The 57,671-nt window shown below is 30.9% G+C and carries 41 protein-coding genes (2 of these 41 cut by a window edge); 21 read left to right on the top strand and 20 right to left on the bottom strand.

The window, feature by feature from the left end:
• Positions 1–2,389, bottom strand: partial view of an energy transducer TonB gene (locus M3P09_RS02920; protein ID WP_249971951.1) — the 5' portion only. 38 nt of this gene lie to the left of the window's left edge; only the first 2,389 of its 2,427 coding nucleotides appear in the window; it begins with the start codon at positions 2,387–2,389; its stop codon lies beyond the left edge, outside the window.
• Positions 2,389–2,751, bottom strand: coding sequence for a BlaI/MecI/CopY family transcriptional regulator (locus M3P09_RS02915; RefSeq protein ID WP_099564720.1), 363 nt, complete (start codon positions 2,749–2,751; stop codon positions 2,389–2,391). Before M3P09_RS02915 ends, M3P09_RS02920 begins: the two co-directional genes overlap by 1 nt.
• 140 nt (positions 2,752–2,891) lie before the next feature.
• Between M3P09_RS02915 and M3P09_RS02910 the strand changes: the two genes are divergently transcribed.
• Positions 2,892–3,395: a DUF456 domain-containing protein gene (locus tag M3P09_RS02910; protein WP_249971950.1), complete on the top strand. Its 504-nt coding sequence runs from the start codon at positions 2,892–2,894 to the stop codon at positions 3,393–3,395.
• A gap of 270 nt (positions 3,396–3,665) precedes the next feature.
• Here the strand turns inward: M3P09_RS02910 and M3P09_RS02905 are convergent, their stop codons facing one another.
• The 6 genes from M3P09_RS02905 to nagB all read right to left on the bottom strand — a co-directional run bounded on the left by M3P09_RS02905 (position 3,666) and on the right by nagB (position 10,460).
• Positions 3,666–4,340, bottom strand: coding sequence for a response regulator (locus M3P09_RS02905; protein ID WP_249971949.1), 675 nt, complete (start codon positions 4,338–4,340; stop codon positions 3,666–3,668).
• 10 nt (positions 4,341–4,350) lie between these two features.
• On the bottom strand, positions 4,351–6,189 hold the full coding sequence (locus tag M3P09_RS02900; protein WP_249971948.1) for an ATP-binding protein: 1,839 nt from the start codon (positions 6,187–6,189) through the stop codon (positions 4,351–4,353).
• A gap of 117 nt (positions 6,190–6,306) precedes the next feature.
• A complete protein-coding gene (locus tag M3P09_RS02895) occupies positions 6,307–6,456 on the bottom strand; it encodes a hypothetical protein (RefSeq protein WP_249971947.1) in 150 nt (49 codons plus the stop codon).
• A 360-nt stretch (positions 6,457–6,816) separates the two neighbouring features.
• Entirely contained in the window at positions 6,817–7,824 is a 1,008-nt protein-coding gene (locus M3P09_RS02890) for a LacI family DNA-binding transcriptional regulator (RefSeq protein ID WP_099564724.1), read from the bottom strand.
• A 251-nt stretch (positions 7,825–8,075) separates the two neighbouring features.
• Positions 8,076–8,522, bottom strand: a complete 447-nt coding sequence (locus tag M3P09_RS02885) for a DUF4488 domain-containing protein (RefSeq protein WP_099564725.1) — start codon at positions 8,520–8,522, stop codon at positions 8,076–8,078.
• Positions 8,523–8,534: 12 nt separating this feature from the next.
• The gene (nagB, locus tag M3P09_RS02880; RefSeq protein ID WP_249971946.1) at positions 8,535–10,460 is read right to left on the bottom strand and encodes a glucosamine-6-phosphate deaminase; all 1,926 of its coding nucleotides are present in this window, start codon (positions 10,458–10,460) and stop codon (positions 8,535–8,537) included.
• A gap of 753 nt (positions 10,461–11,213) precedes the next feature.
• Between nagB and M3P09_RS02875 the strand changes: the two genes are divergently transcribed.
• The 12 genes from M3P09_RS02875 to M3P09_RS02820 all read left to right on the top strand — a co-directional run bounded on the left by M3P09_RS02875 (position 11,214) and on the right by M3P09_RS02820 (position 36,000).
• Positions 11,214–14,333 (top strand): SusC/RagA family TonB-linked outer membrane protein, encoded by a 3,120-nt coding sequence (locus M3P09_RS02875; protein ID WP_099564727.1) that lies wholly within the window; start codon positions 11,214–11,216, stop codon positions 14,331–14,333.
• 12 nt (positions 14,334–14,345) lie between these two features.
• Positions 14,346–16,259: a SusD/RagB family nutrient-binding outer membrane lipoprotein gene (locus M3P09_RS02870; RefSeq protein WP_099564728.1), complete on the top strand. Its 1,914-nt coding sequence runs from the start codon at positions 14,346–14,348 to the stop codon at positions 16,257–16,259.
• Positions 16,260–16,368: 109 nt separating this feature from the next.
• Positions 16,369–19,677 (top strand): VCBS repeat-containing protein, encoded by a 3,309-nt coding sequence (locus tag M3P09_RS02865; RefSeq protein ID WP_249971945.1) that lies wholly within the window; start codon positions 16,369–16,371, stop codon positions 19,675–19,677.
• A 57-nt stretch (positions 19,678–19,734) separates the two neighbouring features.
• Positions 19,735–20,790: a sensor histidine kinase gene (locus M3P09_RS02860; RefSeq protein ID WP_099564730.1), complete on the top strand. Its 1,056-nt coding sequence runs from the start codon at positions 19,735–19,737 to the stop codon at positions 20,788–20,790.
• Positions 20,790–21,515 carry a LytR/AlgR family response regulator transcription factor gene (locus M3P09_RS02855; RefSeq protein WP_099564731.1) on the top strand — a complete coding sequence of 242 codons (726 nt, stop codon included), beginning with the start codon at positions 20,790–20,792 and terminating at the stop codon, positions 21,513–21,515. Before M3P09_RS02860 ends, M3P09_RS02855 begins: the two co-directional genes overlap by 1 nt.
• 37 nt (positions 21,516–21,552) lie before the next feature.
• Entirely contained in the window at positions 21,553–22,650 is a 1,098-nt protein-coding gene (locus tag M3P09_RS02850; RefSeq protein ID WP_249971944.1) for an acyltransferase family protein, read from the top strand.
• A 160-nt stretch (positions 22,651–22,810) separates the two neighbouring features.
• Positions 22,811–23,380: an RNA polymerase sigma-70 factor gene (locus tag M3P09_RS02845; RefSeq protein WP_347709792.1), complete on the top strand. Its 570-nt coding sequence runs from the start codon at positions 22,811–22,813 to the stop codon at positions 23,378–23,380.
• A 68-nt stretch (positions 23,381–23,448) separates the two neighbouring features.
• A complete protein-coding gene (locus tag M3P09_RS02840) occupies positions 23,449–24,393 on the top strand; it encodes a FecR family protein (protein ID WP_099564734.1) in 945 nt (314 codons plus the stop codon).
• Positions 24,394–24,474: 81 nt separating this feature from the next.
• Positions 24,475–27,948 carry a TonB-dependent receptor gene (locus M3P09_RS02835; RefSeq protein WP_249971943.1) on the top strand — a complete coding sequence of 1,158 codons (3,474 nt, stop codon included), beginning with the start codon at positions 24,475–24,477 and terminating at the stop codon, positions 27,946–27,948.
• A gap of 10 nt (positions 27,949–27,958) precedes the next feature.
• A complete protein-coding gene (locus M3P09_RS02830; RefSeq protein WP_249971942.1) occupies positions 27,959–29,527 on the top strand; it encodes a RagB/SusD family nutrient uptake outer membrane protein in 1,569 nt (522 codons plus the stop codon).
• Positions 29,528–29,681: 154 nt separating this feature from the next.
• Positions 29,682–33,047 carry a VCBS repeat-containing protein gene (locus M3P09_RS02825; protein WP_249971941.1) on the top strand — a complete coding sequence of 1,122 codons (3,366 nt, stop codon included), beginning with the start codon at positions 29,682–29,684 and terminating at the stop codon, positions 33,045–33,047.
• Positions 33,048–33,054: 7 nt separating this feature from the next.
• Positions 33,055–36,000, top strand: coding sequence for an endo-alpha-N-acetylgalactosaminidase family protein (locus M3P09_RS02820; protein ID WP_249971940.1), 2,946 nt, complete (start codon positions 33,055–33,057; stop codon positions 35,998–36,000).
• Between the two features lie 153 nt (positions 36,001–36,153).
• Here the strand turns inward: M3P09_RS02820 and M3P09_RS02815 are convergent, their stop codons facing one another.
• The 3 genes from M3P09_RS02815 to M3P09_RS02805 form a co-directional block, all read right to left on the bottom strand.
• Complete coding sequence (locus tag M3P09_RS02815) at positions 36,154–36,408, bottom strand: hypothetical protein (protein ID WP_249971939.1); 255 nt, start codon at positions 36,406–36,408, stop codon at positions 36,154–36,156.
• Positions 36,409–36,519: 111 nt separating this feature from the next.
• Positions 36,520–37,869, bottom strand: coding sequence for a hypothetical protein (locus M3P09_RS02810; RefSeq protein WP_249971938.1), 1,350 nt, complete (start codon positions 37,867–37,869; stop codon positions 36,520–36,522).
• Positions 37,870–37,971: 102 nt separating this feature from the next.
• Positions 37,972–38,190 (bottom strand): hypothetical protein, encoded by a 219-nt coding sequence (locus M3P09_RS02805; RefSeq protein ID WP_249971937.1) that lies wholly within the window; start codon positions 38,188–38,190, stop codon positions 37,972–37,974.
• 318 nt (positions 38,191–38,508) lie between these two features.
• On the opposite strand from M3P09_RS02805, the gene M3P09_RS02800 reads away from it, so the two are divergent.
• From M3P09_RS02800 to M3P09_RS02790, 3 genes are read left to right on the top strand one after another with little or no spacing between them, the layout of a single operon-like run.
• A complete protein-coding gene (locus M3P09_RS02800) occupies positions 38,509–39,066 on the top strand; it encodes a hypothetical protein (RefSeq protein WP_249971936.1) in 558 nt (185 codons plus the stop codon).
• A 10-nt stretch (positions 39,067–39,076) separates the two neighbouring features.
• The gene (locus tag M3P09_RS02795) at positions 39,077–40,858 is read left to right on the top strand and encodes a tetratricopeptide repeat-containing sensor histidine kinase (protein ID WP_249971935.1); all 1,782 of its coding nucleotides are present in this window, start codon (positions 39,077–39,079) and stop codon (positions 40,856–40,858) included.
• Positions 40,859–40,872: 14 nt separating this feature from the next.
• The gene (locus tag M3P09_RS02790; RefSeq protein ID WP_099564743.1) at positions 40,873–41,637 is read left to right on the top strand and encodes a LytR/AlgR family response regulator transcription factor; all 765 of its coding nucleotides are present in this window, start codon (positions 40,873–40,875) and stop codon (positions 41,635–41,637) included.
• A 115-nt stretch (positions 41,638–41,752) separates the two neighbouring features.
• Here M3P09_RS02790 and M3P09_RS02785 read toward each other — a convergent pair whose 3' ends face one another.
• The 8 genes from M3P09_RS02785 to M3P09_RS02750 all read right to left on the bottom strand — a co-directional run bounded on the left by M3P09_RS02785 (position 41,753) and on the right by M3P09_RS02750 (position 51,260).
• Positions 41,753–42,583: a DUF4382 domain-containing protein gene (locus M3P09_RS02785; RefSeq protein ID WP_249971934.1), complete on the bottom strand. Its 831-nt coding sequence runs from the start codon at positions 42,581–42,583 to the stop codon at positions 41,753–41,755.
• A gap of 121 nt (positions 42,584–42,704) precedes the next feature.
• Positions 42,705–43,271 (bottom strand): hypothetical protein, encoded by a 567-nt coding sequence (locus tag M3P09_RS02780; protein WP_249971933.1) that lies wholly within the window; start codon positions 43,269–43,271, stop codon positions 42,705–42,707.
• Positions 43,272–43,282: 11 nt separating this feature from the next.
• Entirely contained in the window at positions 43,283–43,507 is a 225-nt protein-coding gene (locus tag M3P09_RS02775; protein ID WP_249971932.1) for a hypothetical protein, read from the bottom strand.
• A 188-nt stretch (positions 43,508–43,695) separates the two neighbouring features.
• On the bottom strand, positions 43,696–44,025 hold the full coding sequence (locus M3P09_RS02770; protein WP_249971931.1) for a YegP family protein: 330 nt from the start codon (positions 44,023–44,025) through the stop codon (positions 43,696–43,698).
• 345 nt (positions 44,026–44,370) lie between these two features.
• Positions 44,371–48,207: a T9SS type B sorting domain-containing protein gene (locus M3P09_RS02765; RefSeq protein WP_249971930.1), complete on the bottom strand. Its 3,837-nt coding sequence runs from the start codon at positions 48,205–48,207 to the stop codon at positions 44,371–44,373.
• Between the two features lie 355 nt (positions 48,208–48,562).
• Positions 48,563–49,474, bottom strand: coding sequence for an SDH family Clp fold serine proteinase (locus M3P09_RS02760; RefSeq protein ID WP_249971929.1), 912 nt, complete (start codon positions 49,472–49,474; stop codon positions 48,563–48,565).
• Positions 49,475–49,483: 9 nt separating this feature from the next.
• Complete coding sequence (locus M3P09_RS02755; RefSeq protein WP_249971928.1) at positions 49,484–49,684, bottom strand: hypothetical protein; 201 nt, start codon at positions 49,682–49,684, stop codon at positions 49,484–49,486.
• A gap of 298 nt (positions 49,685–49,982) precedes the next feature.
• Positions 49,983–51,260: a pentapeptide repeat-containing protein gene (locus M3P09_RS02750; RefSeq protein WP_249971927.1), complete on the bottom strand. Its 1,278-nt coding sequence runs from the start codon at positions 51,258–51,260 to the stop codon at positions 49,983–49,985.
• 185 nt (positions 51,261–51,445) lie between these two features.
• Between M3P09_RS02750 and M3P09_RS02745 the strand changes: the two genes are divergently transcribed.
• Entirely contained in the window at positions 51,446–51,694 is a 249-nt protein-coding gene (locus tag M3P09_RS02745; protein WP_249971926.1) for a hypothetical protein, read from the top strand.
• Positions 51,654–51,914, top strand: coding sequence for a hypothetical protein (locus tag M3P09_RS02740; protein WP_249971925.1), 261 nt, complete (start codon positions 51,654–51,656; stop codon positions 51,912–51,914). The genes M3P09_RS02745 and M3P09_RS02740 overlap by 41 nt, the downstream gene beginning before the upstream one ends.
• 108 nt (positions 51,915–52,022) lie before the next feature.
• Here M3P09_RS02740 and M3P09_RS02735 read toward each other — a convergent pair whose 3' ends face one another.
• Positions 52,023–52,121 (bottom strand): JAB domain-containing protein, encoded by a 99-nt coding sequence (locus M3P09_RS02735; protein ID WP_249972100.1) that lies wholly within the window; start codon positions 52,119–52,121, stop codon positions 52,023–52,025.
• Between the two features lie 456 nt (positions 52,122–52,577).
• Between M3P09_RS02735 and M3P09_RS02730 the strand changes: the two genes are divergently transcribed.
• The 3 genes in view from M3P09_RS02730 to M3P09_RS02720 are tightly spaced (at most 46 nt apart) and all read left to right on the top strand, a layout consistent with a single transcriptional unit that may run on beyond the window.
• Entirely contained in the window at positions 52,578–55,637 is a 3,060-nt protein-coding gene (locus M3P09_RS02730; protein ID WP_249971924.1) for a hypothetical protein, read from the top strand.
• 46 nt (positions 55,638–55,683) lie between these two features.
• Complete coding sequence (locus M3P09_RS02725; protein WP_249971923.1) at positions 55,684–56,097, top strand: hypothetical protein; 414 nt, start codon at positions 55,684–55,686, stop codon at positions 56,095–56,097.
• Between the two features lie 12 nt (positions 56,098–56,109).
• Positions 56,110–57,671, top strand: partial view of a DUF6443 domain-containing protein gene (locus M3P09_RS02720; RefSeq protein ID WP_249971922.1) — the beginning only. Its footprint extends 2,578 nt past the window's final position; the window shows 1,562 of its 4,140 coding nt (coding positions 1–1,562); its start codon is at positions 56,110–56,112; its stop codon lies off the right edge, out of view.

The following is a 57,671-nucleotide window of genomic DNA, read 5'->3' as shown; positions in this document are numbered from 1 at the left end:
GAACAGTAACTATTTTACCATTATGAGATCCAGGTTTAAATTTAGGAAGTGATTTAACAACTCGTTTAGCTTCTGCTTCTAAATCAGGATGTGGTGCTCTTGAGCGTATATCAATAATATTACCTTCTTTATCTATTTTAAAAATAACGTTAATACGTTGCCTTCCTGCTAAGCCTAATTCTGTAGCCAATTTTGTATTGAAATTTTTATTTACATGTAAAGCAACCTCGTTTGCAACGCATTCTTTTTGATCAGCTTTACTTAAATTTTCACATCCTGGAAATATTGGTGGTTCTTCTACAACAGCAAAAGGCACTACATTTGATGCACTTAAATCATCAGTAATTGTAACTTCATCAAGCATTTTTGTTTTTTCCTCAATATCAAAAATTATAGGTAATGAATAAGGTACTGTTACTGGTTTGCCACGTTGTATACCAGGTTTCATTTTCGGTAAAGAAGAAATTACACGTATAGCTTCTGCTTCTAAAGCTGGGTGTGGCGCTCTTGAACGCACACCAGTAATATTTCCTTCTTTATCTATTTTAAAAATAACATTAATACGTTGTCTGCCACTTAACTCGTTTTGGTTAGCAATTTTGGTATTAAAATTTTTAGCTACAAATTCTGATATGTTGTCAGACATGCATTTTTTCTTTTCAATATTACTCGCTAGGTCTTCACAGCCTGGATAAATCGGCACATTCTCAATAACTGCAAAAGGGACTTCTACTTCATCTAGCGGAATAACATCTGATGCTTTTTCTTCTATTTTATCAGCAATTTGAAATATAATTGGTAACGAATAAGGAACTACTACATTTTTTCCTTTGTGCTTACCTGGAATCATTTTTGGCAGTGTATTAATAACTCGAATTGCTTCTGCTTCTAAATCAGGATGCGGTGCTCTTGATCGAATTCCTATTACATTTCCTTCTTTATTGATTTTGAAAATTACATTTATACGTTGTTTTCCAGTTAAACTTAACTTATTAGCTAAATCGATATTAAAGTTTTGATTAACATGCTTTGCAATATTATTAGATATACATTTTTTTTGTTCCTCTTTTGTTATGTTTTCGCAACCAGGAAATATTGGAACTTGATCTATAACAGCAAAAGGGACTTCTAATGCAGATTTGTATTCCTCTTTCAGTTTTAAAAGCTCTTCTTTTCTTTCCTTTTTTTCTTTTTCGGAAAGCTCTTTAGGTGTTTCGGTGTTTCCCCAATCAAAATAGCTTATATTATAATAGATTATATAAGAAGAGCCATCTGGAAAACTTACTTCACTTTTTGAAAAGCCGTTTGGTACTTTTTCTTTAACAGAATGCACACTATATTTTACTATATCATTTTTTTTATCAATATAGCCCCAACTTACATAGTCTTTATTGTTTTTCAGAAAGCTCTCATATTTCTCATGGATTTCCTTTTTCTCTCCTACGAGTTCTTCATCTTTACCCAAAGAATAACTAAACTTGTTTAACTCTATTTCACTGCTAATATTTGGTTTATCTTGAGCCTCTGCAGAAGTATAAACAAGCATTCCTAAAACCATAGGAATTAATAAAGCATATTTAAATAAATGAATTTGTTTTGACTTTGTTTTTGACAACATAACGATTCGTTTTTTGATTAATGATTGTTTAAAAAATGTATTGATGAATGATATTTTTTTGGTTTCGAAAACTTGTTCCAAAAGGTTTTGGTAGTATTCACTTTTATTTTGATGCTTAACAGCATTAGCATCAGCAATAAATTCGTGCAGTGTTGCCATTCTATTTTGATACATATACACTAAAGGATTAAACCAGAACACTATACGTAATACTTCAAAAAACAATAAATCTAGTGTATGCTTTTGCTGAGCATGAATTAACTCATGTTTTAATATAGATTCTTTATCCTCTTCTTTAATATGCTCTCCTAAAAAAATGTAGCTGAAAAATGAAAATGCTGCATTACTATTTATTAATTCAACTAAAACAATGTTACCTATAGATTGCTTTGGGTTTTTTAATACTAAAACAAAAATTTTAATCACTTTAAATAAAAACAAACTAAAGGCAATAAAAACTCCTATATAAAAAATGAGTTCCCAATATGGAAAAGAATTATTTTCTAAAACAACAGTATCCAATGCTATAGTATCATTGATGTTTGTATTTGTTTGCCCTAAAACAACCTCTGGTAGAGAAACAATATAATTTTGTGGAAGAACTTCTTTTAAACTATTAATCTTTATAAATGGTAGTATTAAAGAAAGAATTGATGTTACCAACAAATACATCCTATTCCAATTAAAAAAAGTGTCGCGTTTTAAAAACACATCATAGGCTAGTAGAAAGAACAGCTGAAACGCTATAGTTTGCAATATATAATGTATCATTATTTCTCTTTTTTATTGATTTCTTTTAAAACCGATTCAAGCTCATTTAAACTAATATCGTTTTTCTTCATAAAGAATGACACCATACTTTTAAAAGAGCCTTGAAAATAATTATCTACCAACTTATTAATAGATTGATTACTATATTCTTGTTGTTGCATTAACGGAAAATACACATGCCCTTTTCCTTGTTTTTCATAATCTACAAACCCTTTACTTTCTAAAATTCGCACAATTGTAGATACTGTATTATATGCAGGTTTAGGGTTTGGAAATTCTTCAATTATGGCTTTAACATTGGCTTTTTTAAGTTGCCAAAGTATTTGCATTATCTCTTCCTCGGCTTTAGTAAGTTGCTTCATTTTTAGTGGATTTTATTATTCAACTAAACTTTTAGTTAAACAAATATAACTAAAAAATTAGTTTGAACTAATTTTTTAGTTTAAAATGTAACGTTTGGCATAATTTTTAGTCTAATTAAAAGAATAACTTAAACACTTTTATGGATATTATTTTAATTATTATTGCTGCCTTATTTATTGTTTTAGGAATTATAGGTAGCTTTTTACCTGTGCTACCCGGACCTTTAACAAGTTGGGTAGGTTTATTAATTCTTCATTTTACAGATGCCATTCCTATGGATATGTCGTTTATAATTATAACTCTAGTTATAGCAATTTTTATTTGGATACTAGATTATATTATACCTGCTATTGGAACAAAACGCTTTGGAGGTACAAGATCTGGTATGATTGGTACAACAATTGGTTTAATAGTTGGCTTAATAGCTCCTATTCCGGGCGGTATTATCATTGGGCCTTTTGTTGGTGCACTTATTGGGGAATTATTAAATAACGCAGATTCTAAAACGGCAATCAAAGCTGCTTTTGGTTCGTTTATTGGGTTTTTAACTTCAACTTTTATAAAGCTTTTTGTAACTGTTTTTTATTTTGGATTATTTTGCAAAATTTTATGGGATTATAAAAATGCTCTTTTTATATTTTAAAAACAATTTATTTAAAATAGAAGAACCCTGTGGGTCTCTCACCTCCACAGGGTTATTGTAAATTGCTATTATCAACAAAAAAATTGAGGGATTAATTAATTTGAAGTGTTGATACTACAAATATAAATATAACAAACGGCTTTGAACTGTGGAAAAACCGTAACTCCTTTACGGTTAAATTGTAGAATTGAGATATAGCAAGGGTTTTGGGATTTGAAAAAAAATGAAAAATTTAAAAATTTAACAAATGCTCATCGTTTTGTTATCATTTTACACAAAACCTTTACTCCTAGCTTCTCTTAATAAGGTCTCGTCTTGCCCATCTTGAACAGAAAATAACTCTTTAAGTTGTTTCTTTCTTTTTTCAACAGCACTTAAAGATATGTCTAAATGTGTTGCAAGATTTTTAGTTTTTACGCCTTGAGATAATAAATGAAGTATCTTTCTGTTTTTATCATCAATTACAATATCGCTTGTAATCGTTTTTCTAATATGACTATTTACTGTACCACTATAAAAGGGAGGGTTATTAAGTACTGCTTGAAAAGCGCTTGCTAATTCGCTAGATGTTAAATCGCTTTTAATTAGGAACCCTTCAGGGTCAATAGTTTTAATAATGTTATGTATACGAAAAGATTCGTTGAACATAGTTAATATTATAATTTTAGCATCTGGCAAAATGTGACGTGCATGCTCTGCTAAATCTTCGCCAGATTGCATTAATCCATCTGCTGATGGTGGTAAGCTAATATCAACAAATAATACATTATATGGGGTATTATTTTCAACAGCTTTATTCATAAAAGTAATAGCTTCGTCACAATTATTTGCAATGTCTATTGATAATTCTTGACTTTCTTTTTTAGAAAATAATAATGTGTTTTGATACCCTTCAATAATCATTGGGTGGTCATCAATCATTAATATTTTAATATGCTCTGTCATTCAATTATAATTAATCTGTTCTAACCTTTATCGTTATGGTTGTTCCTTTATTTAATTCTGAGTTTATGGATAAATCACCTTTAATCTCTTCTACTCTAGAGTTAATGTTTTTTAACCCAATTCCTCTTTTTGCCTTATTAACATCAAACCCAGAACCGTTATCGTTAATCTTTAAGCAAAATACGTTATTTTTAACTTGAAAACTAATTTTTACAAGCGTAGCATTAGCATGTTTATAAATATTTTGTAACGATTCTTGTATTATTCTGTATATGTGAATTTTAGTTTTATTTGAAGCTTCTTCCCAATTAATATCGTCGTTAGTTTTTAACTCATAATCAAATCCGTAAGCCTTCGTTTGGGTTTCTACTAAGGTTTTTATAATATCAACAAAACCAGATCCTGATACAAAATCGGTATTTAATTCATGGGATACTTTTCTAATATCATCTTCAATGGTTTTTAGCTCAGAAATATATTGGCTTCTAGTATTAATAGCTTCTGCATTTGTACCCATGTTTAAACTATCTAAACTTAAACGTGTACCAAACAAGCGTCCTAATACACCATCGTGCAATTCTTCAGAAATACGTTTCTTTTCTAAAGTTCTTGCTTCTTCTATATTGTCTTGTTGCGAAAGCATTAGGTTATATATTTCTTCGTTTGTTTCTTGCTGTTGTTGTATAAATTTTAACTCTTTGTTTTTATTTCTTTGCGTTATAACTAAATAAACTAAAAAGGATGTTATAATTAATGTTACCGAAATAATAAAAAGCCACATTCGTTCTCGGGCTATTCTAACGTTTTCTTGTTCAATTTTATCGGTTTCAAAACGAATCCTAGCAGACTTATTTCTAATTAATCTTTCACTTTTATATAAGCTATCACTAAGTTTTACATATTCTTTCAAATGTTTAACAGCTACATTACCCTCTTCTATCTTAGAAAGCAATTGCAGAGATTTAAGCAAATCATCATTATGATATTCTTTAGCAATATTTTTAGCCTTATAAGCATAATATTTTGCTGAAACTTTATCATTAAAATTGTTATAGTATTCAGCTAAGTGCTGATTTATAATTATTGAGTTATAACCTTTTGGGTTTACACTATCCGTAATCTTCAAAGCATCAAAATACAATTCAGGCAATCTCTCTAATTTATTTGACAAGTACAAAGTATGCGCATAGTTATCCAATACTAAAGCATAAAAATCAGGTCGTTCTTTAATTAAATTTTTATTAAGTAATATCTCATCATAATAATCAATTGCAATATCATATTGTTTTAAATTTTTATAAACAAATGCAATATTATTTAGTGAATTGTCAATCTTAGATTTATCTATACCCTTTAAACTTCTTTTTATTTCCAAAGAATAATTATGATATTCTAAAGATTTATCAAATTGTTCTAATTCATTAAAGACTATTCCTAGATTATTATATAAAAAAGATTTTTTTTCATTTACATTATAAGTCTCATCTAATTCATCTAATAGAGAAATAGCTTCAAATGAATTTACTTCACTTCCTAAATAGTCCTTTTCATTTCTTTGAATGCTTGCAATTCTATATAATGCTGAAGCTATTCCAAATTTATTTCTTAAAGATTTATAAATTTTTTCTGCTTTCTCATAATGATAATAGGCACTATCTGTTAGTAGAGCTTTGCTCCTATAATGTTCACCTATTTCATAGTGAGTATCAGCTATTAATAAAGAATCATTAGATTTCCCATTCAAAACATATAGCTTGATAGAGTCTATTCTAGATATATGTTTTCCTTCTTGAGAAAAAGAATAATTAACACTAGCAAAAAATATAATATAAACAAAAAAATACTTCAACAATAAAAGAGTTATTTACTTTAACCTCAAATGTATCTATAATTTTTCATTTATATAAATTTAAAAAAGTCCTTTACAAAAAATGTAAAGGACTTATATTTTTATTAAAGATTAGAATTAATCACCAACTTGACCTCCAGTAATAGGAGCTGCTTCTTCTGTTTCTGGTGCTTTTAATACATCATCTTCGTTTAAGTCTTGTTTAGTACAAGAAGATAATACTGTTACAAATAATGCAAGTAGTAAAGTAATTTTTAGGGCTTTCATAATTATTTCGATTTAAGGTTAATATTATTTTTCTCTATTTATTTTTTAAAATTTAAAATGTTATCGAAAGACTTTGAAATCAAAATCTTTGATGAGGGAAAAATGGATAATTAACTTAAAATCGAATGCATAAAAAAGCATATAGATTTTTTAAAATACTATGAGGGATGTATGACTATAAAGTCAAAAGAATGGATTAATAAATCTTAAATAGCTAAGGGAATTTTTTGGGGCGCATATTAAGAACTGCTAAAGTATGTCAATCGGACTAAGTAATAGAAATATAATCGATAAAATGTATGTTTTTATCGATTAAGTGTAATTTATCGTTAATCTTATTAACAATTAGTTGTTAAGAACTTATAATGTAGATCCATTTTTAACTAAACTTGTTTTAACTATTTTAGTTTTAAAATCTAACTGTTGATCAGATATTTTCTGTAATCTATTTATAAGCATTTGTGCAGCATTAGCTCCAATTGTTTTAGCATGCTGCCTAATTGTTGTTAATCTTGGTACTGAGTGATTTGATACAGATTGGCTTGAAAAACCTATTACAGAGATATCTTTTGGCACTTTAAGGCCAAAACTTGTGGCTACATTAATAGCAATAACCCCAGAAGCGCTATCTGCAGCAATTATCGCATCTATATCTTTATGCTCCTTCATAAAGGCTTTTATTTTGTCTTGAGAGTTATCTCCTTTTTTAATCTTTAAAACTAGAGGTTTATGTTTAGTGGTTTCTAAAACGGCTTTGTTATAACCTCTTTCTCTTAACTTACCAACACTTAAATCATCAATATTACTTATAAAAGCTATTTGTTTTCTGTTTTCTTCTAGTAAACCTTTGGTGGCTCTATAGGTGGCATCAAAATCATCAACAATTACTTTATCGCACAACACATCGTGCGCCACTCTATCAAACATAACTATTGGTAGACCTTGCTTGATTGTTTTTTTAAAATGTTCTATTTCGTTTTTAATTTGTGTCTCTTCTGAAACGCATAAAATAAAGCCATCTACACTTCCATTTGCTAATAATTGTAAACTTTGTTTTTCTTTATCTAAAGATTCGTTAGAGATACAAGTAATTATATTATACCCATGCTGTGTGGCTTCTCGTTCAATTCCAAATAAAACTTTTGCCAAAAAATGATTCAAAATATCTGGGATAATTACCCCAATAGTATTAGTCCGGTTTTGTTTTAAGCTTAAAGCTACCTTATTGGGTTTATAGTTATATAAATCGGCTAGCTCTTTAACACGTTTAACTGTTTCTTCCCCAATTTCTTCGCTATTATTCAAAGCTTTGGACACTGTAGATATTGAAACATTTAACTCTTTTGCTAATTGTTTTAAAGTAACCATTCTATTTACAAGTTTGTTTTTATAAAAATGCAATTTACAAAATTACATCATGTAATACGTGTTGTGCATAAATTTGTTGAAACTGGAAACGAAAAGAATTAGCTAATTTGAATGGTAAGTATAAAAAATAGCTACATTACGAACTTGTGCTTATTTAAAAAACAATCGAGATCATAACGTAGCTATTAATTATAAACCAAATAGGCTTTGTTGATTAATTTCTATATTCATAGATTTTAAACAGTAAAAAGTTATTTGATTCTTATATATTTTTCAACTATTTCTCTTTTTATTCCTGCTTCTTTGACTTCTTCTAACCCAGCTTGAATTAAAGTATCTCCTTTTATTTGGATAGTAAAGGGAAATTCATGATTTTTTATAGCTTCAACACTAGTGTAATTCAAAAATTCTACGTAATTATCCCCTTCTAAAGTATACTTACCTCCACCTCCATAAAAATTGTTTGTACTATTATTTTCTTGGTTAAAGAAAGCAAAATGATCGCCGTTAATGATTTTTATGAAGCTAGTGTGGCTTAAGTCTTTTATTTTTAAGGAATCATTTTCATTAATCTCTGCATATACCATTTTCCAAGTACCTTCTATGGCATTATTTGAACTAAGACTTTTTTTATTTGAGCAACTATGCACTATTAAGATTAGAATAAAGCTAAAAATTAATTTTTCTGTTTTTCTCATTTATAAAAACAATTAGAAATGATAGCGTTTAAACGCCTCAATAGCGGCATAATCTGCTAAGCCCAAATCATTGTATTTTTTTGCTGTCAGCCGATTTCTATCTTCAACGCGTACCCAAAATTCTCTTGAGTCGTCTCCTTGGAACATAACACCATCTTTTTGAGATTGATGGTAAAAAATAGCATGACGCTTTTTAAGCACTTGATCAGGACTCATAGGTACAGCCATATCAATTTGGTAAGGATCCCATTCGTGCCACGCACCACGGTATAACCATACCCAACAATCATTCATATAACTGTTATGTTTTATTTTCTTTAATGCTAAAAACAAGCTATCTAAACACATCTTATGGGTTCCGTGTGGGTCAGCTAAATCCCCGGCGGCATAAATTTGATGTGGTTTTACATGCTCTATCAAGCTGCACATAATATCTATGTCATCGTCAGAAAGGTTATTTTTCTTAACCGTACCTGTTTCGTAAAAAGGTAAATCAAGAAAATGAACTTTAGAATCGTCAACTCCTAAATATCGAGTAGCAGCTAGAGATTCACTTCGTCTTATTAATCCTTTAAGTTTTCTAACTTCAATGGAGTCAATATTATTTTCAGTTTTATTTTTTAAGAATTTTATAATGTTTTCTGGCTCTGTAGAATTTGAATTTAATGATTTAGATATTTCTGCAAATTTTAAGGCCTCTTCATCTGAAACTGCAATATTCCCAGAAGTTTGATATGCCACATGTACATCATGACCTTGTTCTACTAGCCGATCTAAAGTTCCTCCCATAGAAATCATATCATCATCAGGATGTGGGCTAAAAATAATAACTCTCTTTTTTTCTGGAGTTGCTCTTTCTGGTCTATTCGTATCATCTGCATATGGCTTCCCACCTGGCCAACCAGTAATGGTATGCTGCAACTTATTAAACATTTTAATATTTAAATTATAAGCAGTTCCATCTTCTGTTAAAAGGCTAGACATTCCGTTATCATTATAATCTTTATCCGTTAACTTTAAAAAAGGCTTATCTGTTAACTCGCTTAACCAAACAACGGCTTTAAGTTTTAAAGTTTCTGTCCACACACAAGAGGTTACTAACCATGGTGTTTTTACTCTGGTTAGTTCTGACGAAGCATCACTATCTAATACAAAAGTTGTATTATTATGTTCTTGCAAATAAGTAGCTGGAACTTGAGAGGTAATCTTTCCCTCTATTGTTTTTTTAAGAATTTTAGCCTTGCTAATTCCCCAGCCTAAGAGCACTATCCTTTTAGCACTCATTACAGTGCCAATACCCATGGTTATAGCTTTTCTAGGTACATTATCAATACCAAGAAATGCTGGCGCTGCATCTATACGCGTTATATGATCTAATGTTATGCTTCTAGTTCCAGAGTTAAAATGAGAACCTGGTTCATTAAAACCTATATGTCCTGTTCTACCTATTCCTAAAAGCTGAAAATCTAAGCCTCCAAGGGTTTTAATTTTCATTTCGTAATCTATACAATATTGATATAAATCTTCAGCACTTACTTTACCGTCTGGAATATTAATATTTTCAGGTAATATATCAACATGATTAAAAAGGTGCTCATGCATGAAATAAAAATAGCTCTGAATATTATTTCTATCCATTGGCAAGTACTCATCCAAATTAAAAGAAACAACATTAGCAAAACTCAATCCTTCTTCTTTATGCATTCTAACCAATTCTTCATAAACTTTAACTGGTGAAGAACCTGTGGCTAATCCTAATAAGCAAAGCTTATTTAATGCACTTTTCTCTCGTATTAAATTTGCTATTTCTTGAGCAACAAGAATAGAAGCTTTATGGGACGACTCAAAAATAACGTTATGGATTTTTTCAAAACGCGTATCTTCAAACTTTCCTGGTTTTTTATAAGAAATGCTATTATTGGCAATACTTACTTCCATTTTCAAACATGATTAGAATTGTTTTTTGACAAAGCAAGCGAAAACTTAGAGTCTCCGCTTGCATTTCTAACTACTCAAAAAACTTTAATTTAAAAAACAAACACTTAATTTAAAGAATGAAAAAAAGTATTATAAATTCATTCTTTACAATAAAGGTATACGGTAAAATTTAGTGTGTTTACCGCTTTATTTGTAACCAATATACTATTAAAATACCTGCTCTTTTAAATAAAATATACAAACAACATCGTTTTAAAGACAGACAACAATATATTGTGGATAAGCGATTTGTTTTAATTAAAAATCATACCCTTCTTTGTGAAATCTCATTTTATTTTATACAAAAAAATCAAAAAAACGCAATTCAATATTGTAATCTGTCATTAAAGTTTTGCATATATCCATTTTGTTTTCACAACATAAATTTTTATATTTATAGTATTGTATCTCATGTAATTATTACATTATTGCTATATTAATTATATCTTTTTATTAAATTTCGACTACACCATTAATCGCCAATTAATAGTTGTTTGTCATAAAAAACGTGTTGTATATATATTATTTTTTATATCAACCCTTTAATTAGATATTTTGCATATTCTTATACCTTATTAGGTTTAAACACTCTTAAAAATCAATAAATTAACTTAAACTATAAATAAATGACAAAAACAAAAAAACTAAACTAAAATCAAACCCTCAAGAACAAATCTTGAAACAATCAAAATTAAAAACTAATTCAAAAAAATTATGATTCAAAAATTACTAAAACTAATGTTTGTGTTTTGTTTGGTCAGCATGCAGAGTATGCAAGCTCAAAACACTATAACAGGAACTATTACAGACAGCAACACTGGCATTCCTCTGGGAGGTGCTAATGTTATTGAAAAAGGAACCGCTAATGGTGTATCAACAGATTTTGATGGCAACTATAGCATTACAGTTTCTAGTTCAACTGCCACTTTAGTTATATCTTATATTGGGTATACTAATCAAGAAATAGCTGTGAATAATCAATCAACCATTAATATAGCACTTGTAGAAGATGCAAGTCAGTTAGATGAAGTTGTAGTAACTGCCTTAGGTATTAAAAGAGAAAGAAAATCTTTAGGATATTCCGTTCAAGAAATCCAAGGTGCTTCTATATCTGAAGCTAGAGAACCTAATATGGTTAATGCCTTATCTGGTAAGATAACAGGGTTACAAGTTATTAAAAGTAGTAATGGACCAGCAGGTTCTTCTAAAATTGTATTAAGAGGATATAGCTCTCTAACTGGTGATAACCAGCCATTAATTGTTGTTGATGGAACACCATTAGATAACTTTACAGGATCTTCTGGTGAAGGCTTCTGGAGTCCAACTGCCGATTTAGGTAATGGTTTAGCAGATATAAATCCAGATGATATCGAATCTCTATCTGTTTTAAAAGGAGCTTCTGCAGCTGCATTATATGGTTCGCGTGCAGGTAATGGTGTTATTTTAATTACTACTAAAACAGGTAAATCTAGTAAAGGATTAGGTGTTTCATACTCAGTAACTACTGGGTTTCAAAGTATTTTCTCAGTTCCGGATTTACAGAGTAGTTTTGGGCAAGGTTCTGTAGGTGTTTATGATGAATATTCTCAATCTAGTTGGGGGCCTAAAATTGAAGGACAAACAGAGACAGGACCTGAACAAGGGTCGGTTGTTTTTGATAAAGCTTATGATAATATAGGAAACTATTACAAAAATGGGTTTAGTCAAAACCATAGTCTCTCTCTACAAAATTCATCAGACGCAGGTTCTTTTTATGCCTCAGCTAATTTTCTAGATGATGAAGGTATTTCGCCATCAGCTACATTAGAACGTTTAAATTTAACAGCAAGAGGAGTATCTAAGTTTGGAAATGACAAAAAATGGACTGCGGATACAAAAGTGCAATATAATAGGACTACGGCTAATAACAGACCAAGAACTGGTTTTGGTGCTTTAAGTCAATATCAAACCATAATCAATTTCCCGAGATCACGTGATATTGAGCAATATTCTGCAGGTGTAGATGAGTTTGGAAATCAAATATGGTTTGACCCTAACTCTAATCAAATTAACCCTTACTGGGCTAATCAAAGACGTTTAAGTTCAGATTCAAGAGATCGTTTTATAATTAACGCGACTTTAAAACATCAGTTTAACGATTGGTTAAGTGCAGAAATTAGAGGAGGAGCAGATTTATATACCACAAATACTGAATCTAAAGTATTTGCCGGTACTTCAAGTACGTCTTCTTATGGTTTAGGAAAAAATACTTTTATTGAGCAAAACTATAGTGCTTTAATAGCTGCTGCTAAAGACAATATTTTTGGAAAAATAGGAGGATCTATTACTTTAGGAGGTAACTTAATGTCTACAGAAAGAAGTAGCATAAGTAGTAATTCAGGAGAATTACTTGTTCCTAATCTATTTAGTTTAAATAATGGAGTAAATCCTGCAAGTGTTTCTCAAGGGTTTAGCAACAAAAAAATAAACTCAGCCTATGGTCTTTTACAAATCAACTATGATGGTTATTTATTTTTAGATATAACTGGTCGTAATGATTGGTCATCAGCTCTAAGTGAAGCTAATAGATCATTTTTCTACTCATCTGTAAATACATCACTTGTTATTTCTGATATGATAACAAAAAATGGTGGTGACTTACCAAGTTGGTTCACTTTTGGTAAAATAAGAGGATCTTATGCTGAAGTAGGTAATGATTTGAGTCCTTTTTCATTATACAACGCATTTACTATAGGTAATGATGCTAACGGAAATACAACAGCCGGTACAAACAGCGTATTAAGAAACCCAGATATTGTAAATGAGTTGATTAAATCTGTTGAGGTTGGTTTAGAAGCGCGCTTTTTAAACAATAGAATAGGATTAGATGTTACTTGGTATAAGCAAAATGCAACAAATCAGATAATAAACCTTCCTTTAGATCCTTTTAGCGGATTTAATTCTAAGTTGATAAATGCTGGTGATATTCAAAACACTGGTGTTGAGTTAACTTTAAAAACCAGAATTTTGGATAACCCAGATGGATTATCTTGGGACATGGATGTTAATTACTCAACAAACAAGAATACTATTGAAGAGTTGGCTGACGATGTTACAGAATATAGCTTAGGTGGGTTTGACAACTTTAATATTAGAGCCGATGTAGGTGGAGATTATGGTGTAATAGTAGGTTCTAAGTTTAGAAGAGTTGAAGATGAATCAAGCCAATTTTTTGGAAGAATTTTAGTTGATGCTGATGGATTACCACTAGCTTCAACAGACAAACATGTTTTAGGTTCTCAACAACCTGATGCTTTATTAGGTATTACAAATATGTTTACATATAAAAACTTTTCTTTTAGCTTCCTATTTAATGCTAGCATTGGAGGTGAAATTTTCTCTGGCACAAATCATGCGCTACAAAGATCTGGTTTAGCAGCTGTTACAGCACTTAACGGAGAAAGAGCTGATATTGTATTTAATGGTGTTGTAGATGACGGCGCTGGAAATTTAAGTGAAAATACCACTGGAGCTACACCTCAAAACTACTGGGCAGCTATTACAGGTCGTTCTGGAAACTTGGGTATTAATGAAGCTAATGTGTATGATGCAACACACGTAAGGTTAAGAAACGTAAATTTAACCTATACATTTGATAAAGCATTTATAGATCGAACACCTTTTCAAGGGTTATCTGTTGGAGTTTCAGCCAACAATGTATGGTTAATTACAGAACATTTAAATGGTGTAGACCCTGAGGCAGTTAATGCTACACGATCTAATGCTACTGGTTTTGAAAACTTAGCACCACCAACCACAAGAACTGTATTCTTAAATATAGCCGCTAAATTTTAAAAAAGAAAAATTATGAAAAAAGTATTAAGTAAAACACTGGCACTATTTTGTGCCACACTATTGATTTTTTCTTGTAGTGATTTTGAAGAAATCAATAAAGATCCCTTGGCTGCGACAGCAGAGCAAGTAGAAGTAGAATTTTTTATTAACAATTCTATTCAAGCAGCACAGCAAAATCCACACATTGCTGAACGTGTATTTGTATTATATTGGAAAGATGCTTCGAGAACCTCTAGATTAGGAGTTCTATCTCAAGGTCGTTCAAACGATGGATGGACTAACGACTATTTTAACGGATATATCTCTAAATGGTTACTTAACATTACAACTGCGGTTACAGTAGCAGAAGAAAAAATTGCTACAGGAAACGTTAAGGAATATACTGAGAATGTATTACAAATTGCAAGAATTTGGAGAGTCTATATTATGAGTGAAATGACTGATGGTTTTGGTCCAATTCCTATAAATGGATTCCAAGGAGAAAACCCTGAGTATAATAGCGTAGAAGATGTTTACATGTTTATGCTAGCAGAATTAAAAGATGCTGTTAGCAAAATAGATGAGACCAACACATTTAAACCAGATGCAGATTTAGATCCAGCTTTTGGATATGATTATGCAAAATGGAAAAAGTACGGTAACTCTATGAGAATGCGTTTAGCGATGCGTTTATCAGAAGTTGCTCCTTCTGTTGCTCAACAACATTTTGAAGAAGCAGCTAATAGCGGACAAATTATTGCTACATCTGACGATGATATGAGAATTACTGAAGGTGGTGGCTGGAATAACTATACAAATGTACAGTCTAGACAATGGAATAGCCATTATATGACTGCAGCTTATAGAAATGTAGTTGTAGGATTAGGTAGTGTAACATCTGTTGACCAATTACCAGTTGAAGATCAAATTAACATTAAACCTGCAAATTATATGGGATTAAAGTTTGATGATCACTTTACACAACTTACTAACGATCCTGCAAAAGGATTCTGGTTTGATGGTTTACCAAACACAATAGACCCTAGAGCTTATAAAACATTCCCAATTCCTGGAAACCTTGATGATTCTAATTATAGTAATTTCCCAACTTGGAGTAGTGCTCATACACAATCTGAAAGAGATTTATTAGATGATGCCGGAGATGTTTTAATGACTTTAGATGGTGCTTACACCTATAATGCATTTGCAGCTGGAGATTGGGGAGATGTAGGAGCGAAAAACCAATTACGTTCAACAGGATCTTACCCTCGTTTAGGTCTTGATTTTAGAGGTGGAGGAAAGTTTACTGAGCGTGTATTTTTCCCATCTTGGGAAACACATTTCTTAATAGCTGAAGGTGCTGCGAGAGGCTGGAATACTCCTATAAGTGGAAAAGTTGCTTACGAAACTGGAATTGCAGAGAGTTTTGCATATTATGGTACTTCAGATCATTTAGCTACTTATATAGCTTCTGAAGAATACAATAATGCTGGAACATCAGTAAGCTGGGATCATACAACAGAGCCACCAGCAAGTGTAACTATGGATTATATTGATGGTTATACAAATGCTGCTGGAACAGTGGAATATACATATCCAGTAAATACTATTTACGAAGGAGGTAATGTTAGAAATGACCTTCTGAATAAAATTATTACACAAAAATTTATAGCATCAAATTCGTGGTTGCCACTTGAAATATGGAATGATCATAGAAGATTAGGTTTACCATTCTTTGAAAACCCTGCGGTTGAAAATCCACTTCCAGACTTACCACAATTAACGGCTGGAAATGTAATGACAAACCAAGTAAATTTCTTTGGACAACGTATGAAGTACCCTTCATCATTTGAAAATAATATCCCAGTAGGACATGCTCAAGCTGTAGATTTATTAGGAGGACCAGATACTGTACATACACCATTATGGTGGGCTAAACAAAATTAAGCCAATATTATACTATTATAAATAATATTTTATGATTGTAATAAGGGAGAATCTATAGATTCTCCCTTATTTATTTTTATATTTATCATTCATTACAAAAAGTGCTATTTTGAAAAAAATTATTATCTATATAACCCTACTATTTTTACTTGTTAATTGCAATCAAAATAAAGAATACAAAACTATAAAGGCAATTAAAAATAAGCCTTCAAATGACACTACGTTATTTACTTTAGTTTCAAACAAAAAAACAACTTTCACTTTTCAGAATAACGTAGAAGAAACTCCAGATTTGAACTTTTTAAATTTTGGAAACATATACAATGGTGGTGGTGTGGCTACTGCGGACTTTAATAATGATGGTTTAGTGGATGTGTTTTTTGTAGCCAATCAAAATTCAAATAAACTCTATTTAAACGAAGGTGATTTTAAATTTAAAGATATTACTGAAACATCTGGATTAGAAGATGCCAAAGGATGGTCAACTGGTGTTTCTGTAGTCGATATTAATAATGATGGCTGGTTAGATATTTATATCTGTAAATCTGGAAGTCGCAACGCTTACTCGTCAAGAGAAAATAAACTGTTTATTAATCAAAAAAATAACACATTTATAGACAAAGCCAAAGAATGGAAAATTAATAATCCCGGATTTAGTACGCAATCTTATTTTTTTGATTTTGATAAGGATGGTGATTTAGATATGTATCTCGTAAGTCACAGGCCCGATTTTGAAAACACAGGCAAACTTGATATGCGTATAGAAAGGGATTATTCAAGGTTCAGTTCAGATATATTATATAGAAATGATGGTGCTTATTTTACCGAGATTACTCACCCTGCGGGGATGGTCAATAAAACTTGGGGTTTAAGTGCTTCAATAGGTGATTTTAATAATGATGGTTGGCCAGATGTTTATGTATGTAATGATTTTTTAACTCCAGATATGCTATATATAAACAATAAAAATGGCACGTTTACTAATGAAATTTTAGATAGAATAAAGCACATTTCTTTCAGTAGTATGGGGTCTGATTATGCCGATTTAAATAATGATTTGCTTCCAGATTTATTCGTTCTAGAAATGGCTTCTGAAGATCATGTACGAAGCAAACAAAACATGGCCACAATGAGCACCGAAAATTTCAACAGTTTAGTTAAAAATAATTACCACCATCAATACATGGTAAATACTTTACAATTAAACAGAGGAAATGGAAAGTATAGCGAAATGGCTCAAATTAGTGGCTTAGCAAAGACAGATTGGAGTTGGGCACCCTTAATCGCTGACTTTGATAACGATGGACTTAAAGATATATTTGTTACAAACGGCATTTTAAAAGACATGGCTAATCAAGATTTTAGAACCGAATTAGACAAACGCTTTTCAGAAAAAAAACAACCTAGCTTTAAAGAAATAACAGCCTTACAACCCTCTACAAAACTTGGTAATTATGTGTTTAAAAACGAAGGCAACCTAAATTTTACTAAAAGTGCTAAAGCATGGGGATTATCCGAAAAAACCCAATCAAATGGCTCTGCTTATGCCGATTTTGATAACGATGGCGATTTAGATTTGGTTATAAACAACATCAACGATACACCACTACTCTATCAAAATAACGACACTAATAATTTTATTCAAATTAAATTAAATGGTGGCGACAAAAACAAATTTGCAATCGGTTCTAAAATTACCATAACCGTAAATACCGCAAAGCAATATCAAGAATTATATACGAGTAGAGGTTTTATTTCTTCAGTACAAAATGTAGTTAATTTTGGTATTGGTGATGCAACAATTATTGATGAAATTTTAATTGAATGGCCAAATCAAAAATACACTAAACTAACCGACGTTGATGCTAATCAAATCATTTCTGTAAATCAGGAAAACGCAACTCAACTAGAAAACAAAAATAAAGAGACGCCTAAAACACTATTGAAAAACAATGACCCAACCGAACAAGGTATAACTTACAAGCATAATGAAAATGAATTTGATGACTATAAAAAGCAAATTTTACTACCACACAGTCAATCAACCAATGGCCCTTTTATAGATAAATCTGATGTAAATGGAGATGGTTTAGAAGATTTTTTTATAGGTGGTGCCAAAGACCAAAGCGGAGAGTTATATATTCAAAATAAAAACGGGAATTTTATCAAACAAAGCACAAAAACTTGGCAAGAAGACAAACAATATGAAGATTTAGGGGTGCTGTTTTTAGATATTGATAATGATGATGATGATGATTTATATGTTGTAAGTGGTGGTGCAGAATTCGAAGAGAACAGTAGTTTTTATCAAGACAGAATTTATCTAAATGATGGTAAAGGAAACTTTAGCAAAGGAAAAAACATACTCCCAAAGATTAATTCAAGTGGACAGTCCATCAAAGCTTCAGATATTGACAATGATGGCGATTTAGATTTATTTGTTGGCGGTAGAATTATTCCAAACAAATACCCTTACGCACCAGAATCAATCATATTAATAAATGAAAATGGTAAATTCTATAATAGAACTGAAACCATAGCTCCAGAAATTAAAAATATTGGTTTGGTTACAGATGCTGTATTTTCAGATTACGACAATGATAATGATATGGACTTAATTGTAGTTGGTGAATGGATGCTAATAACAGTATTTGAAAACGACAATGGTGTTCTTAAAATCGCGAAAAACGAAACTATTAATAATACTGAAGGGCTTTGGTTTAGCATTGAAAGCATGGATATTGACAATGATGGAGACATGGATTACTTTGTTGGTAATTTAGGGTTAAATACAAAATATAAAGCTAGTGTAAAAAAGCCTTTTCATGTGTTTTGTGATGATTTTGACAATTCAGGAACATATGATATTGTTTTAACTTCAAACTACAAAGGCACATTAGTCCCTTCAAGAGGAAGAGAATGCTCTTCGCAGCAAATGCCTTTTATTAAGGATAAGTTTCCAACGTTTAGCGAGTTTGCAGAAGCTACTCTAGAAGATATTTATGGTAAAGAAGCTTTATCTAAAGCACTCCATCTTAAAGCTCACATGCTAAATAGTATATTTTTAGAAAATGATGGTAAGGGTAATTTTGAAATTAAAAGCCTCCCTAAAATGTTGCAAATAGCACCTATTATGGATTTTGAGTTTGCAAACATTGATAATAACAAAGGCAAGGAAATCATAGCTATTGGCAATCATTATAATGCCGAAGTTGAAACTGTTCGTTACGATGCTTCTTTAGGCAACATTTTATCTTATAAAGACAAAAAATTTGATGTATTAAACATGAATAAAACAGGCTTTATAAATCAAGGAAACTCAAAAGATATCATTACAATAAATAAAAAAAAGGACACTATATTGCTAATCACAAATAATGATGGCAAAGTCAATTTGTTTAGTAGACAAAACAAATAAGTTAATAATGCACTAACCTACTATAATATTATAAAATAGTAAGAAGCTTAACTCAAAATGAAAAGAACCTTTTCCATTTTTAACACAAAAATTAGACAAACTATTGCTCTAAAATATCATATTTTATTTTGGCTTAGTTATTTTACGTTTAATGTAATAAGATGGGGGAGTTATTTTAATGATTACTTATATTCATTAAAAACTAATTTAATTGAGTTCCCAATTCATATTATTATCGTATACTTTAATGTCTATTATTTAATACCAAAGTTTGTTTTAAGAAAGAAATACTGGAAATATATAGGCTCAATTATTATAATACTGATTCTTGTATACATAGTAAGAACTGGGTTGATTTATTTTCTAGTTTCTAAAACATTATCACCTGAACTTGAAAGACCCGTAAAGTTTTTAGACATTAACCACTTTATAGTAGTTGCACTAGGTGAGCTTTATGCCGTCACTTTTGTTACAGCAATAAAGTTACTAGTTGATTGGACCATTGAAAAAAGAAGAAATGAAGATTTGGCAAAACTCCAAATGAGTACCGAGCTTAAATATTTGAGAACACAAATACAGCCTCATTTCTTTTTTAATACTTTAAATAATTTGTACGCATTAACATTAAAAAAATCTGATAATGCCCCAAGGTTGGTATTAAAATTATCAGATATTATGCAATATGTTTTATATGAAGTCGTAAGTTCTAAAGCAAATTTGTTGCAAGAAATAAATCATATAAATAACTTTATAGATATTGAAAGAATGCGATTTAAAGATCGTATTGAATTTGACATGGATATAACAGGAGAGATAGATGGCCTTGAAGTTCCACCGTTATTGTTTCTTTCATTTGTAGAAAACTGCTTTAAACATGGGCTTAATGGAAATGACAAAGTTCAGGTTAACATGAGTTTCAATACCTTAAACAATCGCTATTTAGAGTTTAATGTTGCTAATAATTTTAACCCTAAAAACTATGTAGAAGAAAATCATGGTATAGGAATAGCAAATGCAAAAAGAAGGTTGCAATTATTGTTTTCAAATGATTTTATTCTTGAAACCAAAATAGAAGGAAATATCTATAATTTATTTTTAAAAATACCGGTTTAATGAAGATTAAATGTATTATTATTGATGATGAACCACTAGCTATTAGCGTTATAGAAGATCATTTAAAAAATTTCGACAATATTGAAATTCTCGAAACTTTTAATGATCCTTTAAAAGCATTTGCTATTTTACAGCAAGAAAAAGTAGATGTTCTTTTTCTAGACATAAATATGCCACAAATGAGTGGTTTTGAAGTTATAGAAAATCTTAATCCTAAACCTTTAGTAATAATTACTACTGCTTACAGAGAATATGCCGTTAAAAGTTTTGAGTTGGATGTTCTAGATTATCTAGTAAAACCAATACCTTTTAATCGCTTTTTAAAAACAATTAATAAAGTTTATCAACAAATACATACCAATAACAGTTCCACTGGAGACTCTAAATTAAACCATGAACCACATATCTTCTTAAAAGTAGACAAAAAACTAATCAAGGTTAACCTCAACGATATTTTATTTATTGAAAGCTTAAAAGATTATATTAAAATAGCTACAACATTAGGCGATTATGTAGTACACAAATCGCTTACAGCAATTTCTGAGGAATTACCACAATCAAATTTTATACGCGTACATCGATCATACAATATCTCAATAAATAAAATTGTAGCATTAGAAGGCAATTCCATAGAAATTGCTGGTAGAAGAATCCCGATTGGGCGGAATTACTTAAAACAAACCAAAGAACGTATTTTCAATATTAAAGAAGATAAAGAAAACTAAAGCGCATTGCTTTTAATCAATATTAAAAAACTCTAAAATGAGTACAAAACAAAGAATTCAATCAGTAGATATCCTTAGAGGGTTTACCATTGCTGCGATGATATTAGTTAATACTCCCGGAACTTGGGCTCATGCATACCCCCCTTTACTTCATGCCCCTTGGCATGGATTGACACCTACCGATTTGATATTCCCTTTCTTCTTGTTTATAGTAGGGATTTCAATATCCTTTGCATACAAAAACAAATCAAAAAATTGGAATACTTATAAAAAAATTATTATTCGCAGCTTAAAACTTATTGGTCTTGGGCTATTTTTAGCTTTATTTTTACCCTATTTTCCTTTTGCTAAAGATATAGAAATGTTAAGGTTTCCTGGTGTTTTACAAAGAATTGGCATAGTGTTTTTAATTTCTGCTATACTATTTCTTAACTGCAATTGGAAAGTCTTATTTTCAATTGGCTTACTTATTTTAATTGGCTACTGGTTGTTTCTAGGGTTTGTTCCTTTACCAGATGGGACTTTACCAACTTTTGATAGGGCTGCTAACAATTGGGCAAATTATATTGACTTAAATGTTTTAGGAAAACACATGTGGAAACCAGATTATGATCCTGAAGGTCTTTTAAGTACATTGCCAGCAATTGTAACAAGCATCTCTGGTATTTTAGTAGGTCTTATATTATCAAAAGAGAATATTAATAAGCTGACTTATTTACTAATGGTCGCTATATCGTTATTAGTTAGCGGTTATATATTTAGCATTTGGTTTCCAATAAACAAAGCTATTTGGAGCAGTAGTTTTGTATTGGTAACTAGTGGGTGGGCAACTTTAATTCTAGTAATTATCTACTACTTAACGGATGTATTACATTGGAAATTTGGTACTATTTTTAAGTATGTAGGCTCTAATGCTATTACTATTTATTTTTTATCTAGTTTTATTTCTAAATCATTTTACTTAACAAAAGTTAATCAACAAGAAAATATTCATTCTTGGTTGTATAATAACATATTTGTACAGCCCTTTTTAGCAGATAAATTGTCTTCCTTATTATATGCCTTAACTGTAGTTCTTTTTTATTTGTTTCTAGGATATATTTTATATAAGAAAAAGATTTTTATTAAAGTTTAGTTTTTATCAAAAAAGTAAGAATAGTTTGCTAACAAAAAATTCTTGTATTAAACATATTACAACAAAACAGCTAATAAACATTAGCATCTCTAAAAAAGAACGCTAAACATTAACAAATGTTTAGATATTTTTTAAATTGCACAAAAATTAATTAAATAGCATTATCAAAAAACTACTAGAAAAATCTATTCCTCTAAATAAAACTAGTAAAAAAGACTTATTTGATTTACTATACAACATGCATTATTCCTTGTTGTTGCAAATTGTTCAACAATATGTCCCTACAAATGAAGATGCTGAAGAGGTATTGCAAGATGTTTTTATAAAAATTTGGAACAACATTGACCAAATAGATGTAAATAAAAATATTACAGGCTACTTATTTAGAATTACAAGAAACACTTGTCTTGATTTTTTAAGAAGTAAAAGACACGCCTTAGCTTTAGAAACAAACTCGTTGCAACAAAAAAACTTATTAAATTTTCACGCTTTAACAAATAACACAGCCTCAACAATAATTGAGAATGAGCTTATTGATTTAATTAATGAAAACATAAAGTTACTTCCAGAAAAATGTCGTTTAGTTTTCATTAAAAGTAGATTTGAAGGTAAAAAACACAAGGAAATTTCATCTGAGCTTGACATATCTACAAAAACCATAGAAAATCATATAACAAAGGCAATCAAGCACTTAAGAAAGTCTTTGAAAGATTATTTACCTTTTTTATAATTTTTTTTAAAACCCACTAAGGGGTACACTTACTTTTCATCGTATTATATTGTAGTAAGGCTATCTACATGAGTAATAAAGAAATATTAAAATTAATTAAAGGGCAACTCTCTCCAGAAAAAGAAAAGGAGGTTGTAGATTGGTTACTTAATAATCCTAAAAAAAGGAAACAATACGAAATACTTAAAGCTAAAGAAATAGCTAAAAACTTAAGAAAAACAAGTAAATCATCTTCAAGGCATACAATAAAAAGAATATACAAATATGCTGCTGTTATACTTGTAGTAATTACTTCCTCTTTGTTAACATGGCAATTATCTAACAAGAATGATTTTACAGATAGTGAACAAAACGACACTTCTTTAGTTTTAGTAACTACACAAAAAGCTGAGAAAAAAGTGATTTTTCTTGAAGATAGTACTAAAATAACTTTAAATTCAAATAGTGCTTTATCTTATCCTAAGCATTTTAAAGGCAATACTAGAGAGGTAGTTATTAAAGGAGAAGCTTTTTTCGATGTCACAGAAAATGAGCAAAAACCTTTTATAGTTACTACTAATGAAGGTCTAAAAATAAAAGTACTAGGGACCTCATTCAACGTCAAATCCTATCCTGAGGATAGAAAAATGGAAACGACTTTAGTTACAGGAAAAGTAAAAGTAATTGAAGAGCGCAAAAATACCATTGTTGAATTATCACCATCACAAAAAGCCACCTATTTAAAAAGTGAAGATAAAATGATAGTTGAGCACGTAAAAACTGAAAACTTTACAGCGTGGAAAGAAGGAAGGTTAATCTATAATGACACTCCTATGCGTGATGTCATTAAAGATCTCGAAAGAATGTATGATTTGAAATTTGATGTATCATCAATTAAAATACTCGATTACAAATACAAAGGCGAATTTAATAACTTAAATATAAATCAAATATTAGAGTTGTTCGAAATATCGTCACCAATAACATATTCAATACAAAAAAATAATATTATAAGATTAAACATTGAACAATAAAAGGGTAAGTGGTGCAACACTTACCCTTTAAGCTAATCATTTAGCACATCTAGTATTAAATAATTAAAACCAAACAAAAGTATGAAAAAAAAGCAACACTTTTTTTCAAAAATCCCTATTCTTCGGATTATGAAAATTTATTTAGTTTTACTTTGCATATCGCTTACAAAAATTTTTGCAAGTGATGCCTATTCGCAAAACATTACATTAAACGCCGAAAATGTAGAAATCAAAAAGATTCTAACAGAAATTGAACAAAAAAGTAATTTTAGCTTTTTTTACAATAGCAGTATTGTAAATGTTGATTTAAAAAAATCTTTAGCAGTTGAAAACATTGAAATCAATGAAGCATTAAGTCTATTGTTTAGTAATACAAACATAGACTATAGTTTTATGCGAAATCAAATAATATTATACCCTAAAGATAGACCTGAACTTAAATTAAAAATTGAAAATATTTTTAGAAAAAAGGAAACTAATATTACATCCTCGTTAACTCCCAAAATGGTTACAGAATACATTAAATCTGTACTTCAAACTAGTGTTAGCGGTAAAGTTGTAGATTCTAAAGGAGATCCTTTACCAGGAGTTACTGTATTGATAAAAGGGACTCAAAAAGGAACTTCAACAGATTTTGATGGAAATTATTCTATTAGCGTAGAAAATTCAAATGATGTCTTAGTATTTTCATATATAGGGTTTTCCACACAAGAAGTAGCAGTAAACAAGCAAAGTATATTAAACATAACATTACAAGAAAACACCTCTGAACTGGATGAGGTTGTTATTGTTGGTTACGGAGCTCAAAAAAAGGTAAACCTAACGGGTTCTATTGCTACAATAAAATCTGATGATATTGTTAAAAATAGCACATCAAATGTTAGTAGTGCTTTATCTGGTAGGTTAGCTGGTGTAATAACTATACAAAGCTCTGGAGAACCTGGTGGTGATGCTGCAAATATTAGAATTAGAGGTCTTAGCTCTTTAAATGATAATTCACCATTAGTTTTAGTTGATGGTATTCCAAGAGCTTTAAATAATATTAACTCTAATGATATTGAAAGTATTAGTGTGTTAAAAGATGCCGCAGCTGCAGCAATTTATGGAATGCGAGCAGCAAATGGAGTTATATTAATAACTACTAAAAGAGGTAAAGGCAAAACCAGCTTTAACGTAAATATGTATTCTGGTATACAAAAACCAACCAGAATGCCTGACTTCTTAGATTCGTTTAATTATGCTACGCTTTTAAATGAGGCTAATGCAAATGACGGAGTACCGGCAGCATATTCTGATGATGATTTACAAAAGTTTTTAAGTGGGTCGGATCCAAACACACATCCAAACACAGATTGGATCGATGAAGTCTTAGATTCGGCATCTTCAATGCATTCTATAGACATTTCAGCTAGCGGCAGTAATACAGAAAATACAATAAAGTATTTTACTTCATTAGGCTACTTATACCAAGATGCTATTTATGATAACAATAACTATGATCGCTTCAATTTTAGATCAAATATTGATGTAGATGTTAATGAAAATATACAATTACAAGCAAATTTTTCTGGAGCTGTAGAAAACAGAAAGCGTCCTGGAGTAACTGCATCTACATTATTTTCTAACCTTATGAGAACCCCCCCAACTGAGGTAAACCAATATTCAAATGGAGGTTATTCAATATTTGCTCAACAACCATTTATTGATAACGGATACAGAGAAGAAGAGGATTTTGATTTTCAATCAAAAATAGCTCTAAATATTAAGTTTCCATTTTTAGAAGGTTTAAGCCTTACAACTCAAGTTGCTTATGACCGATCTGCTGGTGGAAGTAATAATAATAGAGATAATTTTACGGGCAGTGTTACTTCCTTTAATGTTCCTAGAACATACACTCTATTTGACCCTTCAACCGGAGAATTTTCCTTAAGTACACCCGCTGATAGAGGTGAATCAGCTAGTTTATCAGAATCAAGGGCAAAAGGTTTTCAGCTAACAACAGAAGCTATATTGAATTATTCAAAAATTATTGATAAACATGATTTTGGAGCAAAATTTGTTTATTCAAGAACAAAGACAGAATATAGTATCCTAACTTCTGGTATTAGTAATTTAACAGGTACATCAACTCCATTATTTATTGCTGGTGATGCAGAAACTAGGTCTATTTCAAATGGTACATTTGAAACTGCGATTTTAGGTTATGCAGGACGATTTACTTATGCCTTTGACAATAAATACTTAGTAGAATTTAACGGAAGGTATGATGGGTCTTATAAATTTAGTAAAAATTCCAGATTTGGTTTTTTTCCATCATATTCTCTCGCGTGGAGAGCTTCTCAAGAAGCGTTTTTACAAAACTCAAAAACTATAAGTAATTTAAAACTAAGATTCTCCTATGGTGAACTTGGAAGCGATGCAGGTGTAGGTCCTTTTAGGTATTTAGAATTTTTTGGTTTTGGAGGTCCTTTTATAGACAATTCCAATGTTTCTCAAACTATTTCTAGTAGTGGTTTAGCTGATGCTGCAACAACTTGGGAAAAAGCGAAAACTTATAATTTAGGACTAGAATTAGGGCTATGGAACAATGCTCTAACTTTAGAAGCTGATTTATATTCTAAAAGAACTAGCGATATTTTAACTACAAGATCCCTTCAGGTTCCTAGTACTTTTGGAGCTTCATTACCTTTTGAAAACATAGGGGTTGTAGACAATAAAGGATTTGAAATTATTTTAAATCATAAAGGACAAGGTAAAGATTTCGATTACTTTGCAAATTTCAATTTCGGATATTCAAAAAATAAAATAGTAGATATAGCCGAAGCTGATGATGTAGATCCGTTACGAAAACTTACAGGAAGGCAAATACAAGCTCGTACCCGAATTGGCTTTATTGCAGATGGTTTATTTTTAACACAACAAGAAATTGACGACTTAAATGCCAGTGCTCCTGATGGCGTGTACCAAACTCAAAATCCACAACCAGGTGATATTAGATATGCAGATATTACAGGAGATGGGAAAGTAGACAATGATGATAGAACAATTATGGGAAAAGGCAATGTCCCTGAAATTACTTTTGGTTTAAATTTAGGGTTTAATTATAAACAATTTGATTTTTCAGCATTGTTTCAAGGTGCCGCAAATTTTGACATGTACTTGTCTAATGAATCCGCTTGGGCCTTTTTTAACGGTGGAAAAGTATTTGACAGACATTTAGGTCGAGCTCAAATAGGTGCAGATGGTAATGTTACAAATACTAATGCAGCCTACCCAAGGTTAACATTAAATAATAATGCAGTAAATGAACGTACTTCTTCTTACTGGTTGATGCCAGGGGACTATGTGCGTTTTAAAAATGTTGAAATTGGTTATACGTTTCCTGAAAACATAACTAATAAAATAGGTGTTAATAGGTTAAGAATCTATCTTAATGGAAGAAACCTAGCAACATGGTCAAAAATAAAACATTTAGATCCTGAAAACCCACAACAAAGAGGTTGGTTTTATCCACAACAAAAGGTATATAACTTAGGTGTAAATCTACAATTCTAAAAAAAAAATTATGAAAAAAATAAAACTTTTATTTTTCATAGGATCATTTATTATATTACAATTTTCTTGTACCAGTGATTCTATTGAAGTAGAACCCCAAGGTACTATTTCCTCTGAAGTAGTATTTACAGATCCTGCTTTTGCAGAAACATTTTTAAATGCAGTTTATAACAGTGTTCCTCATGGTTTTAACAGAGGTTGGTATATGCTAGATGCTGCTACAGATGATGGAGAGAACTCATATACATGGCCAGCATCTAACACTCAGTTTAATACGGCCAACATAACCTCAAACAACTCAGCTTTTAATGGGTTATGGGGTAATGCTTACTTTCAAATAAGACGATTAAATAACTTTATTCAAAATTATGATCAACTAGAAGGTACAGATCAGGTAAAAAACAGATTAAAAGGAGAAGCGCACTTTTTAAGGGGCTATTTTTATGCTCTACTTTTAAAAACTTATGGAGGTGTTCCAATTATAACTGTTCCTCAAGAATTAACGGATGATTTATTGGTTTCAAGGAATACCACTGATGAAACATTAAACTTTATTGTGTCCGAATTAGATACTTCAGCAGATTTATTTGCTAATGCAACCAGTGCTTCATCAACAAGAGGTTCGTGGGATGCAGCCATGGCATTAAAGGGGCGTATGTTACTGTACGAAGGTAAATATAATGAATCTGCAACAGCATCTAAGCAAGTATTAGATAATACATCAAGAACTCTTGACAGTGATTATGAAAGTGTTTTTGTAACAGACGGTGCTTCAGAAGTTATTTTCGATACTCAATTTAGCGATCCTGATAAAACACATTGGGCAAATTTATTCAACACTCCAAAATCTACAGCTTCAGTAAGTGGTTGGGGAGGAACAGGGCCTACTCAAAATTTAGTGGACCAATACGAAATGCAAGCCACTGGTTTATTACCAGAAGAAGCAGGTTCTGGTTACGATTCAAATAATCCTTATTCAGGAAGAGATCCAAGGTTTGACGCCTCAATCTTATATGATGGCTCACAATGGAAAGGCTTAACCTGGGAATTTAGACCTGGAGGGTTTGCAGGTATTGCAACCAGTGGGGATTTTACAAGAACTGGATATGGCTTAAGAAAAATGATTCAGGAAGACAGAAACCACGGAGATGGTAGTACACAACACTGGATACATTTAAGATTGGCCGAAGTGTACTTAAATTATGCTGAAGCCTTAATTGAATCTGATACGGATTTAGGTTTAGCGGTAGATGCTATTAATACAGTAAGAAATAGAGCTAATATGCCGCCAATAGTAGTAGCAAGCCAGTCTGAATTAAGGGCTAGGGTAAGGCGAGAACGAAGAGTTGAACTTGCTTTCGAAGAACATCGTTTTTGGGATATAAGGCGCTGGGGTATAGCTGGCAGTCCTGAAGTATTAACTATTTACAGAGTAGACATGGATACTAATGGCAACCTAATAGATGACGGGAAAGAGATTTGGGAAACCAGAACTTGGAATGATGCAAACTTAAAATTTCCAATTCCTCAAGGGGAAGTTGATAAAAATTCAAATTTAACTCAAAATTCGGGGTATTAATAGTTTCCCTATAAAATAGTTTGAGTTAGTTTAGTTGTAGATAGAACCTGTTTTTAGTTTTAAAATGGGTTCTATTTTTTAAATAAAATCTTAAGAAATGAAATAGTATCTTAAAAATATTTAAGTGTTACCACAAAACAAATAATATAAGCACATGAAAAGAATCACATTTTATTTATTGATTTTCTTAATGGTATATGCTTGTAAAAAAGATAACGCCACTAAAATAAAGCAAACACAACCTATAGTTGAAGAACTAGAAGATCTTTTTACGGTTCTGCCTCCTGAAAAAACAGGTATTTTCTTTTTAAATGAACTCAAAGAGAATTTAAGTAATAATGGATTGTACTACGAATACTATTATAATGGAGGAGGTGTAGCTGTAGCAGATTTTAATAATGATGGTTTAATCGACATCTATTTTGTAAACAGCACAACCTCAAATAAACTTTATCTTAATATTGGAGATATGCGGTTTAATGACATTACCAAATTAGCAAATGCAGGTGGAGGTTATGGGTTTGGAACTGGAGTTACTTTAGTTGATATTAACAATGATGGCTTAATGGATATTTATTATTGCAAATCTGGCAAGCTTAAAGACCCTAATAAACGAAGAAATGTGCTATTAATAAATTTGGGGATTGGCGATGATGGTAAACCTAAATTCGAAGACCAAGCACAACAATATGGCTTGGATATACCAGATTTTACGACACAAGCTACTTTTTTTGATTATGACAAAGATGGTGATTTAGATATGTTTTTATTAAATCATGGTATAGATACTTATGATGAAAACAATTTAAAAAATCTTATTACTCAAAAGTCTGATCATAGAGGAAATCGCCTCTACAAAAACAGTAATGGGAAATTTATCGATGTAACTGATGAAGCCCAAATAATTAATACCATGATTGGATATGGGCTTGGTGTGGCTGTAGCAGATTTAAATAATGATGGCTGGCCAGATGTATACGTAGGTAATGATTTTTCTGAAAAAGATTTTCTATACATCAATAACCAAAATGGTACGTTTAGAGAAGCATCTTTAGAAGCCTTTAAGCACATCTCTAACTTTTCTATGGGTAATGATATTGCCGATATAAACAACGATGGTCTTTTAGATATTATGGCAGTAGATATGATGGCTGAAGATAATTTTTCTCAAAAAACAAGTATGAGCGGAATGGCTCCAGAAAAATTTTATAAAAATTCTAGCCTTGGTTTACATCATCAGTACATGTATAACACATTACAACTAAACAATGGAGTAAATAAAGAAACAAACACGCCTATGTTTTCAGATATTGCCCAAATATCAGGAGTTTCGAGCACCGATTGGAGTTGGGCTCCTCTATTTTTTGATATGAATAATGATGGAAATAAAGATCTCTTTATTTCAAATGGAATAAAAGGAGATTTTAGAAACAATGACTTTGTTAATTATAGAAAAGAAAAACAGGCAGAAGTTATTAAAAATCAAAGTGTAGAACCAAAAAGTTATATCACAGATATTTTATCGAAAATGCCATCTCGAAAAAAGAAAAATTATTTTTACGTAAACAATGGCGATTTAACATTTAAAAAGCTTGACATAAAGCATAATACCACAAATTCCAATGGTGCAGCTTATGCCGATTTTAATAACGATGGAGCTATTGATATCGTAGTTAACAATTCCTCAGGCCTATCCTTTATTTATAAAAACAACGCAACTTTAAACAACTATTTAAAAGTAAAGTTAAAAGGTACTAAACAAAATCTTAATGCTTTAGGAGCACGTATTGAATTATATTCAAAATCTACCCAGCAGACTATAGAAAATCATTTTACACGTGGGTTTCAATCTGCCATGGCAGACGCTATTCATTTTGGTATAAAACAAGACAATATAATTGACAGCTTAAAAGTCATTTGGAATGATAACACATACCATGTTATTAAAAATATAAAACCAAATCAAACTATTACGGTTTCATATGAAAACGAAAATGTTTTAGAAACTAAACTAGTAAAAGCTTCAGAAGGTGTATTTACAGATATTACTGAAAAATCAGGAATAAATTTCAAACATGAAGAAAATAATTTTAATGATTTTGAAAAAGAAGTGCTCCTACCTCACAGAATGTCTCAACTTGGTCCTGCTCTAGCAGTTGCTGATGTTAATAATGATGGTCTTGATGATTTTTTTATTGGTGGTGCAAAAAATCAAAAAAGCGAATTGTACATCCAAACCTCTTCTGGTACTTTTAACAAAAACATAAATGTATTCGCTTCAGATAAGAAACATGAAGATGTTGGAGCTGTTTTTTTTGATGCCGACAATGATGGTGATAAAGATCTTTATGTTATAAGTGGAGGTACAGAATTAAAACCAAATGACAACTACTATTTAGATCGTTTTTACGAAAACAAAGGCGATGGTCATTTTATTAAAAACACTTCAGCAATCCCTAACATAACCTCAAGTGGACTACGTGTTTCTCCTTCTGATTTTGATAACGATGGTGATATTGATTTGTTTATTGGTGGCAGAATAAAACCTGGATTTTATGGTCGTCCAGTTAACAGTTACTTATTGGAAAACATTTCAAAAGATGGTACAATAAGTTTTAAAGATGCTACTCAGAAATCAATTCCGGAATTAGTAGAACATACCATGATTACTGCCTTAGCTTGGGCAGATATAGATCAAGATGGAGATTCTGATTTGCTTTTAGCTAACGAATGGGGAACTATAGAACTGTTTATTAATGGTTCTGGAATTTTCAGCAATAAATCTGCTGAATATGGTTTGTCCGAACATGTTGGGTGGTGGAGTTCGATTGAAGTAAGCGACATTGACAATGATAATAATCTTGATATTATTGCAGGGAATTTAGGTTTAAATTATAAATACAAAGTAAGTTTTGATAACCCTTTTTATTTATACTTAAACGATTTTGATGATAATAATACTGATGATATTGTTTTAGGTTATAGTCAAGAAAATAAAGTATATCCTGTGAGAGGAAGACAATGCTCCTCTCAACAAATGCCTTTTATTAAAGAGAAGTTTAAAACTTATAACGATTTTGGATCAGCTGATATAAAAGATATATATGGCGAAAAGCTATCTGAAGGTATTTCCTATAAAGCTACTTATTTTGCATCAGCTATATTAAAAAATAAAAACGGAAAATTTGAATTTAATGCTTTTGAAAATAGAGCACAATTATCTTCTGTAAACAAAATTTTAATTGACGATTTTAATAACGACTCTATTAAAGACATTTTACTATTAGGGAACCTTTACGGGTCAGAAGTTGAAACCCCAAGAAACGATGCCAACTACGGTTTTTTTCTTAAAGGTAATAATGCTAATCAATTTGAGTTTGTTTCTAATGCCATAGCCAATTTGTGGGAAAATGGCGATGTAAAAGATGCTGCTTTTATAACAGTTGGTGGCACTAAATCTATATTAATTGCTAGAAATGACGATACCTTATCGTTGCTAAAAATCAATACCAAAAAATAAAAAATTAATGAAACCTTTATACCTATTAATTCTTAGCTGTTTTATATCATTTTATACAACTGCTCAAGAAGTTGCTACATTAAACTCTGATTACTTAAGTGTTTCAATTGACAAGGGGTTTCCAAGAATCATTGGATATAAATGGAAAGCTAATAACGCTAATCTTTTTGGCAATGAAAGCACTTTAAACATTATCAAATTAAACCATAAAGAGTTTATCCCTAAAGTAAAATCAGAAGTTAAAAATGATGCTATTTATTTTTCCTTAAATATTGATGAAATCGACTTACAAATCGATTTACATATTAAAGTTGTAAAAAATACCGTTATTCTAAAATTTGATAATGTAACCGAAAAAGGAACGTTCAAACTACACACTATTGAAATTCCTAATCATAATTTATTAAGTATAAAAAGTAGCGAAAAAGACGCTCAATTTTCTGGTTCTAAAATGTACACTGCCATTAAAGGTAATGGTGATACATTTCAAAAGTTAACAAGAAAAACGCCCACTGATAGTGTTGCAAAAGGCTATCTGTACACCATAGTAAACAACAATAAATTAGCTGCTGCCTTATGGACTAATGCCGTTGAAGAAAAAACAGATAACAATCGTATTAAAAAACAAACTGTAAAACAAGGCAGTAAAATAGTAACTAGTATTTGGAGTGGTTCTTGGATTTATCGAGCAAATCAAGCAACAATACCTAGTCCATTGCCAGAAGCAAAAATTGTGATTACTAATGATGTTAATAACGATTCAAAAATTGATTGGCAAGATGGGGCTATTGCTTACAGAGATATTTTAAATACACCCATAGGTTCAGAAAAAATTCCAAATATGGTGGTACAGCGTATTCCCATGAATTTTAGTAGCCAAGCCACTAATCCGTTTACTAAATCATTAGAAGAAACCAAACGTATTTACTTAAACACTGACGGTTTGGGACAATATGTTATTTTAAAAGGTTACGGATCTGAAGGTCATGATTCTAAACATCCAGATTATGGAGATATTGGCCACAGACAGGGAGGCGCTGAGGAGATGAATATACTTTGCAATGCTGCCAAAAAATATAATGCATCAATTGGTGTACATATAAATGGTACAGAATCATACCCTGAGGCGAATGCATTTAATGAAATTTTGATAGATAAAACCAAACGGGGGTGGAATTGGTTAGACCAATCTTATTATATGGATAAACGCTATGATGGTGTTTCTGGCAATAGATTAAGGCGATTGAAATCTCTTAAAGACCAAGTACCAGAATTAGATTTTTTATATGTAGATGTTTGGTACGCCAAAGGCAGTTGGGACAGCAGAGAACTAGGGCGAGAAATTCACTCACTAGGGTTGTATTACACTACAGAGTTTCCACAAGACCATGAATACGATGCTGTCTGGAATCATTGGGCAGTTGACTATAAATACGGTGGCACCAGTATTAAAGGTTATAATAGTAAGATAGTTAGGTTTATTCGAAACCATCAAAAAGATACGTGGATTGCCAAACACCCTTTACTTGGCGGGGCAGAAATGGTAGACTTTGAAGGTTGGCAAGGTAGAATTAATTTTGATGATTGCATTGGTATTACATTCGATGTAAATTTACCTACCAAGTATTTACAACATTTTCCTATTTTAAAATGGGAAGACCAATCCATTACTTTCAAAAACAATGTTATTGTTTCAGATGTTTTGGGTTACAGAACTATTACTAAAGATGGTAAAATCATCTATAATAAAAACTCTTATCTCCTACCATGGAGTCCTGAATCTGAAGAAAAATTATATCACTGGAATTCAAATAAAGGAGAGACTACATGGCAATTACCAAACTCGTGGCATGATATTACCTCGGTTTTTTTCTATGAACTATCAGACTTAGGAAGAATTAACGAACAAGAAATTAAGGTTAAAAATAGTAATGTAACGCTTTCCGCAAAAGCGAAAACCCCCTATATTATTTATAAAAAGAAACAAAAAAATGAAGACGTAATCTGGAGTGAAGGAGCTTTAGTAAAAAACAATGCTTTTAACAGCGGTGACCTAACAAATTGGACCGTAGATGGAGATAATGCTATCATTAAAAGAAACTATAACGGCCAATACGAACTCCACATTGAAGGGGGTAATGAAGCCAGTGTGAGCCAAACTTTAAAACGATTGCCTAAAGGCCATTATTATGCTTCAGTATACATTAATTCAAAAAATAGAAAAGCGATTTTAGGTGTTAAACATGAGCGTGGAAATGATTTTAACTATACAAAAAATTCACTGTGGGAAAACTTTATAGCTGCTGATAGCAAACATGGCTCAAAAATGCAACGCATGTATGTACATTTTGATGTAAAAGAATACCATGAAGATGTTGAGTTATATTTAAAAGCAGAAAAAGGAAATAGTGCTGTTGTTTTTGATAATATTCGTGTAAAACAGATTCAACATACTATGAAACCTGATAGCATTTATTTCAAAGAAGATTTTGAGCATGTTCCATCTGGTATTTATCCATTTGTAAAGGGTCCTGCTGGTGGTGCGAATGATCCTAGAATCCATTTGGCAGAACTCCATTCCCCATTTACACAAAAAGGTTGGAATAATAAAAAAGTAGATGATGTTATAAGCGGAAAATGGTCGCTAAAAATACATGAGAATGTAGAAGGGTTAGTTGTGCAAACCATCCCTCAAAATCTACGTTTTGAAGCAAACAAAAAATATAAAGTTTCTTTTAATTACCAAGCAGAAGCAAAAGATTATTCTTTTGTTATAGGAGATAATACCGAAATATTAACAGAACATATTATTAGTCCTCAATTTGAAACACAAAAATATGTGGTCACATTTACAGGAGCTGCATCAGGAAATTCATGGTTTGGCTTTATAAAAAACAATAAAAACGAATCGGATCTTATAGTTGATGATATTGAAATAATAGAGCTTAAATGAGGTTTTAAAAGAGTGAGCTTATAGTTCTAGTAAATTCTATTGATTTTAATATTTTCCAAAATAAAAAAGCCCTAATCTCTTAGAGCTTTTAGCAATATTTATTAGGTTATTACAATATTACATTGCATAAACAACATGAATATATGTAATACATTAAACAGTAAAATAATCTTTCCAGGCATCTGTTAAATTAGTCTGAACTACTAGTGGAATACCAAAAACATTAAAAGTATTTGTAACACCATAATAATAGTAAAGACGGTTATTTGTTGCCATATGATCCTGATTTGGATTGTCTACACTTCTACTCATATGAATATTTGGGAAATTAGGATTTGTATAATAAACCCATGTTTGATTAATATGTAGAGGGTCTGTATAATTTGATATTTTCCAATCTGTCATCATTTTTTTAAGTTTTTAAATTAATTTATACTCTTCAATTAATTATAATATTTGTAATAAGACTTTGAGGCAAAATAATTATTACCTCAAAGTCAGTATTTCAATTAATTTGGATTAGTACTTATCACTTACTACTCCTAATAAAAGAGGAACATCAGTTGGTCCTGGATTAATTACTATAGTATTGGAATCATCATTATAAGTAAAATTAGATGTATTCAAATGAGAAGACTCAGAACCGCTAAAACTAAATGGCCCTATCCCAACTGAAACAGAAGCAGATTGCTGAAATGCAGTCTTTAACGACGTGTAACTAGCGTTATCTACTGTAATCTCAATTTTAAGACCCAGCCCTAATATTATAGATGAAGGTATAACATTAAGTGACCCTCCTTCACCAAAAAACTGAGGACTTGTTGAAAGTAATTTGTCTTTAAAATTTTGGATTATTCCGCTAGAAAACCAATTTGCATCAGGATTTATTGGAAATGATTGCAATCCATTAAAAGAAACTTTACAGTTAAAAGAAGATTGTTTCCAATCTTGATTTACAGATTGATATGATGCTTGCTGATTCACTTTTACAGAAAACCAAGACCTATAAGATGCACTCACTGATTCGCTCCAACCAAAATCTCTATAGTTTCCATCTGCAAAATTTCCAGATAAAGCAATAGACACAGGAAAGTTTTTGTTTACACTTTCAGTTTCCCAGGCAGAAAAAACATTAGCAAGCCCACCACCAACACTAAAAGCAGGTCTAAATGTTGAAGTTAAAGTATTTGGTGGAGCTGATGGATCTTGTCCTGGTAACACAGGAGTACCTCCAGCAGGAGCAACAGACCCTACCTTAACAGGCATATTGTAAGGGTTTTTTTTCAAAAGCTCTTTTGCTCCTGTAAGTGCACTAACAGATGCTTGGGCAGCTTGAATAGTAGTATACCCAGCACCATGGGCCTTTACCATTAAAGCATCATAGTCGGCTATTGCACCGTTAAGTGATGTTTTTGCAGAAGCATAAACAGGATAATTTGTATTAGCCCACTCATCAAAACCACCTGTATAACTGGGATCAATTGTTTTGTATTTTATAAACTGATCCATTGCTTCACTAAATACTTTTGTATAATTTGTTTGATTACTATTTACATTTGCTGCTGCTACATTAATTTTTTTCTGCAATGCTGGATTAGAGTCTCCTCCTAAATCAATATTTTGAAGAAAGAGCGAATAAGATGTTATTAAATCTCCTCCTGGAGCATATGAAGCACTTGCCGCTGGTAATAAATTACCAATATTGTAAATATTAGCGTTACTAATATCTGGATCTGCATTAACAATGTCTGCACTTAATGTTGTTCCTGCAATAGAAACTGCTTGTTTTGTTTTGTCGAAATTTGGTACTGCTGTTTGAACTAATTTTTCGTAAAATTTAGCCCATACTTGTTCTGATGAAAAAGCCATAATTGTTTAAATTTTATAAAACGTATAGATTACTTAATGTTGAACCTATATGTTTTTGATTAAAAATAAATTGTTTAAAAGAATATTCGTATTACTAATTACTTAGGGATTTGATAACTGCGATTTATAAACCCATCCATAGATGTCTTTATCTAACACTTCAGTTACCTTAAGCACTTTTCCATAACCATCAGGACCATCAATAGGAGCTGTAGTACTATATACTTCGCTTCCAAATTTGAGATACTTTATAGGATGATCACAATGCTTTGTAGCATAAATAGGAGTGCCATCTGGATTATTTACTTTGTATCTAGGCATAATTGTTAGTTTTGGTTTATCCTACTCTATTAAGGCTTTTCAGTTTCCGCCGTTTTAATCAACTGATCTATTTGTAGCTACACAATCAAAGATTAATCAAATATGTTTTTTTACTAGAGTAAAAAGAAAAGAGATGAGTGAATGGAATAAATTATTGAGTAGGCGATAGCAATTAATGAGTGAAACATAATCAAGTGGTTAATAAGAAAAATCTTTGTCTCTATTGATGCTTTTCCTGTTATATTTTATTATCTTCAACATATTAAAATAGCAACATAAAACTCCTTCAGAACATGTACTAACTAAAACCAACCCAACATGTTCATCAAAATTGATTTAAAAACAACAACCCAAAACTATCCGAGAAAATTTCCTATTAATTTAAAAGATATTAGAGCCGCAGTTAATGACTGTTATCTTGGTTTAGGAACGCCTTATCAACCTATTCTTGCAGATAGTTTTGTAAGTTTAGGTGATAATCAATTTCCAGAAATACCAGCTGAGGCAGAAATCACCATTAAATTACACCCTGAAAAAAAGGATAATCCGCAATATATATTGAGTAAACCAAAATTGGTATGCTGCAAAGTAAAAAATGTTGGTAGAGTATTTAATGATCATGACCTTATAGCTAAAGATTATTGGAATAGCATTTTTGATTGTGATTCAGAACATATATACTGTGCCCCAGAAGGCACACTGTATATTTCTCCAGACAAAAAAGACAGATGCAGCATTACCACTAGGAAGAAATTCCATGACAGTTTTGTTGCATATAGTATCATGTTCTCTTTAATTATTGATCATAAAGATAATTTTAAACGACGCTATTATTTTATTTTGGATCCTGTGATGAAAATTAGATCTAGAGATTAATTAATACAAAATGTTTAAATCTAAAATGTTACTTCTCTGTATATTAATGTGTTCTACATTAATATACTCGCAAAGCATTAAAAAAGCTGATAGTTTAATCCAACAATTGGGTAATTCAAACTTATCTGAAGTAGATCGCACAAAATTATTATTGGATATAGCTATTTATCATCCAGATATTAGAACTTCTATAGACTTTTCTAAAGAATCTTTGAAATTAGCCATCAAGATTAATAATCCCATTTTACAAGCTGAAGCCTTTGAAGAAATAAGTCTTCTTGAACACAGAATTGGTAATAATAATTTATCATTAGAAGCATCTATTAATGCATTAAAAATATATGAATCACTAGATTTAAGAAAAAGAATGGCTGCCACATATGCACAATTAGCTAATAATTATATGAGTAATCTAAATTATGACATGGCAATTAAATATTTGAAGAGAGCCAAACAGATTTATTCAAACTTGAATAAAAATCAAAAATATGCTATAACTATTTTAAATCTTGGGGAAAACTATCGTTTAGCTAGGCATTTAGACAGTGCCGAAGTTTCGTTTAAAAGAGTTTTAAATCTCAACAAGCAATTGAAAAACAATATGATTCAAGGCTATTCCCAAGGTAATCTTGGAATGGTCTATAACACTCAAAACAAGTTAGAGTTAGCAGAAGGGCACCTAAACGATGCTATAAATATTCTTAAACCTTTAGAAGATTATTATTCTAGCTCTGTATATATTGCTGAGTTGGGAACTGTCTATAATAAAGAAGAAAAGTACAACCTTGCCAAAACTAAATTTCTGGAAGCCTTAACTATCGCGAAAAAAGCTGGATTTAAAGAGCAAATACGCGATTTTTGTGTTTTACTTACTAGTTTTTATGAAAGTCAGAATCAATATTCTAAAGCACTAAAATATCAAAAACTATTTCAGGTTTATCAAGACAGTTTAGTCAATAAAAAAAATGTTCAAAAAATAGAGCAACTTAAGGCTGGTTATGAAATTGATAAGCGTGAATCTAAAATAGATTTATTAAACATTACAAATACCAACCAAAAATATTTGGTCACTTCTTTAGCTATAGGTATTTCAATGTTATTGTTGTTTGCATATCTGCTCTATAGAGGTAATAAAAAAACTAAGGTTGCAAATAGTACCTTATCTAAACAAAAGGATATCATCTCTAAACGCGAACAGGAAAAAGCATTGCTACTCAGGGAGCTCAATCATCGCATAAAGAACAATTTACAAATGATTTCAAGTTTGCTAAACCTACAGAGTCATGAACTTACAGGGCATCCAGCTAAAGAAGCCATTGTAGCAGGCAAGTATCGTGTTGAAGCGCTCTCGCTAGTACATAGAAAACTCTATCAAGAAGATTTAGATACACGAATATTACTAAAAGATTATATTGAAGAATTAGTATTAGGGCTTTTCCATGGTTATGATGCGCCTTTTGAGCCTAACTTTAAAATTGACGATATCAGTGTGAGTTTAGATACAGCCGTTCCTCTAGCATTAGTTATTAATGAGGTTATAATAAATGCCTTAAAATACGCTTATATAGCTATTGATAAACCAAAATTAAAGATAATAATGCTACAGGATAAAGATTACTTAGATATTGAAATTATTGATAACGGTATTGGTTTTAATACTAACGAAGCAGAAAAAAACAATTCTTTTGGCATTAAACTTATCTACTCATTAATTGAACAATTAGAAGGGGTTATTGAAAAATTGGAGAGTAAAAATGGAACACATTGGAGAATGAATATAAAACTAACGTAACGAATTTTATCACTATGAATAACCAAAAAGTAAAAATTCTTATTGTAGAAGATGAAATATTAATAGCCCAAGATATTGCAAATAGGCTTACAGCAATCAATTATCAAATTGTTGGAATTGCAGCTTCTGCTAAACGTGCTTTAGAATTAATTACTAAAAATAATGATATTGACATTATGTTAATTGATATTATTCTAAAAGGAGATATAGATGGTATTGAACTTGCAAAAATCATCAATGATAAGTATCAAATTCCATTTATATTCTTAACATCTCATGCAGATATTTCTTTAGTAGAGCGTGCTAAAAAAGTTCACCCTTATGCCTATATTTTAAAACCATTTAATAATCGTCAAGTAAGCATTGCCATAGAATTAGCCTTAGTAAATTATGCTAACAAAACTCGTGAAAATGAATTGGTTAAAAAGCAAACGTTTAACAAAACAGAGAATCAAGTATTACAAATAAAGGATAGTTTATTTCTCAAAAAGAATCATCATTTTGAGCGTGTCCCTTTAAAAGAAATTTTGTTTTTGCAAGCTGACAATAATTATTGCACAGTAAGCACAAAATCTGAACGATTTATTTATTCAATGGTACTTAAAAAAATAGAAGCTCATCTGCCTCTAAATCAATTCTTGAGAGTGCATAGAAGCTATGTTGTAAACATTAATTCTGTTAATGGATTTGAAGGTAATATGCTCTTTGTTGGTGAGAAAAAAATTCCTGTAAGTAAAACTTATAAAGAAGCTGTTTTTAAGTTATTTCATACTATTTGATTATTCAGCTGCTAATAAAAAATTCAAGTTTCGTTCTTATTTCTATAAAGGTTTTTTTAATGAAAAAACCCACTCTAAATTAAGTGGGTTTTTTATTTAATATTTTGTATAGATTTTATTCTAGTTCAAGTACTATAGTTTCCGCTGGTTCTATATTACCAACTGTAACAATAACTTCCTCAGAAACATATTCTAAATACCCTTCTCTAGAAATTTTTAAAATATAATTTCCTGCTTCAAGACCTTGTATTACAAAATCTCCATTCTCATCTGTTAAAGTATCTTTAACCAATACATCATCAGTAGTATATACTTCTACAACCTGATTTCCAACTGGTGTTTCAACTTCTTCAATAATTTCAACTACCTTTCCACTTATAGAACCAGAATTAACTTCCACATTAACTTTAATAACAGGTTTTAAAATATATTTTCCTGAATTACCTGCTTTAACAATAGACTTTTGAACATTCCAGTCTAAAATAAATGAATACACAAACCCAGATTCTAATTCCTCATTTAAATTGAGCTTTAAACCAGATTTTTGTGCACTAGGAGTCTCTAAAGGAATTAAATCGTCTTCTCCTTCAATTTTAAGCGTATTATTATCACTAAGAACCAATCTTACTTGTTTTAAAATTCCAACAGGTACAACTTCATCCGTTAATAACAAACTATTTCCTGCAATAAGTTCAGTGATATCGACATTAATGGGATATCCTCCTTCTGGATTAAAACTTACCCAGTTTTCCTCATCATCTGAAGATTTGTATTGTATATCTATAATCTCAATATTAACTTCTAAATAATCACCTGGTTCATCAACTAATTTTAATTGAACCTTAGCGGTATCATTTTTGCTGCCATTATCACTATTACAGTTAAACATTAATAACATTAGCATCACACCAATTCCAAAAAAGGATTTTAAACATTTAAAACTCATAACTTCTTTTTTTTCAGATATTTACAAAAGTAACATCAACTATAAACTATAGCAATATATTACTGTGTTTTTCGATAAAATGCACATTATATTACTTTCTTTATAATAGATGTATCAAATTTTATTGCTCTTTTATTGATGACTTGCCTAACTTCTTCCCTTTTTTAACTTTCTCTTCTAAAGCATCAACTTCTTTTTCAATATCTTTTAATTTCTCAACCTTTTCTTCATACTCTTGTTCTGTCAACTTACCGTCTTTCTTCTGTTGTTTTAAGTCTTCTTTTATTTTTTTTACTCGTTCTCTTGTACTATTTGCTTTAGATTCCCCTTTTTCAACAGAATTTTTTAATTCCTTAATTCTTTGCTCTTTATTTAATTTAGCCTGTCTTGCGCGTTCTTTACCAAAATCTTTACCTTCAAGTCCTTCTTTATTCTTCCCATAAGAATTTCCTTTATTCTCGATTTGCTCCTTTTTATCCTTTAGATCTTTTTCCTTATTCTTTAACTTTTTTTCGGCTTTATCCTTCTTGTTGATTTTTAATTCTTTCCCTTCTTTAGCTTCTTTTGTAATTTGCTTTTCAGTTTTATCTTTTTTACCTGGTTTATCTGGTTTTTGTGCAAAACTATTTTGAGTAATAAAACCCAATAATAACATAAGAACTACTATCTTTTTAAATATTTTTTTCATGACTCTTAGTTTTATAATTCATTAAACATTTCATCCAGTTTTTTTATGGATTCTTCAATACTTACTTCAGTCTTTTTGATCTCTTCAGCTACTGCTTCTAATACTTTTATTTCTTGTTCTACATGCAGTTTTTCTAGTTTTACTGAATCGCTTTCTACTTCCTTCTCTTCTTTTTTATCGCCACAACCAAAGACTATTAATAACAACAAAATGATTAAACCATTTATTCTTTTCATAATTGATAAATTTACTTGTTCAACATTGTTAAGACACTACATATTAAATAAAGTCACGCTATTTAAATAATTAAAAGGGAAGTAATATATTGCTAACTCAATTGCCCAAAACAAAAAAGCATCCCTATTTTCTATACAGAAAAAGGAAAGCTTTTGTTTTAGTAATTATTTGAAATTACGCTGGTTATCTACGATAAATCTTCAACCGTAGCTATAGATGCATTGGTTTTGACAGAGTTTATTCCATTCTCCATAGCACTTACAAAAGAATACATTTCACTAGTGCCAATAACTTGTCCATTAGAGGCTTTTAAATTAAAATAAGGCTTGCCGTTTGATGTTGTGAGTCTATCAAATCTGGAATCATCTGAAGCGTTTTTTCTAACAGATTCTATTCCATTAATACAGCCAGATTTAACTGAGTAACCTTCGCTAGCAAGTATATTCTGCCCGTTACCTGCTTTTAATCTAAATCTAAACTCTCCTCTTTTGTTTTTATAAATTTCAAATTTTGCCATTTTGACTAGGGTTTAATATTTAAGCATAAGACACTATCGCGAATAAAAAGTCACAGGTTATAGAAGAATAAAATATTGCTAATGCAATAGCCCTAAAACAAAAAAGCATCCCTATTTTCTATACAGAAAAAAGGAAAGCTTCTCATTGGAATACCAAATTAACTTTGGTATAACTACGTCCTAGATTTCTCTAGGAACAACACAACTTCATTTAATTGCCAAAAAAAGCCCTAATCTCTTAGAGCTTTTAGCAATACTTGCGGTCTGGACGGGACTTTAGAATTAATTTTCATCATACTAACAATCAATGTGTTATAATTAATAATTTTGTTTTTTGTGTTAAAATCATCTTTTTAAAGCAAAATGACCTTTAAATAATCTTCCATCATCCAAATTTACACTAAACCAATAATCATCTACAGGTAGCATTTTTCCATTAAAAGTACCATCCCATCCTTTTGAATTAGGGTTTATTTGCTTTATCAGCTTTCCATAGCGATTATAAATAAAGATATCACTGTTAGTTTGAAATCTATTATCTACTCCTTTTACCTGCCAAAAATCATGAGTTCCATCTCCATTGGGTGTAAAGTATTTAGGAAAGCCAATAACAGATATATCAATAAAACTTGTACCACATCCCTTTTTGTCTCTTATATATAATGTGTGTACACCAGCACTAACATTTTTAAATATTGGATTGTCTTGATAAAATGAAAACTCATCATCTAATGCAAACTCATAATCTCCTTGTCCTAAATCACTCAAGTTAATTGTAATAGTATTATTGTTTGATGCATCCACGATAATAATATCATCTGCCTCTATCGTAGCTAATTCTGAAGCATTTACAAAAACATCTCTAGTTCTAGAACAATCTGTACCATCAGTTTTAGTTAATGTAATTGAATAGGTTCCTGGTCTAGATACTGTCAAAGTCGTAGCGTTAGATAATATTGTTCCATCTTCATAAACCCATTCATAGTTAAACATTTCATTAGCATCATTTTCTTCTGGATTTAAAACTACAGTAAATGTTGGGTCAGAAGAACACACTATTTGAGGAGTATCTATTGAAAAATTAGGTAATGGGTTAACTATAAACTCAACCTCTGTTGTGTCTGTGCAACTTGGATTCATTGGGTTTAATACCTCTACTCTAATTGTTTGTGTTTGTGTATTAAATGGATTGGGTAAAGGACTAAAAAGCTCTATTCCATTCACATCATAATAATGTACTACCATACCAGTTTGTCCATTAAGTATAGTACCCTCAATTAAAGAAGTATCAAATTCATGAAATCCATCTGCATCATCTATTCCATCATCACATGATATTTGGTCTGGAACGGGATTTGCTATAGGTAGCTTGTCTACGATAAATTCTAAAGTAGTTTCGTCAAAACAACTTCCATCATTAACATTATTATTTGTTACTCTAGCTGTTATTAACTGACTTGATGTTAAAAAAGGATTAGGTAATGGGCTTGGTAAAAAGTTATTATTTTCATCAAAATATGCTACTGTAACATCTGATAAAGATTGGCCACTTAATAATGTTGCTTCTATTTGCGATGTATTAAATGGAAACATATTGTCCTGGTCATCATCACACTGCCTTTCTATGCTTACTGGATTAGCAATTGGCTGTGCTTCTACATATAAATTAATATGCGCTCCTAACCCTAAACAGTCATTATCCACTTTACTATCTACTCTTACATAAATTTGCTGAGTATTTGGGTAACCAATATTATTATAATTTAAAATATCAGTAATAGGGTTCTCTTCTGCTAGTGCATCAGCTTCATTTCTGTAATAAGCAACTATTAATTGTTGCCCCATTGGAAACATTGCTTCTATTTCTGAATGCACACTACTAAAATCAAAATTTGAAATCCCATCAGAATCATCATCACATACATAAAATTCTCTAATGAATGTATTTGGTATTTGAGTTGTAGTTACTGTTAGATTAACTTGTGACGTTCTAAAACAGCCATTATTATTTTCTACTCTAGCCCAAACAGAATCTGAACTTGGAGTTTGATTAGAATATATTGTAGGGTTCGTTATAGGGTTGTTATTATTTTCAGCATCTGCTTGAGATTCATAAAAAGTAACCGTTTCATTAGCTGCATTAGTTGTTATTTCATTTATAACTTCGTTTAAATTAAATGCACTAAAAAAACCATCTAAATCTTCATCGCACTGCTTTAGTTCTACTACTGGAGTTACACTTGGAAGTTCAAAAACTTCAACAGCAAATGATGTTGTAGTTTTACATTGATTATTAGCATTACTTACTCCTTCTACATAAATAGTTTGTGGGTTTTGAGTATTTGTGAATGAATTTGGTGTCGCAATAGGTTGAGTTAAAGCTGCATCTGTAAAGTAATTGTAATGCACTTCTGAAGCTACTCCATTTAGCAATAAATTAGGTTCTTGTTTTGTAAGGTCAAATTCAGCAAAACCATCTGTATCCGACCCTGAATTAGAATTATCACATTGTGTTAAGCTTGAAAGATTCGCTGATGATTCTAATTCAGGGGTTTTATATATTCCTATATTAAACTCTGTAACATCTGTACACTCAGGGTTTTGTTTATTATAAACTTCAGCTATAATTTCTTGTGTGAAAAAATTTAATGAATTGGTATAGGCTTCTGGAGGGCTTATTTTTATTCCATTGGTATAGTTTGTCATCCCTTCATAATAATTCACTCCAAAAACATTAGGGTCTAAACCATTTAAGACATGAATACTATGGCTTTCAAGATCAAAAGTAATATCTCCTAATAAATCACATAATAATATATCGTGAGGTTTTGTTGCTACAGGTTGCTCATAAATAGTTACTGTTGTAGTTTCTATTGCTGTGTTCACTCCCACAGTTGCAGTAACACTAACTTCATAAGTTCCTGGACTTGTAAATATATGTGTTGGCTCTAAATCAGTTGAATTATTATTACTTCCTGAAGCTGGGTCTCCAAAATCCCATACCACAGAATCTACAGTGTCATTTAATAAAAACTTTGTTAGATTTCCAAAACATATATCTTCTGCTATAATACCTTCAATATGAAAAAATGATTGAATAAATGGCGGAAGTCCAATCTCAGTAACTTGTCCTCCCAAATAAACTGCATTAGATTGAAAATCACAACCTAAGCCAACAATATTAGGATTATTGATAACTTCTAAATAATCACTACCTTGATCAGTTATATAAATCTTTCCATTAACAGCTAATTGAAGAGCCCCATAGCCAAAAAGGTCTTTAGTGATTTCTATTTTAGAGGATATTATATCATCAATAGACCCAGCTCTTAAGTTAAACTGAAAAACTCCTCCATATTCTAAACCTACATATAGAATATTTCCATTGGGAGAAAACTCAATACCATAATAGCCGTCAGGACCTCCATTGTTCAGAAGGGTTAACGCGTTGCTTATAATTCCATTATCGGAATTAAAATCAAAAATTTGCACATTTTGAACAAGGCGAGCTACAGCAATTTTTCTTCCATTTGGAGATGCTTTTATGGCACCAATTGAGCCTTGAAAACCTGTTGAAACTGACCCTGAATCACTAACTATAGGTGTTTCATTAACTCCTAGACTAGTCACTTTGTAAGATAAAAATTCGCTACTATTTATTTTATGAGTAATTACCCATATACAGTCTCCATTACATCCTACAACTGCAGTTAATTTTTCAGTTACTGGAGAATGGAGTTTAATGTTTTTATTTAAGGTAACACCACCCAATCCTCCATCCATATTCATATCAACCTCAGAATATTGAATTCCTTTATTTCCACCTTGTTTATCAATCGTGAAAATATAATATAACTTATCACTATCAGGTTTAGGAACAATTATTGCTGAATGAGTACTAGAATCATGTCCTTGTAAGTCATTTCCATTAAGCATTACTTGATGAATCCTATTCCAAACTGTAATTCCATCAGTATAGAAAAGCAGCTCTCCATCATTATTTGAGATTGTAGCACAGCCTTCTGTAGTGTTTAATTCCCCATCGGTAAGTGCTACTGGGTTTCCACTGTTAAAATCCAATCCAGCATTACGTCCAAAATACCAGATATTGGCTTCTTTCTGGGCAAAAGCTGTTATTGTAGTTAAAAAGTAAAGAAATAGTAGTATTCTTAATTTACACATTTATACTCAAAAGAATTTAATGTATTTAAACTACCAATATAGAAATTAAAAAAGAAGTATTTTATTACATGATCCCTTTTTAGATTAACGGTCCCTTTTACATTTTAATGTGCACCTAATTTCATCCCTTTTATTATATAAAATCACAATTTCTAGGTGTATTTCTATAAAATTACAATTATTCCAAAATGCTTCCAAACTTCCATTTCATTACCATCTGATTCAAAACTTGAATTATCTGTTTTTTAGATTGTAGTTTGGACGGGGCTCTAGATAGATTATAAAATGACTGAGGTTATTTTTATAAAAAAAATAATCAATCCTCCATAAAAGAATAGGGAGATGAAAAATTATATTATTTAGTTGGAATAGAAGGAACTGATTGTTCTACATAAGCTATCCCATTATGATTTTCAATAATTTTAACAGCATTTGTACTTGCAAATGCGTGCATGAAGGCGTGATGTGTTGTAAGAACCGCATCTTGCAATTCTTTGTTATCTTCTAGGGATATTATATTAAGCCCAACTTCCTCACATTGTTTTTTAGAAATATGCCTTGCATGAGATTTTTGTTTTTTATGATCTGCAAACATTTTCATTATACCACCAACCTTACTAGTATCATCTGAACACATGTTATCTATTAACCACTGGCTAACCATATTTTCAGACCAATCAATTGCCTGTTTACAAGCACCTAAGAATGTTGGGTGATATTTACTTATAATTACTTGCCATAATGATGCAGCATGTGGATTAGATTTAATGTCTCTCTTAGCGTCTTCAAATTCATTAAGAATGGCCTGACAAGCCATGCCTCCCATTTGAGGGTCAATTGGACCTAAATTAGAATGTTTTCCTAAAATAATTTCTTTTGCGGACAAGGCTATCATAGTTCCAGCAGACATTGATATTTGAGGTACAATAACTCGTATATTATGACCAAACATTGAGTAAAGATAATCAACTAAAGATTCTGTGGCTGCTAAATCTCCACCTGGAGTATGAAGTATTAAATCTAAGCCTTTAGACTTATCCATTTTATGAATGGTAAGCATAAATCCAGACTTATCTTTATCGTTAACAGCAGTATCTGGAGCCTTTGGTTTTTGTAGCCAACCAGAATAATAAGCTATAACATTTCTAGAGGTAACAGTAGAAACTTTTTTAAGGTATTTTCTTCTGACAATGTCAAGTGGGTTTTTACCTGGATACTTTTTATGAGTTTCTTGTATTTCTTTTAATACTTCTCCCCAATTTGGCATAGTTCAATATTAAAGATTTAAGATTGTACCTCCTGAAGTTTTCACAGGAGTATAATCTTCGTAAAGTGAAAATCGTTTAATGGAATCACCTTCATTACTCCATTCCATAGGAACAACAAATGAGAATTCAGATGAGCCGATTAAATTTTCATAATCCTCAATTAATTCTTGTTCTTGAGTTTTCTTGGAAATTCTTTTAGTATCTGACATAGTTTACAAAGTTAATAAATAATAATTACTTGTAATACGTTTTAACTTTTCAATAGTAAAAAAGACTTTGTGTTACACGTCAAAGTTCAAATATCTTAATGTTGCTTTTTGATATTGCCTTGCGCTTCAGTACAAGAATTGAAATAATCTTACAGTCTGAATGTATTGATATATCATAACCTATTCTATATCAATACATTCAGACTTATATTCAAGTAGAAACAATATTTCATATCTTTTTATTTTTAAAACTCTATCTGACTCATGCGCTTTTGATAAATACCTAAGTAAAATTATACTACATAATAAATTGATTAAAATTATATGATTCAAGAAACTCAAACAATTCAACTATATCAATTTTACTTAATTTTTCTCTTTTACAGTAAGTAAATTCTACGTTTATTTGTTCTATACCTGATAAGTCTGATTTAGAATTTTCAAGGTTAGACAATTGCTCTTTTATATTCTTTATATCATTAATTGCGCTAATAGGATATGGGTTTTTCTTTCTACAACCATTAAAAAGTGAATGGGTTATTTCAATATCTTTCATTACAACATTTTCAAAACATGACGCCCTTAAGTCATTCATTTTAAACTCATTAACACTATTAAATTTAATATTATTAAAATTAGAAAAACAAAATTTTGAATGAAATATTTTAGAATTATCAAATGAGCAATTGCTTATTTGACAATAAAGAAATTGCCAACCATGAAGAATACAATTATCAAAATTTACATTCTCAACCGTTGAGCCAATAAAATGAAAAATAGAATCTTCTGAATTATCAATATTACTCAAATCACAATTTCTTATGGCTCCACCATACAGTCTCGCCCCTCTAAATTTAGCTCCATTAAATTTTACGTTGTCAATTTTACTGAAAACTGTACTTAAAAGATTGGCACCTTCTAAACTTGAATTTAATAAATATGGTAATTTAGTGTGAAACATGTATGAATTTCTAAAACTCACATTTTCCAATGGTATTCCTGACAAGTCTGCTCCTTGTAAATCAGCACTATATTTTAGATAGGGATTTTCATCACTAATTTTGAACAAGTAATTAATTATGGCTTTTAATATTGTTTTGTTCCTTTTTGATTCTCTTGAAGTAGACCTCAAATAACTACAAAAAATATCAAAAACTATTTCTGAGTATTCAGCATGATTCTCTTTAGCAATTTGATTTAATTCCGCAATCCCTCCTAATATTATTGGCTCATTATTACTACTTAAATGTTCTACACCGTTTTTGAACCTTTCATCTATCTGAGATTTACGGGTAAGGTTTATTTGTTCACTTTGGAGATTAATTACTTCACCTTGTTTTTGAACACCACTCTCAATTGCTTTAGCTCTTCTATATGAGATATAAATTCCAAAAAGAATCCCTATTGCTCCCAAAATACTTAAAAAAACTTTAAATAATTCACCGTTCCTATTTGGATTTTTAGGATAAAGCCAAAAAGAAAACTTTTCATAATTAATAATTAATATTTCAATTTTTATAATTGCAAATAAAATAATGATGATTGCTATAATTAGAAATATTATTCTCTTTCTCATCTTATTTTAATTTTCCCAGTAATAATTATTAATTTCTGATTTAATCATACTATAAATATAAGTTATCTATTGTATTAATTATATTACAATTAAATAATTTTAAAAATTATGGTCTCCTCTAGACTATTTTAAAATTCTATTTTTTGTTTAGTAGATATAATTTTAGCTTAGTAGAAAAATACAATATGTATGATTTAAGAACTGCAACTCCTGTTAAATCAACAGATAAGATAACAGGTAAAGAATGTTTCATTCTTCCTGTTAACGTCATTGAAATATCCGAAATAGTAAAAGGATACAAGGTTTACAAAAATAGTACAGGCACAAAGTGCAGAGATATTAAAATAAATATATGTAAAGGAGATGGTAATTTAACAACTCTAAAAGCTGTAAATGTGGGAAACAACATATCAAAATTATGTAAAAACATTTGATTTAAAGCTGCCTAAAATTGCAATGGCTCAAGTCACGGAAGATGAGTTCCAAGGTGGGGAAATAAAAATAATTGTATTTGCTTTTAATGCAATATCAGTACTTTTAAAAACTACAACGGATAATTATGATTACTTAGATAGAACCAAAGAGTTTATAAATAATTACCAGGAATACTTTTCATGGCTTAAAGAAATTAAGCAAAAGAAACAGGATTTATAAATTCATTTCAACTTTTTGGGTCTTCTCTAGACCGCAAGATTTTTACATTTCATCAATAAACATAGGAGTTTGACAACTTTGCCAACTAATTATATTCCTTTTTATACCCTATACTGTGTTCTCATCAGCAAAACTATAGTATCCTTCCTTAGTTATAATTAGGTTATCTAACACACTTATATCAAGATATTCTGCTGCTTTTTTAATCTTCTTATATATTGACTTATCTGCTTCACTAGGATTTAAATTACCACCTTTCCATAACTCTCCTGAGTAGTTTGCATTTTACTATGACCTAATAAACAGCTAATAACCACCATTGATATATTATTAAATAACAACACTCTACAATTTCCAATAAATAGTTGACTACCTGACGTTTACACTTTTCAACTCATTAAACTGAACGGCAAAATGGTTTTCAAAGGTTATAATCTCTTCTATAGCAGGCCATTAAAGGACTCTAGCCATTAACTGGTTTTAATTAGATAGTGAAATTTACTAGAGAGTAAGGTTTTAGCTTACTTTGAGTAAGCTAAATTGGCTTTTAACCTTACTATTAATAAGCTTTTTGCTTACCAAAAGTAAGGTTTTAGCTTACTCCAAATCCAAAAACTCTTTCTAGTTTTATAAGCACATTACTAACATTTAAATAATGTACTTATGAATTCACGTTTCTTAATCTGTACTATTGCACTTTCTTTATCTAGTTTATTAAGCTTCTCCCAAGAAGATTACTATGGAAATACTTTAACATCTAATATGTATACTGCCTCTCAAGTTATTATAAGCCCAAGTGTACAACCTCCAGATGTAGCAGCCTTTCAAAAAAGCACTTTCATTCCAGTATCTAATTATACTGGTAGAGCTAATATTACTATACCCATATATGAAGTCTTGTCTGGTAGTATGAGTGTTCCAATCTCATTATCCTACAATTCTTCTGGAGTTAAAGTTGCAGATATGGCATCCAGTGTAGGGCTTAACTGGAGTTTAAATGCTGGAGGTGTTATTTCCAGAATGGTAAAAGGAATAGATGATTTTACTAGACCATATAAAGCTAACAGCCCAACATCATATATGACACCAGCTGGATGGTTAGGGTATACCTATACAAATTTAACAACTTACGGCAATATAAACAGGTATAATGATGCAGCTCCAGATTTATTTGTTGTTAATGCCCCTGGGCTTTCAACAAAGTATGTACATAAAAAAGATTACTATGCTACAGACGGTATAACAACAAACTATCCTACTATAGGCACTTTACCTGAAGCCTTAGAGTTAGAACATCAAGGTAATATCATAAACGAAACAATAGGTTACATTACTAAAAACCATTATAATGATAATACAGGAACTTATACAAATATTACTAAGTATGGATTTTCTAACATAGAAATAAAATCTTTAAGTGGCATTGTGTATGACTTTGAAACACCTGATTTATCTAGGCATCATGGTCCATATAATACTGGACAAACAACCTACAAATTAGATACCTATCACTTAGATCAAATGTTTGACCCTAGCACTAATCAAACCATAACATTTGAATATGAACAATACCATAATTACTTCTCAGATGAAATTGATTCAAAAGCGACTTCCTATGGGGGTGGTACAAATCTCCAGTTTAATGGAAACAAAGCAAAAACGGTTTACCCTTACATGCACAGACTTACTAAGATTGTATTTGACAAAGGGTCTGTCGAATTTATTTATGGCTTAAGCAGGTTAGATAATACTGGTGATAAAGCCCTTACTGAAATTAAAGTAAAAGATAATTCAGGAAGTGTTATCAAGCATGTGAAATTATCATATAGTTATTTTCAATCTACTATAGCTAGCACAACTCCACAAAGTAAGCGTTTACGATTAGATAAAGTATATGAAGTAGACCCTTCCAATTCAGCTATAACCTTACCAGGACACGAATTCACATATAACACAAGCTATACTATGCCTCCTAGAACTTCATATGCACATGACTTTTTAGGATATAATAACGGGTCATATAATGCATCATTGACAAACCCTATACCAAAGTATTATTTTAAAAACAATAATGTTTCACCTTTTTATGATGCTTCAGCCATTGAATTAACTGGAAATTATTCTTTAGCAGCTAACACAAACTATTGTAAAAGTTATGCACTTAATAAAATAACGTTTCCTACAGGAGGCACAAATGAATATGAATATGAACTCAACGAGTTTTCATATAATGGAACCAAACAAGGAGGTGGACTTCGTATTAAATCACAAAAAATCACGGATGCAAAAGGAAATGAGCAAATTTTAGATTATGAATATGGTACAGGTTACATAGCCAACATACCTACATATGCTGTGTACATGTTAAAAAACACAAATTGGACATCAAATACAAACCCAACATCACTCAGCAATTTACTTACCTATTTTGGAATAGACACTTTTATGACACCTCAATCTCAGGTAGAATTAACAAATGGGTCCTTTGTAGGTTACAGTAATGTAACTGTAAAAGACAGAATTGCAAATGGAAAAACCTTCTTTAGCTATAGAAGCCCCTCTTCATCATATCCAAATATTGCTTCCACAAAAACAGCTACTGGTAGTTATAGTACATCCTGGCTAGCAATTGGGTCACCAACATTGTATATTGATCGTGATTTTATGAGAGGAAAACTTCTATCAGAAATTGTTTATGACCAAAATAACAATATAAGATTATCCAAAAGTTTCTCTTATAGTTATAAAGAATTTTCAACATTAGGCTTAAGCCATCTAAATAAAGCTTCTAGTTCAATATCGTCATCATCTCTTTGTCAAACAAGTAATGGGGAACAATATAACACATTGACTTGTGGTGCTTATATAGAGAACATTAGCCTCCCGATTGCGAGAGATGTTTTGACTACTATTTGGACCACAGATTATACCAATGGAGCATCTCAAGAACCTTTAAAGACAAGTTATTCATATACCTATGATAAACAGTTTCCTTTAGTGCTTAATGAATCCAAAACAGTAGAGGTTTGTAAACCTTTAATCCAAGGTGGGGAGCAATTATGCGAAACTATAGAAGATTTACACGAGTTGGGGTATTCTAAAACTATTAGTTATCCTATTACAGGAGGAAATACTATGCAAAGTAATACGATTAGTTCTATGCCTTTAGCTACTGATTTGGTTAACTTAAATAGAATTGCAACACCTTTAACTATTGAAGCATCTAATGGTACAACTGAAAAGCATTATTATAAAAACTTTGGAAATAATATTATCGCATTAGAAAAAATTGATTTTGTAAGTAGAGATAATAATATTACTAATTCAGAAAAAATAACTAAACGAGATTCTAAAGGACATGTTATTGAATATCAAAAAAGAAATAACACTTATGTTTCAAGAATATATGGCCATAACAAAACTTACTTAGTCGCTGAAATAGAAAATGCCACATATAGTAGTATAGAAGCGCTTTCAGCTTTTGGAACAAATTTCAATCTAACAAATGGGTTGAGTACTTCACAAGAAACTGCTCTTAGAGGTCTATCTGGAACGTTTGTTTCAACCTATACCTATGACCCATTAGTAGGTATAATTGATGTGACGGATTCAAAAGACTACATCACATCTTATGAATATGATGCTTTTAATCGTTTAAAACTTGTTAAAGATGCAGATGGTAAAATATTAAGTGAAAACAAGTACCACTATAAAGGTCATTAATAACAATAGTTTCCTTTTTTAATTAATCTTTTAAAACATATGCATCATGAATCATATATATAAAATCATAAGCTTTCTATTAATTGTATTGTCTTCTACAAGCCTAATAGCACAAAATAGCACTATAGATTACACCATTACTTTTGATAAAGTAAAAATAGAAGGTCAGGATATTAGTGTATCCTCTACAATAATAAAAAACAACAATACTATAGTCTGGAATCAGAGTAACAATGGTGCTTTTGACTCCTCTACTTACACCATAACCAATACTACAGAGAATTGGGATCATAGCACCTCAACTGGCTCAATCAGCTATACCATGACCTATGAAGGACATCAAGTAGACCTTACTATCCTAGGTGAAGCATCTGGAATGTCTGCCATACTCACCTTTAAAGAAAGTGATACAGAGCAGGACATCTATACTTTCAAAATAAATAATATTTCATACCAATAAAACCATAAAACTATGTCATATCTTATAAAACATTTCGGTCCTTATAAAACGGTGCTAAGTATTCTATTTTTATTGGTATCAGTTCAGTTTACCCATGGTCAACTAGTTACAGGTCCTTCATCTGTTAACCCAAATAGTACGCATACTTATAACTTTGATACGGGTACTATATACAGCCCAAAGCTTAAATGGACAGTTACTGGAGGTTCTGTTTTATTAGCTGGTAAAAATGGAACAGAATACTTTGTAAATGTCCAATGGGGAGCAGCTGGTACAGGTACAGTTACCTGTAAATCTGGGCTAATCCTTTTAGGTAGTAAAACGGTAACTATAGGTGCTCCAGCTCCAGCAGCTCCGAGTATGCCTTCTGTAGCAAATTCTCCAGGATATACAAGACTTACTAGAGGTACACCTCCAACAGGTGAGGTTTGGTATTGGCAAAGTAGTTCGTCTGGAACAAGCACATCAAACCCATCTATTTATGTTGATAGACCTTATGGAACCACTCAGTATTTTATAAAAGCATACAATAGCTCTTCAAATCAATGGAGTGTCGCTACGACAATAAATTATACTGTAGATCCAGGTACCTCCTCTCCAGCCACAAATTTAAGTGACGAAAATTATATTCATTCCGTAACACCTCGAGTTGCAACAACTAATCCATCTATACTTACTAATGAGCAAAAAATTGAAACAGTAACTTATTTTGATGGCTTAGGTAGACCAATACAAAGTGTAGCCATCAGAGCAGGAGGTAATTATGAAGATGTTATCACTCATATGGAATATGATAACTTAGGAAGACAAAACAAAAGCTATTTACCTTACGCTTCTAGTACTGATACTGGAAACTATAGGACTAGTGCATTAACTGCTACCAATAGCTTTTATAATACTGCAAAATATGAAAACACTACAAACCCTTATGGTGAAACTCTTTTTGATGGTACACCATTAAATCTTGTGGTAGAACAAGCTGCTCCTGGAAATGACTGGAAGCAAGGTAACACTGAGGAACATACTATTAAAAATGAATATAAACTTATTGAAACTAGCGACTATGTTAGAAATTATAAAATAAATAATTCAAATGGAACACTTGTAGATAATGGCTATTATGCTATGGGTGAAGTTACAGTTCAAGGAGCATTTAACACTCCAAATGTTTTCAAGTTTATTACTAAAAATGAAAACTGGGTTACTGGTGATTTAAATGATAATACCATTCATACTTTTAAAGATTATCGTGGTAGAGTTATACTAAATAGAACTTTTGAAAATCAGGTTAAACATGATACGTATTATGTATACGACAGCTATGGGAACTTAGTATATGTATTGCCTCCTAAAGCTGATCCATCTACGGCTAAGCCAGATGCTACTGAACTATCTGAATTATGCTTTCAGTATAAATACGATGATAAAAACAGACTTATTGAAAAGAAAATACCAGGAAAAGGATGGGAATATATTGTGTATAATACATTAGACCAACCGGTGTTAACTCAAGATTCTGCATTAGATGCACAAGGAAAATGGTTGTTTACTAAGTATGATAGATTTGGAAGAGT

It is taken from the genome of Jejuia spongiicola, assembly GCF_023502325.1.
Lineage (GTDB): Bacteria > Bacteroidota > Bacteroidia > Flavobacteriales > Flavobacteriaceae > Wocania_A > Wocania_A spongiicola.
This window is presented reverse-complemented; position numbering and strand designations above follow the sequence as displayed.

Excerpts from the sequence above, each read along its gene's own strand:
- M3P09_RS02875 (WP_099564727.1), top strand. The coding sequence starts at position 11,214 with ATGATTCAAAAATTACTAAAACTAATGTTTGTGTTTTGTTTGGTCAGC.
- M3P09_RS02905 (WP_249971949.1), bottom strand. The coding sequence starts at position 4,340 with ATGACAGAGCATATTAAAATATTAATGATTGATGACCACCCAATGATT.
- M3P09_RS02750 (WP_249971927.1), bottom strand. The coding sequence starts at position 51,260 with ATGAGAAAGAGAATAATATTTCTAATTATAGCAATCATCATTATTTTA.
- M3P09_RS02910 (WP_249971950.1), top strand. The coding sequence starts at position 2,892 with ATGGATATTATTTTAATTATTATTGCTGCCTTATTTATTGTTTTAGGA.
- M3P09_RS02795 (WP_249971935.1), top strand. The coding sequence starts at position 39,077 with ATGTTTAAATCTAAAATGTTACTTCTCTGTATATTAATGTGTTCTACA.
- M3P09_RS02785 (WP_249971934.1), bottom strand. The coding sequence starts at position 42,583 with ATGAGTTTTAAATGTTTAAAATCCTTTTTTGGAATTGGTGTGATGCTA.
- M3P09_RS02825 (WP_249971941.1), top strand. The coding sequence starts at position 29,682 with ATGAAAAGAATCACATTTTATTTATTGATTTTCTTAATGGTATATGCT.
- M3P09_RS02885 (WP_099564725.1), bottom strand. The coding sequence starts at position 8,522 with ATGAGAAAAACAGAAAAATTAATTTTTAGCTTTATTCTAATCTTAATA.
- M3P09_RS02915 (WP_099564720.1), bottom strand. The coding sequence starts at position 2,751 with ATGAAGCAACTTACTAAAGCCGAGGAAGAGATAATGCAAATACTTTGG.
- M3P09_RS02805 (WP_249971937.1), bottom strand. The coding sequence starts at position 38,190 with ATGCCTAGATACAAAGTAAATAATCCAGATGGCACTCCTATTTATGCT.
- nagB (WP_249971946.1), bottom strand. The coding sequence starts at position 10,460 with ATGGAAGTAAGTATTGCCAATAATAGCATTTCTTATAAAAAACCAGGA.
- M3P09_RS02860 (WP_099564730.1), top strand. The coding sequence starts at position 19,735 with ATGAAAAGAACCTTTTCCATTTTTAACACAAAAATTAGACAAACTATT.
- M3P09_RS02830 (WP_249971942.1), top strand. The coding sequence starts at position 27,959 with ATGAAAAAAATAAAACTTTTATTTTTCATAGGATCATTTATTATATTA.
- M3P09_RS02890 (WP_099564724.1), bottom strand. The coding sequence starts at position 7,824 with ATGGTTACTTTAAAACAATTAGCAAAAGAGTTAAATGTTTCAATATCT.
- M3P09_RS02770 (WP_249971931.1), bottom strand. The coding sequence starts at position 44,025 with ATGGCAAAATTTGAAATTTATAAAAACAAAAGAGGAGAGTTTAGATTT.
- M3P09_RS02730 (WP_249971924.1), top strand. The coding sequence starts at position 52,578 with ATGAATTCACGTTTCTTAATCTGTACTATTGCACTTTCTTTATCTAGT.
- M3P09_RS02800 (WP_249971936.1), top strand. The coding sequence starts at position 38,509 with ATGTTCATCAAAATTGATTTAAAAACAACAACCCAAAACTATCCGAGA.
- M3P09_RS02815 (WP_249971939.1), bottom strand. The coding sequence starts at position 36,408 with ATGATGACAGATTGGAAAATATCAAATTATACAGACCCTCTACATATT.
- M3P09_RS02810 (WP_249971938.1), bottom strand. The coding sequence starts at position 37,869 with ATGGCTTTTTCATCAGAACAAGTATGGGCTAAATTTTACGAAAAATTA.
- M3P09_RS02835 (WP_249971943.1), top strand. The coding sequence starts at position 24,475 with ATGAAAAAAAAGCAACACTTTTTTTCAAAAATCCCTATTCTTCGGATT.
- M3P09_RS02850 (WP_249971944.1), top strand. The coding sequence starts at position 21,553 with ATGAGTACAAAACAAAGAATTCAATCAGTAGATATCCTTAGAGGGTTT.
- M3P09_RS02840 (WP_099564734.1), top strand. The coding sequence starts at position 23,449 with ATGAGTAATAAAGAAATATTAAAATTAATTAAAGGGCAACTCTCTCCA.
- M3P09_RS02870 (WP_099564728.1), top strand. The coding sequence starts at position 14,346 with ATGAAAAAAGTATTAAGTAAAACACTGGCACTATTTTGTGCCACACTA.
- M3P09_RS02895 (WP_249971947.1), bottom strand. The coding sequence starts at position 6,456 with ATGAAAGCCCTAAAAATTACTTTACTACTTGCATTATTTGTAACAGTA.
- M3P09_RS02790 (WP_099564743.1), top strand. The coding sequence starts at position 40,873 with ATGAATAACCAAAAAGTAAAAATTCTTATTGTAGAAGATGAAATATTA.
- M3P09_RS02820 (WP_249971940.1), top strand. The coding sequence starts at position 33,055 with ATGAAACCTTTATACCTATTAATTCTTAGCTGTTTTATATCATTTTAT.
- M3P09_RS02745 (WP_249971926.1), top strand. The coding sequence starts at position 51,446 with ATGTATGATTTAAGAACTGCAACTCCTGTTAAATCAACAGATAAGATA.
- M3P09_RS02755 (WP_249971928.1), bottom strand. The coding sequence starts at position 49,684 with ATGTCAGATACTAAAAGAATTTCCAAGAAAACTCAAGAACAAGAATTA.
- M3P09_RS02725 (WP_249971923.1), top strand. The coding sequence starts at position 55,684 with ATGAATCATATATATAAAATCATAAGCTTTCTATTAATTGTATTGTCT.
- M3P09_RS02765 (WP_249971930.1), bottom strand. The coding sequence starts at position 48,207 with ATGTGTAAATTAAGAATACTACTATTTCTTTACTTTTTAACTACAATA.
- M3P09_RS02740 (WP_249971925.1), top strand. The coding sequence starts at position 51,654 with ATGTGGGAAACAACATATCAAAATTATGTAAAAACATTTGATTTAAAG.
- M3P09_RS02760 (WP_249971929.1), bottom strand. The coding sequence starts at position 49,474 with ATGCCAAATTGGGGAGAAGTATTAAAAGAAATACAAGAAACTCATAAA.
- M3P09_RS02780 (WP_249971933.1), bottom strand. The coding sequence starts at position 43,271 with ATGAAAAAAATATTTAAAAAGATAGTAGTTCTTATGTTATTATTGGGT.
- M3P09_RS02855 (WP_099564731.1), top strand. The coding sequence starts at position 20,790 with ATGAAGATTAAATGTATTATTATTGATGATGAACCACTAGCTATTAGC.
- M3P09_RS02775 (WP_249971932.1), bottom strand. The coding sequence starts at position 43,507 with ATGAAAAGAATAAATGGTTTAATCATTTTGTTGTTATTAATAGTCTTT.